The organism is [Clostridium] ultunense DSM 10521, from assembly GCF_000511955.1.
GTDB lineage: Bacteria > Bacillota > Clostridia > Tissierellales > Tepidimicrobiaceae > Schnuerera > Schnuerera ultunensis.
The window spans coordinates 98,596-156,266 of the sequence record NZ_AZSU01000001.1 but is presented as its reverse complement, the minus strand read 5'-3'; the positions used below and the strand labels follow the sequence as shown (position 1 = coordinate 156,266).

Here is a 57,671-nt window from a genome sequence, read left to right as displayed (position 1 = left end):
TATGGGTATGGGCATTTATTAATCCGGGCATAGCAACTTTGTTCTGTCCATCTATGGTTTTAGTTACTTTTATATCTTCCCTTAGTTCACCAATATAAATTATTTTATCTCCTTCAATATAAATATTTGTTTTTTCTACCACTTCCTCTTTACCAGTCATAGGTACTAAGGTGATATTTTTAATAAGCAGACTCATTGGATCACTCCTTTAACATATTAGTTAAGATAAGTATATCATAAGGGCTAGGAACTTCTATATTATTTTGTTATCTTTTTAAAGGTAAACAATTCTATACCATGGGGTGGCAAAAAAATCTTTTTGTTATATCTTCCACTTAACTCCAAATACTCTACATCCATTTTGGGGTATGTTTGTCCATTAAGATATTCTATTTCTTCTTTCGTCATATTTTCTGGTGCTCCTAACTCCATCCATTTATCAAAAACTGAACCATGTTCTCTATTTAAGCTATATCTAGTTAATTTATAGTCTCCATAAATCTGGGTCCTATCATAATAAAGCTTTTTATCTTCCTCCTTTAATGAAGAATATTCATAAGAAATTTGCAAAAAGATAAAAATCTAAAGGAACTGAATTTAGATTACAGTATTTTAAAAATTCCTCCAAATAATAACTATCTAAAATGGTTTGGCTAGTAATAGAAATTCCACCTACTTTTATATTCTCTGAAATATTTTTTATTTCTAATACCACTTTTTCATAAAGTTTAAAATAATCCTCTATTTTTAATTTATTACATTGAAGCTTCTCTTCAAATCCAATTTCAAAATACCAAGATTCAACTTCTTCAATTCCATATCTATTTATGCAATGCTTTATTAAAGATAATACCATATCCCCTGCTAGTATTCCACGAAATCATATATATTCAAACCCAATATCCATCTGTAACTCCTTTAGTTGGATTTGACATTCCTTTTTTAACCCATCTGATGCTTTATCAAAAGAGATTAGACTTCTCCAGTAGGGTTTGCATTCTTTTCCAGATTGATTGCAATTAATGTCAATAAGATCCAAAAGCTCAGTTTGTAGATGTTTTAATGTCAATAAATTAGTGGGAGAATTTAAATAGGTATATAGCTTTTCATGGTCAAACCTTTCATTAAATTTAGGAAAATATTCAACACAAAATTTAGGGTTTATCTGTAATGACAATATAGTACCTTCTTTATCCATATTAGCTACGCCATGAGCTTCATTGCAATTTATTAATATTATATCGTCTTCATTAAGCAAATACATTTTATCATTCAAATTAATTTTTACTTTCCCCTTTAACACAAGTATAATCTCCATCTCCTTATGCCAATGTAAGGAAAAGCCCCCTAAAATTACAATATCTTCAAAGTAATTTAATTTCGCTATATATTATTAAAAATAATAGGGTTTTTAATATCATGGTAAACTTTGCTATTATACTATATGTTTTTTGTTGTTTTTAGTAATTTGTAGGAGATTTCCCCATAATGTTGAATAAAAACCTATTTGTAGATCCTAGCGTATTTGGGTATAACTTATATATAATCCTTTGGAGGTATGTTTATGAAAAAGATAATACCTGTGTTGTTAATAATGATAGGAGTTCTATTTCTATTAGCTCCTTTTATAACGGAACAGATAGTTAAGTACCACAGTAAATCTTTAATTAATGAAGAGATTACTAATGAAATTATTAAAACTAATAATCAAAAGGACCAGTTGGAAGTAGAATTTGACTTTTCTGTTATAGAAGATGTAGATATAAAATCTATAATAAAAGGTTCAATGGATTTTAATAAAGAACTTGTAATTGGGACTATATTAATTCCTGATTTGGATATAAACCTACCTATAATGAAAGGTTTATCCGAAGCTAATCTTATGATAGGTGCTGCAACTATGAAACCGGATCAATCTTTTGGCGTTGGAAACTTCACTTTAGCAGGTCACTATATGAAGAATAAAGACTTATTGTTTGGAAGTTTGATGGATATCGAAATAGGAAATAGGGTTTATATCTCAGATGGAGAGAAAATCTATGAATACAACATATATGATATAGTTGTAGTTCCTGACACGGCTATAGAAATGTTATCAGATGATAAATCAGATGAGAGGAATAAGCCTATAATTTCACTTATGACCTGTTATTTTTCATCAAAAACGGGAAAGAGATTTTTTGCATTAGGGGAGTTGGTGGCTGAATATCCTATAGAATAGAAATCATTTGTACCTACAATAGAACCCTTGAATATATAATTATATCAGCCTAAAAATTAGAACTCTGGTCATCTTAGAATCAGAATACTGTCATCCTGAGGTGAAGCCGATAGACTCTCTTTAGTTACCTGAATAGGAGTTTCTTCGCTTTTGGCTCAGGATTACAGTTATATTAGTATTAATATATTTTTTCTATTTTGTAATCCTTATCATCCTTAATCATATTAATTGGAACACCTTTTTGTACATAGGCAGAATCATAAGTTGTATCAATACTTATCCATTTTCCATTTAGGTATACTTGATTCCAGGCATGGTATTTTTCAATATCCGATTTGTATCCCATGATTAGTTTTGTAGGTATGTCTAGACTTCTTAACATTGCAGCTGTTAATACTGCATAGTCATAGCATATTCCAGATTGGGAATTTAATGTGGCATCTATTGATGGTATATAACCTGTTTTTACTATATCAGCCTTTTTATCGCTATATTTTATATTATTAGTTACATAGTCATATACGATCTTAAATTTTTCTTCATCATCCTTAGCATTCTTAGTTAACTCCTTTACATTTTTTATAGCAAGCATGTCCTTATCCCAATTAATCATTTGAATGGATTGCAAAAATAATTGTTTTTCATCATTTAATTTCAAATTTACTTTTTCTGTGCCTACTATTCTATATTGATTTCTATTGACATGTTCCAAAATTGAAATAGTGTATTCTCCGTTACCAAATTGTAGGGGATAGTTCATATTTGGTTCTAAATCATAATGCTCTTTATTATTACCTTTAGCTATTAGCACTTTTATATTACCAGCTTTTTTATGGTAGTTTATCATTACTATACCCTTGTCCAAATTCTTAACATCCACAATAGTGTTTTGAGCAAAACTTATAGTTGAAATTAATAAAATAAAAAAGATGACTATTGTGGAGTTTATAATATGTTTTTTAAACATATTCACTCCTCCCTTCGGTAACTGGCTGCCATCTTGACATCTCAAGGAAGGCCCTGTAGTTTTGCGCCCTTGGTTTTCACCAAATTTGCCTTTATCGGTGGAAAGTCACCGATTAAATACATATTCATTTCCAGTATTATACAATAATTTGGGAGGTTTGTCCATAGGCATTAGGCCCCATAGACACAAAGAAGGCAGAGTTTCCTCTGCCTTCTTTGTGTCTATACTGTTTTTCTTCTAAATACAAAGCCTAATGTTATTAATATTAAGCCTATGAAATAGAAGAATATATTATTGTTTTCTCCTGTCTTTGGTAATATTGGCTTGTCAACATTTGTACCACCTTTTGGTGTGTTATCATCCAAGCCAATTGTTGGGTCATCATCATCTTCTTTATCTACATCGATACCGCCTGCTGGTGTCTCCCCATCTATATCGGTTAATGGATCTTCTGGGTTTGCTGGGCCTTCTGGATCTGCTGGCTTAGTTGGTTCCATTGGTTTTTCAGGGTCTTCTGGTTTCGTTGGCTTAGTTGGTTTTTCTGGCTTTGGATCTTTCGGATCTGTTGGTGGTCCATATGGTGGTATTTTTATATTTTCCAATGTTTCTTCTACTGTTACTCCATCTTCTTCTATATTGAAATAATGTTTTTCATTATTTCTGTAGTATCCCGATGGTGCTTTTGTTTCTATGAAATAATATCTTCCATAAGGTAGTTTTTCAAATAAAGCAAATCCATCATCATCTGTTGTTTGTTCTTCAATAAAAGTTCCATCCTCTCTGTATACTGCTATCTTAGCACCTGATAATGGAGTATCTGTGTTTTTCCGAATCTTTTTAAGTTGGAAATTACCTTTTATCATAGTATTAGATATACTCTCAGGAATAGTTGAAACAGTGGAATCATCTTCGCTAATGGTTGCTTCCAATACTTCGTCTGATAGCAAATATCCTTCTGGTGCTTTAGTCTCTTTGATTTTATAGCTTCCAAAAGCTATATTTTCAAATTTTACTTTTCCATCTTTATCGCTAGATACAGTTGTAATTGGATATTCAAAATCATTGTCATCTGCATTGTATAGGGCGAATCCTGCACCTTGTAAAGGTTCTTGATTATCACCATATTTAGTGAATTCAATATTACCTTTGATTTTAGTATTTTTGAATTCATACTCTATATCCTTTTTACCAGTTTCATTTTTCACTTGGAACTTATGAACTATGCCACTTAGCGCATATTCCGCAGGTGGTGTTTTTTCTCTGATAAGATAAGTTGTGTCAAATTTTAGCCCTCCAAATAGTGCTTCCCCATTATCTCCTGTGGGTTCAGATGTCTTTAATACATTTTCAAAGATGTCTAATAGTTCAAATACAGCTCCTGATAATTTAGTAGAATTATTATTTTCATCTACTTTTATTATCTTTATACTTCCCCTTCCAGATGCTCCTGCACCGCCACCTCCAGTTTGGAATGATACCTTTATACTTTCACTACTGCCTGTTTCGGCTCTATTACTTCCTTTGAAATTTATAGTATTCATGAAAGTAGCATTTTTGTGGGTATCTAAGATATCAGTTCGGAATTTTAGAATATAGGCTTCATTTATTTCTTCTGTGAAATGGAATTCAAATTTTCTTGTTTCACCATTGTATTTTATATTTGAAGAGCTTAATTCTACTTCTTCCCCCTCTTTATGATCTCCTTCTTCATCAACTATTAATTTAATTAGTTTTACTGATGATGTATCTAATTCTAATCCCTCTTGCAATTCGTCTTCAAGTATAGCATCATATATTGATAACTGATTTTGATTGATTACTACTTCCCAATCAATATAATCATTGCCATCTTCATAATTGCCTGTTTTGTTGACAACAGTATTTTGAATTTTATTATTACCAGTTGATGATACTCCATTTTCCGGAGTTTCATTACTTTCCAATTTAGCTGTATTGTATAATGTTTTATCTCCATTGCTATAGAAGATTGATTCATCATTTATCTTAGTTTTGAAAGTAATAGTATGTGTATCATTTATTGTTTCGAGGAATCCGATAGTTAAAGTTTTGGTTTCATTGTCAAAATTAATTGCAGTTTTTTCCTTACTAGGACCTGTAACTTCTACAGAACCTTCCACAAACTCTTGGTACTCGCCTATTAAATCTGTAACCACGACATTTATCATAGGCATTTTGTTCCAATTGATTACAATTTTCCAAGTAGCTTCTCTATCTAAATAGTGATAACCTATGCCAGTTTTTTCGATAACTTGGCTTGATACATCTTCTTCTCCTAGTGAAGACGAATCTTCTACCCCATCTCCAGTCAGTTTGGCAGTATTATAGAAAGTTTTATTAGCATTATTAGCCCAGATATTGTTGTCTGTTACTCTGGTTTTAAAGGTTATTATATGTGTGGTCTGATTAATATTTCCAAAATTATATACCCAGGTCCCTGTTTTACTTGCATCTTCACTATCTGCTTTCATATATTCAAACCCAGATATTGGTATGTTTCCATCTACTTTAAATGAGCCCTCTACATATTCTAACCCTAATGGTATATCATCAGTAACCTTAGCATTTTCTATAGCAATCTTATTATTGTTAACCACTATCTCCCAAGTAATCTCTTGAGTAGAAGGGTTATATCCTTTACCTGATTTAACAATTACACTAGTTGGAACTAATACACCATCTTTATCATCTTTATTATTTGCATTGGTAGGTACATCTACCCCTGTTATTTCTACATAGTTTTTATATTCTTTAGATGTATTAGAATTATATGCTTCTTCATCTACAACAGTGGTTGAATAAGTCAATTTATGGTATCCTGTAATTTCCCCAAGTTCATAGGTTAATTCGGTACCCGTTTCAGCATTTTCATTTCCCTCAATGCTGTAACTTGCCCCAGTTAATTCAGGTTCTAATTTAATAGTATCTGTTACCAGCTTTAACCCTTTAGGAATAGTATCCCTTATTACTGCATTATCTATCTTCAAATTATTATTGTTTATATGAATAGTCCAATCTATTCTATTTTCTTCTCGACTATTTCCCTTTTCAAATTCGCCTTCTTTTCGTATAAAATCAACTGTTGTATCTACACTTGCTTCATTAGAGGTAGATTCTCCATCATCCTCAAAGGTAGCTTCTGCTTTGTTTTTAAAGTAAATAGTTTTCCCTTCGGAATTAAAAGCTGATAAATCAGGCTTTGTTTTGAAGGTGATGGTATATTCATCTCCGCTTTTTATGGCTTCGTTAAATGTGTAGCTTAATCTATTCCCTTCAAATGAAAAACTACCTTCTCCTTCAGTATTCGGGTCAATATTGGCGGAATCATCAATATAAGTCTGTCCCTTTTCAATCACATCTGTTATAACTACATTACTTATAGTCCTTCCACTAGGAGTTGTTTCTGGTTTAACTGTGATAGTCCATATTATTATATTGTTTTCTTTGTCATAATGCCCTGACTTAGATAATTTTACATCTACCTTTTCTTCCTCTTTTTCAAAATTTATTTCAATAATCTTTTTACTTTCTCCACCAATATCAAACTCAATTTCAGTCTCCCCACCAACACCTACCTTTGCAGCATCAAATTCAGTATATACCCAAAAATACCCTATTCGATCATATAGGAGTTCTGGATTGTTTACTTCATCCATATACTGAATAATCATCTCATTATCATTATTAAAGGTAGCAACTGCCAATACACGGTCACCATTCTTTGCTTCAAATCTCATTTCTTTTGTTATCTTAATTAGTTCTGGAATCTTTATGGTATAGCTTTTCTCCGTATCTACTATTTCTTCGTTAGGAATTTCAAATTTATAGTCAATGCGTATTTTTGAATCCTTCTTAACCGGTCCCAAAAAATCATCGCCATTTTCGTCTTTTATCTCTACACCGATTATATAAGGAAATTCATTAGAGACATTGGAACTATCTTCACTATTATCTTCTATTTCTTTTTCTCCATTCAATTCATTTATGTCGATCCCTAATATTCCTTCGTCCTTGGATTCTTCTGGTTCCGTTAGAATATTATCATCACTTTCAGTATCTTCCTCAGGTGTGTCGTCACCGTCATCATTTTGATCTACTATACCATTGCTTTCTTCCATGGTTTCACCAAGTTCCTGCTCTTCTACTACCTCAGGATCCATTAATTCCTCAGCCCAAACCACATCTCCCACCACAGGCATCAACATCTGTAATAACATTACCATAACAACTAGTATACTCATTCTATATTTAGTTGTTGTATTTAAAAATTTCACTTTATCTCCTCCCTTTTCAATTGTCAAGTTTCAAATTTCATCTGGTATTCTTGGAAAGTTTTCCATATAGTTTATATCTATTGCCACCAATTACCTTTTTTTTATAGTATCACATCCTACTAATTTGCTCTTCTTGTTTTTTGTTTTAATAGTCATTGTTTTTTGCTAGGTTTGAGAGTGTTTTTCACGTTAAATCCAACGTGCTCAAAAATTTCATTATATAAATAACAAATAAGCTACGGATACCTAAAAATATCCATAGCTTATTTTTTCTTCATATATAAATATTCCATTTCCCCCATTGCCTTTAGCGTCGTACAATGCTTTATCGGCTCTTCCTATCATTTTTTCAACAGTATCTTCTGCGCTTTTTATTTCAGTAATACCTGCTGAAAAATTTACATTAGTTACAGTAATACATTGTTCATTGCCACATTTACTACATCTTTTGGTTCTATTAAATCTCTCTAGAACTAGTTTTGCTTCCATTTCTCTAGTTTCAGGAAATATTATAATAAATTCGTCGCCACCAAATCTAAAAATTAAATCAGTACTTCTTAAGGTGTTTTTTAAAATTCTAGCAAAACATTTTAGAATTTTATCCCCCACTAAATGACCTAAATTATCATTTACTGTTTTAAAATCATCTATATCTACAAATGCAATGGAAAAAGTCTCTTTATTCCTATTGTAAAGGGCCATTTTTTCCTTCGCCCTTTCCCAGAAATATTCCTTTGTATAGACTCCTGTTAATCCATCTTTTATAGATAGGGCATTATAATTAGTGGTTCTGTCTAAAGTTCTATCTATTCTAGCATAAAATTCTTCCATATTAATGGGTTTGGTGATATAATCATCCGCACCTATTTTAAGTACATTTATTTTAGTTTCTAAATCATTTTTTGATGAAATTATAATTATGGGAAGGATTGGGTCTATATCTCTAATTATTTTAGTCATCTTAAATCCATCTATACCTGGCAATATCATATCTAATACTACTAAAGAAATATTTTCCTCATTTAAACATTTAATAGCTTCAAAGGGATTTGAGCATAATATGGTGTTGTAGCCCCTTTTTTCTAGATTTTCTTCAATCATTTTTAAAAATAAAATGTCATCATCAATAATTAAAATTTTTTCAATGCTTTTTTTGCTGGAAATTTCCACTTGGTTGCTTTTACATTTTTTATATACACCATTACTTAATTCTCCATCTATATTCTCCACCACTGAATAGAGTTTACCGTATAAATTCAATATATTTGATACGGTAATTTCTCTACTTCCTGAAATACAAGCATCAAAATCCTCTAAAATATTTGCAAACATTCCATCTTTTAATTCCATATCCAAATCATTTATTTCACGATAAAATTCCTCTATTTTTTCTAAGTATTTTATATCTCCTGCCATGGAATATTTTATAATATTATCGAATTGTTTGTTTTTCTCCATAATAACCTTTTGCAAAAGAGCTTGTTTCCCTTTCAATCTTTACATCCTTCCAATAAAAATGTATATATGAATTTTTTTATCCAATAATTTATTATACCAACAGATTTTCTTAAATTCTTTATGATTTTTGTTATATTACTAAATCATTTTTGCTATATAAAAGAGCTTCTGTGGAAGCATTACTAAGTAAGCCTTTTTTGTCCTTTACGCTTTCTTCTCCAACACTAACATCTCCGCTCCATGAACTGGCATCTGAAACCTGATCCTGTATTCTCCTTTTAATCCCACATATTCTACTATTATTTCAGGCTTAGCTTTTCCTTTCAAATATTCTATCTCTTCCAATGTCATATTTTCAGGTAGCCCCATTTTAAGCCATTCGTCAAAGGCAGAACCATGTTCCCTGTTTAGTTTATATTTTATTATTTTATAATCTCCAACAACTCCATTTATATTAAATTCTATTTCCCTAATATCCTTATTTTCATAAATTAAATATCTTTCTCTATGGTTTATGTGAGAAGTGTCTCCGGATAAAAACAAATCATCAAAATAAGTATAGTTATAAGCTAATATTTGGATATCCTCTCCACTCCTAGTAATTATATAATCTTCTCCTTGGTCTATTATCTCATTTCCTAATTTCGATAATAAATAATAAGCAAAATAGGAAGGTTTCTTTATTCCATCTTTGTTCATTAATCCAAAACCTCCATGGAAATGGGATATGCCTAGCTTTTGTTCCTCAAATATATCTGTAAAGGCCCAATAACCTAGAGAATCTACTTTGTCTATGGATTGTAATACATTACTTATTATATATGTAGATACGTAGCAGGTGTCATGTATTGGATTACCTAACTGGGAAGATGCGTTCCATTCAGTGATATGAACTTCCATTCTCCTATTTAATATGCTTTCTATCTTTTCATTAACAATATTTATAGTGTTTAAAACATGATTTTTTTCATGATATATCCTTTTAGGTTTAAAATTTTTATTTCCCACATCTACACCAGATTCTATTAATTGATAAAATTTCTCTACACTTTCTTCCGGTATATATTCTGGATATATGTGTATGGATAAGAAGTCCAATGGAACATTGTTTTTTTGACAAAATATTAGAAAGTCTTTTAACCAAGAACTACCTAATATTGTGCCATGGGTTATAGCAGGCCCTCCTACTTTTAAGTTTTTAGATATAGATTTAATGGCTAATGCTGTATCTTTATAAAATTCAAAATACTCCTCCCTAGTACCTGCCCAAAAAACGTATTCATACTCGGGTTCATTCCATACTTCGAAATACCAGGATTCTACTTCTCCTATGCCATATCTATTAATACAATGTTTTATAAATTCTTGCACTAAATCCGTCCATAGTTTTATATCCTTTGGTGGAGATATATTTCCTTTCCACCAAAAAACTGTTTCATCGGAACGTTTCAATCCTCTAGGCATAAAGCTCAATTCTATAAAGGGTTTAATATTCATTTCCATAAAAAAATCAAATAATTCATCTACATAGGTCCAATTATATTCTACATTCCCCTCAGGAGATACATTATATACCATCATTTCATCCATAAATATACCATGAAATCTAATATATTTAAATCCAATTTCTCTTTGTATTTCCCTAAATTGTTTTTGCCAATTAGCCCTTAAACCTTCATGTGCTCTACCAAAGGTAATTAAATTTTGCCAATAATGTTCAAGATATTGGCCTTCATCCATTCCGCTTACTGAAATATATTCTATACTATTCGTAATTCCATAATCCTCTTTAACTTCTACCCCTATAGGCTTTAAATAGGTGAATAATTTCTTTAATGCCGATGTTCTATCTACATCTAAATAAGTTTTACTTCTAGCTATAGTCTTATAGTTTGTTGAATTATTGACATATTCAGACATGTTCTTGGAATTCTTTCTATATTCTGATGGAGAGCAATTGTAGGTTTCTTTAAAAATCCTATTGAAAGAATTTACATTAGAAAAGCCACTGGCATGAGATATATCTATTATGGATTTATCGGTGTTTTTCAACATATCTACAGCATTATATAACCTTACACTATTTACATATTCTTGGAAAGAAATGCCCATCTTGCCTTTTATAAAATGGGATAGATAATAATAATTGACATGTTCTCTTTCTGCAATCTCTTTTAAAGTTATCTTCCTATCTATATTTTTATTTACATACTCTATTATACGCTGAAGCCTAACAATATCCTCATCTCTTAATTCTTCCGCCTCATCTTCTATTATGACATAATCGAAATTAGTCAACAGATGTTTTGCCAATAAGTATAGATAGTTTCCTATGACAAATTGGTATCCTTTGTTTCTTTTATTTAATTCCCAAACTATCTTTGCAATATAATACCTAATTATATCAAATCTTTCCTGTTCCTCGCCAAATATAAAGGATTTACAATCAAAGACCAACTTGTTAAATTGGGGATAACAACTATTATAAAACTCTGGATCTATTTGGATAGCTAATAATGCATTGTTATCCTTAAGTCTTCTTGTGCTATGTAATTCATTACAATTTATCAGTATTAGATCATTCTCTCTGAGAAAATAGCTTTCTTCCCCTACCCTCACGTTAATGCTACCTTCTAGGATAAATAATATTTCTATTTCCTTATGCCAATGCATTTGAAATTCCTCAACACTATGGATTATCACATTTATAGGCAGGCTTTCCTGCCCTTGTATCATTTCATATTGATACTCCTTAAAATCCCTCATATGATTCCCCCCATTTTACTCCTAGTGTTAAATATAAAGATATATTTATACACTTAGGTTTTTATTTTTAAATATTTTATATAAATTATGCCATCTCATTCCCAAAATATATAGGCTAATACTTCATTATACTAATAAAAAAGAATAAAGCCTCATCATTTTTGTTAAAATCATATATCTTTTTTGCTAGGTTTATATCAATATAATATTTTATCTAAATATTTTAAAAGCTGCTATCTACTAGCAGCCTTAAAAAAACCCTTTATTTTACTCAAAAGCACCTCTGAATTTTCAGATTGAAGAGCTATTTTTTCAATAGGACAAATATCTGTTCCGTCCCTATTTTTAATATAATCACAAATATTGCCATAACTAAATATTATGCCGCTTTTTTTCAATACCTCTATGGCATTGTCAGATATTAATTTCCCATATACCTCTTTAACATATAATGAATCACATAACATAGCAGCACCTCTACCTATTACCTTATCAGCTATAGAGGAACCTTTAGTCATTTCTACCATTTGAGTGGCTAAAGTATACATAGGCTTTATGCCTTTATCATGGCTTTTAAATATTAAATTACCATCTTTTACCACCGCAATAGCTAGGTTTTCTTCTTCTAAATATTTTTTAGCTATTTCTATATCCTTCATTTTCCTCAGCTCCAATTAAAGATTTACTTTCATATATATCCTTCTTCTTAAATATTATTACACCACAAAGGAATCGAAATATTAAGTCCAATCCCAATGCAATCCAGATAAAAGTAATACTGGTTTTAAATACAAAGGCTCCTAGTAGAGAAAGAGGTACTCTTATTAGCCATAATCCTAACATAGCCACTATCATTGGAATTTTAGAATGACCTGCACCTCTTAAGGCACCGTTTAATACCCCATTTATATTTTGAGGTATTTGCACCAGACCCATTACAAACAAGTACATAGCCCCTATTTTAATTATTTCCCCATCATTAGTTAAAAGTCTCATAACCTGTTTTGGGAAAAATATTAATACTCCTCCAGTAAATATGGTTAGAATGCTAGTCCATTTAATTAATTGATGAATATATTTCTTCCCTTGTTCCCTATCTTGGGAACCTATGGAATGTCCTATAAAAGTAGTAGCTGCTACCCCAAATCCTGCTGCAGGCATATAGGAAATAGCCTCTGCTTGTAACCCTAATTGATAGGCTGCATAGGCAATTTCTCCGTAAGTTAGAATAGCCTTAGTCATGAGAATTGCTGCTCCTTCCCAAAAAATGGTTTCAAAGGATGTAGGTAATCCTACTTTATATACAGGTAGAACTTCCTCCAATTGGATAGTAAAGGACAATTTATCTCCTATTGTAGTTAATGTGCCTGCCCTACCAAATAACACTTTTAATCCTAGTAGAGCAGCTGTAAATTGGGCAATTAGTAAGCCAAAGGCAGCCCCTCTTAAACCCATAGGTTTAATCCCAAGTTTTCCAAATATGAAAATATAGCTAAAGGTAATATTTACAATATTCATTATTAAAGCTATCTTCATAGGGGTTTTAGCATTACCCATACCTTGCAAAGTCCCTGCTACTATTAAAACTATAGTAATAAAAGGTAATCCCCAAGAAATAATCCTTAGATATAATACTCCATTGGCTAAAAGCTCTTTACTAGGGTTGAATATCTTCAGTAAGGTTTGAGTATTCCAAAATAATAGTTGTTGTAGTACTATAACTAATAGAATTGAAAAAAATAGAGTCTGGGTAACAATCCTTTTTAATTTAGCATAATTATTGGCACCATGGGCTTGAGCAACAAATACAGATACCCCTGTTGATACTCCTTTAAATATAGCCCATATCATATTAAAAATAATATTACTCATCCCTAAAGCCCCAACAGCTAAAGGATTGATTCTGCCAATCATAGCCATAGAAACAATCCCCGCTGTCATCTGAAGGATGTTTTCAAGGGTTATGGGAAAAATCATAGATAATATTTTTTTTCTAATTATTTTATTTTCTCTGTCTTTACCTTTTGTCATCATCTCTTTTACTTTCCTCTGTCATTAATATTTTATATACTAAATTGAAATTTTATTATATATCAAAATCAAAACCTCTTTAAAACTTATAAGAAAAGCTTCTATCGAAGCGTTATTAAGGAAACTTTCCTATTCGTTATAATAAAAACCTTATGGCTCTAACTACTTCCATTAAATCCTTAGTTTTAAAGCTAATTCTTTTGGAATCTATTTGGTCTACTCCTGCATAGTTCATAGCCCTTAAGGCTTCTGAATGTTGATTGTATTTTATTTCCAAATTAAATTCTCTTGGCAATTCCATTTCATATAAAGAAAAATCCTTCTTTAAACTTTCTTCTACCCCATCCTTTATAAGTTCTAAAGCCAATTGAGGGTGAATATTTATGGTGGAATTTCCTCTTCCTTCTTTTACAGGAATGGTAATTATACTTCTATTGAATTTCTTTACTTCATCACATAATCCTAAATCCCCACTCAAAAACACTGCTGGTACTCCTAGGTAGGTCGCTATATGGGAATGTAGAAGAAACTCTGATAGATATTCTCCATTAAGTTTAATGTAATCAATATTTGTATTCATAGTATGGGACAATGGATTAGTATTAGTTCCTCCTGCAGAATGGTATCCTATAAACATTAATGCATCAAAGGTTTCATCTAATTCCTGAACCATAGAGTACATATGTCCGCTCCATCCCCTTATAAGCTTAGTATTTTTAGGCAATAGATTATGGTCTATATTCCTTCCGCTATCGTGAGCATCCTTAACCCATATTTCATCTGCCCCTGCATTGATAGCACCTTCACAAGCAGCCTTTACTTCCAACGTCATTTGATGGGCAAACTTTTTATGGTCTTCCTCTGGTTTTTCCGTTTCATCCCAATGGGTAACCCCAGTAACCCCTTCAATATCAGCACTTATATATATCTTCATAACATAAGCCCCCTTTTTAATCCTTTATATATTCATTATAGCAGGATTTTAGAATAATATATATTTATTAATGTAATTTGTTTTATTTTTTTAAATATTGCTATATTCTAGAAAATATATTAGTATATATGTATATATTTCAAGATACCCAATTGTTTAAGGGGGAATTTTATGAACAATATAGAAAATAACGAACTATTAATAGGTGATTTAAGGAAGAACCTACTTAAAGTATCCATACCTACTATGCTGGGTTTTGCTTTACAAGCCGTATACGATATGGTAGATATGATATGGATTGGTCGGATTTCGGCTTCTGCAGTAGCAGGAGTTACTATTTTTTCTACGGTTTTTTGGCTAGTAACGGTGTTAAATGAAATTATCGGTGCTAGTTCCATTTCTTTGATTACTCAAAGCTATGGAAAAGGAGATATTCAGCGAACTAGGAAGGTAGTGGAACAAACTTTGACCTTTAAAGCCTTGGTGGCTATTATTTCTGCAATTATTATTTCAATTATATTGAAACCTTTATTATCATTTTTTTCAACAGATCAAATAGTCCTTAAAGCTGCCTTAGATTATGGATATATAAGGATGTTTTTTCTTCCCATAATGTTTTCTTCCTATTCGGTAAATACTGCTCTAAGATGCTTAGGGGATGCTAAAACCCCTATGAAGATAATGATAGTATCTTCTATTGCTAATATAATTTTAGACCCTGTTTTTATGTTTGATAAAATACCAGGGACTAATATACCCGGCTTTAATATGGGAGTATTTGGTGCAGCCTTAGCTACAGTTATTTCTACAGTAATAGCCTTTTCTATGGGATTTTATATATTACTTAAAGGAAATGAAAAGTTAAAAATAACCTTTAAAGGATTATTCCAGTTAGATTGGGAAATCGATAAAAAATTATTGACCATAGGATTACCAACTGGTATTGAAGTTCTTATGAGAAATTTATCTAGTATTGCTACATTGAAATTTGTATCCATTTATGGTACAGATACGGTGGCTGCCATGGGGATAGGTAGCCGATTATTTAGTTTTGCTTTTATGCCCATAATGGGTATAGTCATGGGAGCTAGTACTATAGTAGGTCAGGCTTTAGGAGCAGAAGATGTGGATAAGGCGAGAGATACAGCAAAATTTGCCGCCTTAACCAATATAGTTATGATGGGGTTTCTATCCATTGTGTCCATATTAATACCAGATAAGATAATGGGAATCTTTATTAAAGATTTAGAGGTTATCAATGTAGGCATACCTATGATAAGAATATTGATTCCTGCTCTAATATTGGCTGGATGGTCTATGGGATTAGGGTCTGTATTTACCGGTTCTGGTCATAATATACCTTATCTATTATCTAGCATTATTTCCAGATGGGGTATACAAGTTCCTATGCTCTTTATTACCACTAAAATATTTAACCTTCCAGTTATCTACGTTTGGCTTAGCTTCGTAGCAGCTGAAATTGGAGAGATTGTCATAATATTAATCCATTATAAAAAAGGAAAATGGAAAACAAAAAGGGTATAGCCAATATTATAAATACTTTTTCAACAAAGGAGGAGTCTGTTTTGAATACAGTAAAAGTATCTAGATTAGTTAAGTCTGAAGATTTAAATCATCATGGCACTCTATTTGCTGGTAGAGTTGCTGAATGGTTTGTAGAAGCCTGCTTTATATGCGGTGCAAAACACACGGAGAAACCAGAGAATATCGTTTGCATTAATATTCATGGATTAACTTTTACCGAACCTGCAAACAAGGGAGATATTATCAACTTAGAAACTAAAATTGCTAAAGTTGGCAGAACTAGTTTTGTCGTTTACGGGAAGATAACAAAGAATAATTCAGATAAAATTCTTTCCGATGGATTCATAACTTTTGTATTTGTTGACGAAAATGGGAAAGCTATACCTCATAATATTAAGCTAGCAGAACCTATAGATGATGAAGATATAAAAATAAGGACCAGAACAGAAAACTTAAGATAGAGGAGATGATTAGATGGATATTATAGTAGATGCATTTATAGAAATACCAAAGGGCAGCAGTAATAAATATGAATATGATGAGAAAAGAAAAGTATTTATATTAGATAGGGCCTTGTTTTCTCCTATGTTTTACCCTGCTGATTATGGATTTATCCCTAATACTTTGGCAGAAGACGGAGACCCTATAGATATTATGGTGCTTATGGCTAATCCTACCTTTCCAGGATGTATGATACGGTCTAGAGTAATAGGTATGTTCTTAATGGAGGATGAAAAGGGAAAAGATGAAAAAATAATAGCCGTTCCCCTAGGGGATCCAAGATATGAAGAAATAAAGACCATAGAAGATATAGGTTCCCATATGAAAAAAGAATTTGAGCATTTCTTTTCTGAATATAAACAATTGGAGGGGAAAGAGGTTCATGTAAAGGGATGGGCAGATGTGGATGAAGCCCATTCAGCTATTGAAAAAGCAAGAAAGAATTATCAAAAATGATGAAAAAGGCGTAATGGTTATGAAGAGCCATTACGCCTTTTATTTTTTGAATACTACTCCAATATTTGAAACTGCCTTTCAATTAATTTCTTAAGAGGCATATAAAGTACAAAGGATGTTATTATAAACACTAACCCCATTATCCCATATATGAATAATATATCCACTTTATCTAATAATTTATATACTAAAAACCCTACTCCTAATAGGTAAAGAGCACCTATACCCATAGCGATTAATACATTTAGGTTTTGTTTCATAGCCTTTTGTGGGTTATCCCAATCAAGTAATGGCCTGTATATGTCTATTATCATACCTAATTCAGCCATAGCAATGCTACCTAAAACTCCTAATATCGTAATCCAAAACACATTTTCTATAGTTAAATACCCTAGATAAGCTACAGTGCATAGCACTGCCCCAACACCTATAAATTGTACCAAAAGGGATGATAGTACCCTACCAAATATTTGATCTTTTGCTTTTATAGGTATAGTCCTTTGGATCCAAAGGCTTTTACCTTCTCTAGAAAAGGTAGTACATCCTACACAATTCATTATGCCTAATAAAGTTATTATGCCCACACCTGCAATAGATATTAAATGAGGATTACCTTTTATTAACATATTTAATCCTTCCAAGGATTGCCCTCCATCCATAGAGGTAGATATGATAAATATTATGGGTACTATAACGACCCCACCAATAGAATTCAATAAATAGACTGGAGTCCTTATAAGCAATCTTATCTCCTTTAATCCCAAGGCTAAAAAGGAGGGAATTTTTTTATTATAGTCTGTTGCCTTTATCTTACTACTTCCCCTAGATATACTTACTTCCAAATTCCCTATAAGTCCATCAAAGAATAGTCTTTCACTTAAATAGATCATTGCTATAAAAATGATTATAGCTACTCCTACAAATAATATTAGGTTTAATAAACCGATAATACTTGAATAACTACTTAGAGATAAGGCTCCCCACATACTGGGTGGAAAACCCAGTCCTAATTTCCTTACCAATAGATTAGAATCTGTTGCCATTTTCAAGAAGAAATCTTCCCCTTCTATCATTGCATTTTGAGTTATAGATTGAATTTTAAATTGGAATGCCAAAATAGCTATTAACAATAGAAAATAACCAATTATACGTAATAAATCCTTTTCACCTTTAATATTTGTATACTTCATGAATAACATTACTATTATAGAAGCCAAAGTCAAAGGTATTACGGGCACAAATAATATTAGTATTAAAGAATATAGCCAATAAAGTATGCCTTCTTTTCCTCTTGTTCCATATATAATAATAAAGGGAAGTATTATTGGTAAGGATGTTAAATATTCATTGACCATTAAGGATATGAACTTACTCCCAATAATATCTCTAGGATTCAGCGGTAAAGGTACTAATACACTTAAATCATTGGAAAAATAGTATTTAGACATAACATATAGTATGCCAAATATGAATACAATTAGTTGAGAGTACAGGAATCCATTTAATAAAAACATTGGTTTTTGTCCAATATTCCTATAGGCTTCATATAAACTAGAAAGTCCATTTACTATTAATAAATAAGAAGGTATAAGAGAAAGAATTGCAATTCCAAAAATGATAATTTGCCATCTATCCTTTTTACTTTTAAACTTGTATTCTAAGGCTGAAAATCCAAAAGTGGTATTTAAATCGGTTTTAATTAACGATAATATCCTATTCATTTTCAGTCAACTCCAAGAAAATATTTTCCAAAGACTCCCTTTCTTCTGCATGATTACGCAATTCTTCCATAGTCCCTAAAGCTATTATTTTCCCTTTATTTATAATGGCTATTCTATCGCATAATTTTTCTGCCACCTCCAACACATGGGTGGAGAAAAATACTGTTTTACCTTCATCGCATCTTTTCCTCATAATTTCTTTCAATTGGAAAGAAGATTTAGGATCTAATCCTACCATAGGTTCATCTAATATAAATAGTTTTGGTTCATGAATTAAAGCGGAAATGAGAACTAATTTCTGCTTCATACCATGGGAATAACTCCCTATAATATCTCCTACTGCATGTTTCAAATTAAATATTTCTAAATATTTTTCCATACGCTCCTGTCTAATCTCCTTGGGTATTTCATACATATCAGCTATAAAATTAAGATATTCTATGCCTTTCAGTTTATCGTATATTTCTGGAGAATCAGGCACGTAGGATATCCGTCTTTTAGCATCTATAGGATTTTTCCATGCATCTATTCCATCTATAAATACTTTCCCATTATCTGGTTTAAGTAAGCCTACTATCATCTTTATTGTAGTAGTCTTCCCTGCCCCATTAGGCCCTAAAAACCCAAATATCTCTCCTGATTTTATATCTAAATTTATATTATCTACAGCTTTAATATCTCCCCTACTATAGATTTTAGATAGATTTTGCAATTTTAACAATAGTATCCCTCCTTTTGTATCTGTTATATATAATATATAACAAGCATATGATTTTTGCAATGATTTTATCTCATTTTTATAGATTAAATTAATATAAGGAAGGGTCTCCCCTTCCTTTTTATCACATCCCTGCTATCCTATTTTTTAATGCTCCGAATATTTCTTTTCTATCTATGCCTGATTTTGACTTATATATTTCCTCTAAGGCAATTTTTGCACCATAGTCCATTCCTTGACAACCTGCCAAAAGCAGGACATCTCCCTTTGATACCTTAGATAATCCATAGGAAATAGCATCTGGTAGTTCATCATATAGATAGACTTTAATTTTTGCCTCATCCATTATTTCCTTAAAGGCTTTTATTTCTTCGTCTGTTACCCTATCTTTTTCTCCAACATGAGATTTGCTTAATGTAGCAATTATTTCTTTTATACCAAGTTTTGAAGCCCATTTAACTATAGTTTTAGCATTTTCCTTATTAGTAGTTACTCCTCTGCTACCTCTAATAGCATATATAAGATGTGTTTTATTATAATCCATCATACTCAATGTTTCCAATGTTACATTGATATTTCCAGGGTTTGCAAAATGGTCATCTATTATTTTAAAGTTTTTATCGTAAATAATTTGAAAACGCCTTTCCACACCTTTAAAAGAATTAATTGCTTCCTGAATTACAGGAATAGGCACACCAGATAATAATCCAACGGATATGGCTGCCATTGAATTATAAACAGAGTGATATCCTGGGACAGATAAATCTACACTAAATTCTTGGGGGGTATATTCTACTTCTCCAACCTTAATTGGTTTTTCTATTTTGACTTTAAATTTAGGCCGACCAGTAGACAGATCTAAATTGCTACAGGATAAATTTCCACTTCTATCCTTCACCCCAAAGGTTAGAACTTTTGCTTCCGTCTCATCTATTAAGGATTTAGAATAAGGACAATCTAAGTTTAATATTGCCCATGCTGCTGGTTTTGCATTTCTTATTAAACTAGCTTTATATTCAAAATATTTTTCAAAAGAACCATGTAAATTTATATGCTCCCTTCCTATATTATTTAAAGTTACTATATCAAAATCAACTTCCTCAACTCTACTAAGCTCTAAGGCGGAAGATGATACTTCCATTACTATATGGGATATATCTTCCTTCCTCATCTGTGAAAAATAATGCTGAAGATCTAGAGACTCTGGGGTCGTCAATATGGAAGGCTCTATATAGTTACCATATTTCACCATAACCGTACCTATTATCCCTGTTTTCAATCTATACTTTTCCAAAATAGCATTGACCATAAAAGAAGTAGAAGTCTTGCCATTAGTTGCAGTAATACCAATTACCTTCATTTTCTCCGAAGGGTGGTCATAATAGGTACTACTTAAAATAGCTAAGGCCTTACGACTATCTTTTACACGAAATTGTGGAATATTTGAAACTAGTTGATAATCTTCTACAATAATTGCAACGGCACCCTTTTCAATAGCCTGTGAAATATATTTATGTCCATCGGTTTTATTCCCCTTTATGCAGATAAACAAATCCCCTGGGCATACCTTTTTAGAATTATAGGCAATGCCTTTTATATCTATATCTTTTTTATTCCAAGATTCAATGACTTCTATAGACTGAAGTAATTTATATAGCTTCATCATTGGTAACTCCTTTCATTACAGTATAGTTATCTATTGAATTTGGGTATTTTTTTAATCAAAGAACCAAGCTTGTTTCCAAAAAACACAAAGGCAGGTTTAGGATCCTTCCAATCCCAAATAGCATAAGCTTTTGGTTTAATATAGGATTTTATTACATCCATAAGCTTCAATTGTCCAGTTTTTAAATAGCCTCTTACTGCTAATAAATCCTCAAAGGCGTACCAAAATACTAAATTAGTATCATGGGTAACGGCATAAGATTCTAAAGGTTTCCCTATTAATTCCCGATAAGCAATATACGGCATATTTACTCCTGCCTTAAATAGCAGACTGTTAAGATTTGTGGTCCTAGTATTAATCTCTATTAGGTAGTATTCTCCAGTATTAGCATCCTTTTTAAACTCTATTTCTGCAAAGCCTTTATAGCCAATAGCTTCTAAAAATTTACCTCCTATGTCATATAACTCAGGTACATATTTTTGTCCAGTATATACAGAGGCTCCAAAATTAATGGGAAATTGACGATATTTTTGGCATGTTACCCAATGGGTTACCTTGGCATCTTGATTTAGGTAAGCATCAAAGGTATACATATGATCATCAAAACCAGGTATAATCCTTTGAACTATTACGTCTAAATTAGCAGAAGTAGCTTTTCCTATAGCCTCTTCTAATTCCCCCATATTATAAACTTTAAATAATTTCTTTCTAAATTTAGATACGAAGGCAGGTGAGTCAGTGGGTTTTACTAAACATGGAAACTTTATATTCTCTTCTACCTTCTCTCTAAAGTTTTCCTCATCTATATGGACTGTCTCTGGTACTAATAATCCATGTTCTTTTGCTAAGGAATGTAAGGCTCCCTTATCCATAACCTTAGTATATAGACCCTCTTCTGTTTGTGTAACTAAATAATATTTTGATAAAATAGATAAATACTTGTCTATAAACTCTACATAACCATCAGCAGATGGAAATAAAACAGGCTTATGGCCCTGTTTTTTACTATATTCTATTAAAAAATTTAATAGTCCTTCTGGATCCTCCTTACAATTTGGACCAATCAAAGTCTCTGAGCAATATTTAGAATGGAATCCATAGGTACCTTTAGATGAATAATCTATTGCAATGGTAGGTACTCCATGAATAGCTAAACAACGAATTATACTGAGTCCTATATAATAATTAGCTCCGAGAATAACAGCTTTAGTTTTCATTACTCCACCTCATATTCTATTCTGTCCATATATTTATAAATATAAACCTTTGTCCTACTTAAATCATTTTAACATATATAATGAAAGTTTTACAGAAAAATCAATACCAGTACTATTTAAATAGTTTTAAATAAAGCTAGGACAATACCGAGACCACTGAAAAAGTCAGATTGTCATCCTGAACCGAAGGTGAAGGATCTTGCTTTTATGCCATTTATAGATTCTTCACCAATGCTTAGAATGACAAATTAAGTACTTTTCAGTGGTCTCAGCAATGCCTTAGTTTTTATTTCTATAATAAGATTTCTTAAGCCTTGTCAATATATCTATTATTGGCTTAAAAAGAACTAGAATTATTATAAAATTAGAAGTGCCGTGAAGCAGATCAAATAGTATACCTCTAACCCAGTAAGTCCATCCATAGGCTACCCCATAGAAAAAGGATTCTACTACAGCAAAGAAGGCTCCAAAAGAATAGCCGAATATAGCTCCAATGGTTGCATAACCATATTCGGATTTTACCTTTTTTTTCATTGACTCCGTTATTATTATAAGCAAAGGCCAAATCATATAATATACAAGAAACCAGGTAGAAAATCCATATATAAATACTTCAGTAGTTGTAAATACTAGGGATACTAGAAGAACCTTTTTATAACCAAATACAATAGTATATACAATAAATAATAAAGTAACAATTTCAACATTAGGTATAAAGCTTAAAGCCAACTTTCCTGCCGTTATAGTTGCACTTAGAATCCCTATAAGAGCAATATCTCTTATCTTCATGGCCTTAATAGTTTTTCAATTCAAAAACATAAACATCTTCATCTGTCAGAGGTATTTCTCCTGGACCTGTTAATGCATCTTCGCCATTAATACTTATGTGAAAATATTCCTGCTTATTAGGATCTGCAACATAGTCTAGCATTCCTATCACCATAGTACCAAAATCATATTTTTCAAAAGTTATTCCTAGTTCTTCTTGCTTTTCCTCTAATAATTCCAATAAGAATTCATGATCTGTATTATATTCAAAGGTCTTATTCACATCCTCATTTTCATTAATTACGCGGATTGTAACCGCCTTAGCTCCTTCTACTCCTTTAGGGCTTAAAAAAGCCTTATAACCAACAAATACCAGCAATGTTACTATTAAAATCGATAAAATCACCTTAAATTTTTTATTCATAATATTCCTCCTCATCTTCAAATCAAAAAACCTTCCAACTTCAAGCTGAAAGGTTTTGTTTTCTGTATCTACAACCCCTTCATTCCCCGTGAAGTTATCGTTGTGCAAGTATAGGCAGGTCTTCCGGCTTGGCTTATATAAGTAGTTTGCCTTCCCAGTTTTCCAGTGGCATTATAAACTACTAAAACACCTTACGGCGGCGGGACCGCACAGGAATTTCACCTGTTTCCCTATTAATGCTAAATAGCAACCTATACTATTCTATTAAATTTTTATCTAAGTGAACCTCCCATCACTGAAGTGATGGGCCTCTAGCATCACTACTAGAATTTCCTGCTTTATTGACCTCGTAACCTACTATCTTCACAGGCGTTAATTCGAATAGTCCCTACCCTATAATATTTTAATGGGTGTGCAAAGCCTACCCTATTATATTTCATATAATACTACAGTTCTAAATACTTAGCAATACCTGTCAAATTTTATTTATCTTCTAATAGTTCTAATGCTTCCTCTACTATTCTATCTACTGTAAATCCAAATCTTTCAAATAATTCATTTCCTGGTGCAGAAGCCCCAAAATCCTTAAGGCCTAAAACCTTTCCATTGTTACCTACATATTTATGCCATCCCAAGGAAGAGGCTGCTTCTACTGCTAATCTATTTGTTATTTCTTTAGGCAATACCTTTTCCTTATATTCTTCAGTTTGTTCTTCGAATATTTCCCAAGAAGGCATACTTACCACTTTGGTACCAATTCCCTTCTCCTTTAACTTATTTGATGCTTCATAAATCAACTGAACTTCAGAACCAGTTCCCATTAGGATTATATCCACTTTTTCATCTTCCTTTAATATATATCCTCCTTTTAAAGCTTCTTTTCCAGTTCCCTTCAAAAGAGGTAACCCTTGTCTTGTAAGTATTAAAGCTGTTGGACCTTCTTTTGTCAATGCCCTATACCAGGCTGCTGATGTTTCTCTAGCATCAGCTGGTCTAATCGTCGTCATATTTGGCATAGATCTTAACATAGCCAGATGTTCTATAGGTTGGTGAGTAGGTCCATCTTCTCCTACCCCTATACTATCATGGGTTAATACATAGGTTACTGGTAGATTCATAAGGGCTGCTAATCTCATAGCGGGTTTCATATAATCACTGAATACAAGAAAAGTTCCACCATATACCCTTAACCCACCATGTAAAGCCATTCCATTTAATATAGCTCCCATAGCATGTTCCCTTACTCCAAAGTGGATATTAGAACCAGTGTAATCATCAGAATAAAAAACCTTTCTTTCCTTCATGGTAGTCTTATTGGAAGGTGCTAAATCTGCAGAACCCCCCATTAGATTAGGTACTTTCTCTGCCAATCTATTTATTAATATTCCAGAGGCTTCCCTTGTGGAGATATCTTTTTCAAAGCTCCAAAACTCTTCAGATTCTAAATAATCTTTAGGAATTTCTAAATCCATCCACTTTGCTAATTCTTTAGCTAAATCTGGATATTCTTCTTTATATCTTTCCCATTTTCTCTTACAGTCTTCTTCCGCCTCTATTCCTCTTTCTATCAACTTTTTCATATGTTCTTTAACTTCTTCTGGTACAGTAAATTCTTCTTTTTCCTTCCAGCCTAAATAATTTTTCAGCTCTTTTAAATTTTCTTCCCCTAAAGGTTCTCCATGGGCAGAACTTTTTCCTTGTTTTGGGGAACCATAACCTATTTCCGTTTTTATCTCTATTAATGATGGTTTAGAAGTATTTTCCTTAGCTTTTAGTATGGTTTCTTCGATCTTTTCTATATCATTCCCATCCTCTACTCTGTAAGTCTCCCAACCTAAGGCCTGAAAACGTTTAGGTACGTTTTCCGTAAAAGCTAAATCAGTGCCTCCCTCTATTGTAATAGAATTGGAATCATAAAGTACAATAAGTTTCCCTAATCCTAAATGGCCTGCTAAAGAAGCTGCTTCATAACTAATTCCTTCCATTAAGCACCCATCTCCAGAGAGAACATAAGTATAATGATCTATGATATTATGTCTTGGTCTATTAAAGTATGCTGCTAAATGAGCTTCTGCCATGGCCATCCCAACACCATTGGCAAATCCTTGCCCTAAAGGGCCAGTTGTGGCTTCTACTCCTATTGTATGACCGTATTCAGGATGGCCAGGAGTTTTACTATCCAATTGTCTAAAGTTTTTTAATTCTTCCTTATCTAGGCCATATCCAAATAGATGTAATAGAGAATACAATAACATAGACCCATGGCCTGCCGACAGAATAAACCTATCCCTATTAACCCAATTTGGATTTTTAGGGTTATGGCGCATTATCTTTGCCCAAAGAGTATATGCAGCTGGAGCTGCCCCCAAAGGTAAACCTGGGTGCCCAGATTTAGCCGTTTCTACAGCCTCTGCTGATAAAACCCTTAAAGTGTTAATAGTTAGTTCATCTATATTCATTTAATCCACTCCTATAATTTAATCTAATTTTCATACTATTATATATATAACCCAAAATCCCGTCAATAATTATACTATCCTTGTAATCTTCAAAAATATTAAATTCTTATTTACAGCAAACGTATGTTCTGCTATAATGGGCCTAGGAGGGATTTTTATGAAACACAGGATTATATTCCATATAGATGTTAATTCTGCCTACCTTTCTTGGGAAGCAGCCTATAGATTACAACATGGAGAAAGTACAGATTTAAGGAATATACCATCAATAGTAGGAGGCGATGAATCCAAAAGGCATGGTATAGTATTGGCTAAATCCATACCCGCAAAAAAGTATGGGATCCTAACAGGAGAAAGCATTTATTCAGCTAAACAGAAATGTCCTAATCTAACCATTATTCCTCCCAATTATGAGAGATATATGAAGGCTAGTAGTTCCATGGTAGATTTATTAGAGGAATATTCTCCCTATATACAAAGATATTCTATTGATGAGGTTTTTTTAGATTATTCTTATGATACTGAACAAAATTTCCTAGACATTGCCTATGAAATAAAGGAAAGAATAAAAAATGAATTAGGTTTTACTGTGAATATTGGTATAGGTCCAAATAAACTATTGGCTAAAATGGCTTCAGATTTCAAAAAGCCTGATAGAGTACATACCCTGTTTCATTACGAGATAGAAGATAAAATGTGGCCATTGCCGGTAGATAAACTATTTATGGTAGGTTCTAAGACTAAAAAGAAACTTAACGGAAGAGGTGTATTTACAATAGGAGAATTGGCTAAACTGGATAGGGAGTATATTTACTCCTGGTTAAAAAAACCTGGCCTTCTCATATGGGAATATGCCAATGGAATAGAAAATTCCCCTGTAAGAAATATTCCCCTTCCAGTAAAGTCTGTAGGCAATTCTACTACCACCTCTTATGATGTAGATAATAGGAAGGAAAGTTACATGTTTCTATTGGCACTATCGGAAATGGTAGGCATGAGAATAAGAGATTTAGAACAAAGTGGAAGGGTAATTTCTATATCTTTGAAAAGCCACCAATTTCATTCCTATTCCCACCAAAAAAAACTAGATATACCTACAGATTCTACTAATGCTATATATAAAACTGCTAAAAAACTATTTGATAAGATTTGGAACGAAGAACCTATAAGGCGTTTTTCCGTAAATATATCTGAACTTTATTCTAATGAATTCTGTCAGCTTTCTTTATTAGAGGATTATGATCCAAGAGAAGAAATCTTAGATAAAACCATAGATAAAATAAGAAATAGATATGGATATAATTCTGTAATTCGCTCTTGCTTCCTCTACTCTGGTATAAAACCTATTATCGGAGGGGTAGTGGCAGAAGAAGATTATCCTATGATGTCTAGTATTTTTTAGGAGTGGTATTATATGAAAATATTGATGAAACCAATAGAGATGATTGCTTGGTTTACTACTAAGGAAAAGCCAATTCCATTAAGATATAGAATTATAGATGAAAACAATATATATAAAGTAATAAAGGTAGATAAGATTTTATTTGCTGAAGAAGAAAAATTAGCAGGTAATAGGATGATCCTTTATAGATGTGAAAGTATAATCAATAATACGCAAAAAATATATGAATTGAAATATGAAGTAGACACCTATAAATGGTTTCTCTTTAAAATTTAATAATTTTCTATTTTTCGCACATACTAGATATGGGGAAGTGTAATACTAAGAGAGGATGAGTCCTATGGAAAATCCAAGAGCAATAGGTGAAATCTTAAACCAGACTAAAAAAATCGATGAAAACAATTGGAATACCAGCCAATATTTGAATAGTATAAATATGCTCCTTACATCTAATGATTTAGGCAAAACAAAAGATAGCGGATTGAGTAAAAAATTTGAAGAACTCAATAGTAAAGTTGAAGATATCAATAAATTAACCTCCGATTTATTGGAGGATTTATCCAGAAGACATAATTAAAGTGATGGGGAACCCATCACTTTAATTATTATATAACATCTATATTTTCCTCATAATCTTGCTACTATAATTAAAATTACAATAACAATAATAAAGGGTAATATCATAAAAAGCATCCCTAAAGGCCTTCCTACATTGACAGTCCAACCAACACCATAACGCTTCTCTACAAAGATAGATGAATCCTCTGGATTATAGTATATCGTATTACCTAATTTCCATAGATAATCATCATCTCTAGCATAAATCCCCTCTAACTCTTCATTATCTTTCAGTTTTAATCTTTCTCCCCCTTGACCTATTTTTACACTCAATATAATAGCACCAATTATGCTAAATCCTAATATAATCCAGCTAAGGATATTGACAACTTTTATGGTCTTAAAAAATATCCCGTAAGATAATAAATTTAATGATGTAAATAGTAAGATAATTAATAAAGTGATTATAAACAGATAAATAGACCAAGCTTTTCTAAATATGATATTTTTCTTTAAAGAATCTTCAGGATTATTTGGATTTATCTGTTGCTTTGTCCTACCAATAGTCCAGTAAGAAAAGTACAAAATCCCTAACATTAGCAATTGAACGATAGGTAATATTAGTACTACCCCATATGATTTATTACTATAAGTAGTTATTTCACCTTGGAAATTCCAGTGAGTAGGAATCCTATCCGGTAAAGTAGGGTATAAGGTTATTCCTAATATAAAATTAAATAAAACTAAAACTAAAGGTATCAAGAACCATAAAGGAGATATAATTCCTAATTTGGATTTATCTCTGCTATATTTCATGTCTACAACCACTATCTTCTGCCCATTTTCATCCCAGCCTTTTACCTTTTTTAGTTCTTTAACTTTAGAGTTAAATTTCAAATAGATTAGAAATAATATCCCTAAATAGATAAATACTATAATTACTGGATAAATAGGCTTAGGAAATCTATATAACAAAAATGACAAAATAAACAAAGTAGGAATCCCTATCAAAAGGTTGTTCTTTATAAACTTTTTTCTTAAAGCTACTGCCTCTTCATCATACATAATATTTTCTGGCACCTTAACGCCAAATAGGATATTTTTTCTAGTAGTTTTAGGCATTATAATCTGGATTATTAGAGCTAATAGAAGTACAAAGCCATTAGTTAACGCTAATATGAACCTTTCAGTCATCTATATTCACCACCTAATTTTATAGTTATCTATATCTCATCATAGATACTTTTACAAATATTCAAAAATTCTTCTTTTTCTATATCCCTACAATAACTATTGGAGATTAAGTATTTCAACTCCTCTTTCAAATGCTTTATATATTCCTCTGTAGCTTTAGGCATTATATTATTTACCATAGCCCCTCTTCTTCTATCTATGGTTAAAAAACCTTCATTCTTTAATATATTATACGTTTTATTTACAGTATGGAGATTGATTCCAATATCCTCCGCCAATTGCCTAACCGAAGGTAATTGTTCTCCCTTCTCTAATTGTCCTCTAGCTATCCCCTCTATTATTTGTCTTCTTAATTGCTCATATATAGGCATTTCCGATTCAAAATCAATTTTAATGATCATATTTTTCATCCTTCCTATCTGTTATATAAATTATATAACAGGATAAATTTATCTTCAATAGTTTTCTAAAAAGGAAGGATTTTATGAATCTATGTAGAATATAATATACTAGGTGATGAAGATGAAGGCTGAGCATTTAGAATTAAGGGAGAAGAATTATATTTCCAACGAAGAGCTTGTTGCCCTTTATAAGAAAAATAAAGATATAAATATTCGGAATAAAATTATAGTAAATAATATAGGCCTAATATATTCTGCAGCAAGAAAGAGAATGAAAAATCCTACTTGTTACACATTAGAAGATTTAGTACAAGAAGGGGTTATTGGCATGATGAAAGGTATAGAAAGGTTTGATACTACTAGAGATACTAGCTTTTCTACCTATGTCTATTATTGGATTGTCCAGCAAATGGATAGAGCCTTAATGAATAATGGATATATGGTAAGACTCCCTGCTTATATATATGAAAAAATTAACAGTCTATCTGCAGTGGAAAACAATTATATGGCTAAAAACGAAGAAATTGATTTAAAAGAGCTATGTAACGAAGCAAATATGACAGAACAAGAATATTTTTTAATTCATTACTACAAGAAAAACTATTCTAACTTTACTTCTCTAAATTCTATCATAAATACAGATTCAGATGAAAACTATGTAGAACTTCAAGATTATATCCCTTGCCAAGATATTTCCGTTGAAGATATAATTATTTCAGAAAGCTTAAAAGAACAATTAATAGAAATACTAAATACATTATCTCCCAAAGAAAAGGAGGTTTTGGAGCTTAGATTCGGTTTAAATGGAAATGATCCCTTAACTCTAGAGGCCATCGGAAATAAATATGATCTGACAAGGGAAAGAATTAGGCAAATTGAAAATAAAGCATTAAAAAAATTAAAAAGACTTAACTCTAGAAAAGGCCTTAAAGATTATCTATTAGAATATTAATATTCAGTGAAAAACTTAATTCTTTCTTCTGCTGTAGGATGGCTATGGTACCATATTTTAAATAATTTACTCGGCCTAGAAATACTTAAATTGCCTTCATATAGTTTTAACATAGTAGATATAGCTGCCTCTTTATTTTTTGTCAATTGTATTTCTATCATATCGGCCTCCCTTTCCATCTGTCTAGAGCTAAAATTAATTATTGGATTTGCGAAAAACATATAGAAGTTTAATACTAAGATAATTAAAGGAATAGAAGCTATATCATATAATCTATTAAATCCAAATACTCCATTGGAATTGATAAGTATCCAATTAGAAGTCCTATGTACTAAGTACATTAAAGCTACTGAAAACAAGCCTCCTAATATTATACTCTTCCAGATATGTCCTTTTATATAATGGCCAATTTCATGGGCAGTAACAGATAGCACTTCATCTTTATCCAACTTTTCCATGGTGGTATCCCATAGAACTATTCTTTTAGATTTAAAAACTCCTGTCATATAAGCATTCATCTCTTTAGTATCCCGACTCTTATCTACTTTATATATTTCTGCATCTTCTATTTCTGCTTTTTTTAAAAGTTGTTTTATTTCCTTTCCTAATTCTTCATCTTCTATGGATGTATATTTATTATATATAGGGTCTATATACATAGGAGAGATAAAAGTTATAAAAGCAAAAACAGGTATAGATAATAACCCTAAATATAACCACCATCTGGTAGGGTTTCTATATATTAAGTAATAGGGAAACCATATAAATAAGGAAAATACTACTGTATTTAAGGCAAAACTTTTAAATGTCAACTCTAACCATCTAAATAGGGTTTGGTTGGATAGATCATACCTATGTTTTAAAATGAACCCACCATAAAAATTAGTAGGTAATGAAATCAACAAGTCGATTATTGAAAATAATATTACATAGATAATTCCGGTTAAAAATAGATTCCTACCATTGCTTTCTGCAAAACTCCCTATTTTCTTAGATAATCCGGTAGTCAAGAATAAAAGAGGAACTAAAAATTTAAGCATTAAATTTATAGCCCATATTTTTAAACTGGATTTTCTATAATCATAGGTTTCTTTTGGAATATTAGGGTATTCTATTTTTAATCTGTCCATATTCCTATATTCACTTATGAGTATTATTGTAATAAAAAGTATTAAAAAAACAAAAAATATGCCAATGGATAAAGATAATCTTTTCCCCATTTTAGCCTCCATTTGATATGAAAATAATTTGCTATAGTATTATCTATATTATATATTATATCCAAATATTATACCTATCTAACTAAAGGCACTAGCAAAATTTAAAAAGTGATTTAAAAGAATAAGCAACAAAAACTTTCGCTTAACTCTCTCCATCTGCAATAGAGTGAATTATATTTATAGTTTCCTGTATATCCTTTTTCCCACAATATTTTTGTAATTTGTTTATAGGTTTTTTCCTTAGAACGTAAATCTATTACTTAATCCCTATAATGACTTTTTTACCTTGAATAGGCAAATCCTGAAAACTATGTTTATAATATGAATGTAGTTTAGATAATAGATTTCCATAAAAATGTCAATTTACTTCATTAGGTAGTGTATTTTAATTTGTTTGTAAAACTTAATAATTTATTTTATCATTTAAAAATTCTACCCATTCATCTCTGAATTCACTTTCAGAAATATCCAAGACTTTTTCTATATCACCATATTCTCTTAGCAATTCAACCAGTTTTTCCCTACCGTAGGTTTCAACAATATATTCAACCATGCTGTAACCGTATTTATATACATCCTCACTGGGCACTTTTAATGTATATATTTCAGGTATCCCCTGCTCTAGCAATTCATCGTAGTAGGGCTCTTGCCTATCCTTATGCTGTGCCAAATACATTGCTGTTCCCTCCATAAGCCAACTATCATGACGCTTTTCGTTTGCTAACGCCATTGTCACATTGTGGACAAATTCATGTAATACAGTAGTATCTAATTCCGCAAGCCTGCCAACCTTTCCGTTTTTATACTTCCAGGTGTAATAAAATGTATTGCTATTTCCAGCATAACCCGCTACATTTATGCTCTTATCTTCATAATCAACACTTTGCTCTTTGATTATATTCTGTCGTAAAGCTTCATAATTATCATACATATTGATTTTAACAACAGGCATGTTTTCTTCATCTACATCTAGGAAGCTTAATATTCTGTCATATTCTTCTTCCAATGTTTTGATAGAATTTGAAGCATAAAGCTCATTTAATTCATTGTTTGAATTATAATATAGTTCAAAATGCTCACTTACTATATACTTATCAAATCTATATCCTGCACTGTCTTCAAAATAACCATTTTTATCTATTTCCTCAATCCTGTTCCTATTATCAAATCTATAAATATTTCTATTTTCATCATTTTCTAACCCTTCTATATCATTTACTTTAATATTGTCAGAAAGTAAAATGCAATCCTTAAAAATTAAATTCCCTAATACATCACACTTTAAATTTTCTAATAGCTTATCATTGAAGCGATAGCACATACGGTAATGATTTATTGGAATAGCGGGCAATTCTTCAATCAATATTTCCTCTGCACCAATTAGATACTCGTCTCTTTCTATTCCTGCAGTTACGGCAGAATTTGCTATTGCATCTTCGAAATATTGATTATACCAAAAATTATTATCATTTAAGTTTGTACTGAAATTAGAAAGGAACGTCATAGAATCATTATAATCTGCTCTCCATGAGTTGGTAATCATTTCAAAATCACCAGTATTACTTTTATCTATGAGTTCTTCAAATGTTACTACTTCAAGTTTCACCTTAATGTTCAAATTATTCTCAAGCATGCTCTTAAAAATGTTTCCATAGTTTTCATCATCTACAGTCAGTTTAACTTGTGGAAAATCATCATTGTATCCTGCTATATTTAATAATTCCCTTGCCTTTTCTGAACTAACGTTCAATAGATAATCTACATCTTTACGTTTTTCTCCAATAGGAGTACCATCACTAAGCTTTATATCAGATGGTATAAAGCCATATGCTTGCATACTGTCTGAATAAATTTCTTCACAGTAGTATTTACTGTCAATAGCGTAAGCAAATGCTTTCCTAATGTTAACATCATCAAATGGCTTTTTATCAGTATTAAGCACTATGTAAGAAGTTCCAATATAATTTGAATATAGCAAAGACTCTTCATCTATGTTCCCATAAGGGAATATCCTCATTATATGAACTTCATCATTATCATACATGAGATTTATATCCTTGTTCTGTGTATTGATTAGACACTTTACATATGATACTTTAACATTTTTATTATAATAGCTGTTGTTCTTAGATAGCAAAATATGGGAACCAGGTTCGTATGAATAAAGCTTAAATGGACCATTTGATATACATGTTTTTGGATTTGTTTCCCATCCTTCACCTGCAGTCTCTATTATATCTTCCCTCACAGGTAGAAATTGAGGCATTGCTAAAATTTCCATGAAATATGGAGTTGGTTCATTAAGTTCTATTTCCAATGTATATTTATCCAATGCTTTTACTCTTATATCATCTTTGCTACCCGTTCCATTTATATATTTATCTGCTCCTTTTATATACAATTGGTACACTTCAGAGATATCACCCTTTTGTTCACATGCTCTTTTAAAGCTATATTCAAAATCATAAGCTGTTACATCCTTGTCATCTGACCATTTAGCATCATCTCTCAATTTAAAAGTATATACAGTATTATCTACCCCTTCGGCATTGGAAGACACTGTAAAGCTTTCTGCAACGCCTAATTCATATCCATCCTCATTTAAAACAGTTAATCCTTCAAATATTTGACGTGCAATATTAACCACATCACTACTGTTACTCAAATGCGGGTCCCAAAAAGTAACATTACTTGATGACAAATGCCATACTAATGTATTTTCCGTATTAGGTTTTTCTTCTTTGAAAGTATCAACTATATTACAGCCTGATACAAATGTAATGAATATTAATATAGAAATTAATAATAATGTAATCACCTTCGTCTTGTTCATATTACTGATAGCTCTCCTTTCTAAAAAATATCATTAAAAAATCTAATGTTACTATTAATTTGAAGAAACCTTATCTTTACATGCCCACAACCTTTTTATTATAATATATATTAAATAATGAAATTTCAACCAGATTCAAATCTGGGTTGCTTTGAAGGTTAATTTAAAGGGGTTGAGATATTATGTATTATAATCTTCAGGCTTTCGGGGAAGAAGCACGTAGCATTAGGACTAATTTAGGGTTTACTCAGAAAGATGTCTGTGAACTGTCAGGAATCCATGAAGATACCTTACGAAAGATTGAAAATGGTAAAGTAATTCCTATCCAAAAAACTTTAGACCTACTTTCCCCTATACTTAAAAAAGATTTAAACCAACTCTTACTAAATTATAGACTAAATAATTATCAGGCCTTTGAAGAAATAAGAAATAGATTAGAATCTAAAATAGATAGAGACGAATACCAAACCTTATCAGTAGAATTAGATGATTTAAAGGCTTTGCTCCATACTGAATCTAATACTTACTTCATCAATCTAATAAACCAACTTATATTATTAATAGAATCCATAATATTAAATAAGAAATATAGTAAAATTAATGAAGCGCTTGATAAATTAATAGCGGCTATGAAAATAACTACACCTGAATTTTCATTAAATAACTATAAAAACCTTATCTACAGTTCTATGGAATCAAGAATTCTAATGAACATAGCTCTTTTAATTAATAAAATTGAATCTACAGAAAAAAGCTTAGAAATAATGGAGTTCTGTATACAAATAGTAGATCCAAATGAGAAACTTTATCCTAAAATATGCTATAACTTATCCTATACCTATCACCGGCTTGATATCCATGAAAGTGCCTTAAAGTACTCCGATTTAGGCATAGACTATTGTATACAACATAGGGATTACAATGGATTAAATCTTTTATACTTTAGAAAAGGTGTTGCTGAATATCTTCTATCTCATAATTATTCCACTCTATTGCATCATCTTTCTCAGCTATAAGTATATTATTTTGTTCTCTGGATCCAATAACAAATAATGTTAGAACAATAACCATTGCAAATAAAAATTTTTCAAACATTATCTCTATCTCCCCATTCGTTTTTTAATATACAAGCTCTATTTACCATAATAATACCTGATAAAAATCCTATATGCAACCCGATTCAAATCGGGGTGGTTTTACGCAAATAAAAATCCCCAAAAAGGGGATTTTGTTTTTTTATAAATCAATCTTATTTTCAATTAAATATCCAGTACCTAAAAACATCAAAACTCCTATTACTATACTATATATAAATCCTGCAATATTTAGTATAGTACCTCCTAAATCCCCATTCATTATAAGGCCACCATTGTTAATGGTAATATTAAATCCATAGCTTAGCATATGGGAAGATGCTATTTTAAATGTGTTTAGATCTAGATAGTATGGTAATAATTGAATAACTTTCACCTGTCCATAGGTTACTATTCCACTTAGTACCAAGAATATTACAAACCAGAAACCGCCAATTTTTTTATTTCTAAATGTAACTCTACTTAAAGCCATGGAGAAATATATCAGTATTAGAGTACTAACCCCACCAATAATAGCTGTTAAACCAAAAACCACTAATTCTCTATAGGGTATGTTCATATTTTTTAACATAGAAAACAATTCAGAAATCTTGATTTTAACTGGACTAAAACTTAATACCATAATACCGTTATATATTGCTATGACCACTCCTAAAAGGACAAACCACATAAAAGCTACTATTAGTTTAGCACCTAATATTTGATTTCCTGTCAAAGGCAATGTAAAGGTTAAATATCCTCTATCCTCATATAATTCCTTTCTAAAAGAATTTACTATATATAAAAATGTAGTTAGCAATGTTCCAAATATAACTAAAACCGATAGACCTGTAAATGTCGCCCCTAATGCTGAACCTTCTCTAGCATTAGATATATAGGCGTATATTCCTGTTGTAAGTATTAGAACTAAAGCCAATACTCCTAGTATAAACTTATAAGAGCCTCTTATTTCATATTTAATATATCTACCCATGTCTTCCCTCCTATTCTCCAAATATTTCCTTGTAGATATCATCTATTTGTTTACCCTTTTCCTCTCTTAAGGTTTCTGCATTGCCTGTTAGTACTATCTCCCCATCCTTTAAAAAAACTACATCTTCGAATATATTTTCCATATCCCTTACTAGATGAGTGGTTATTAACATAGAGCTGTTTTCATTGTAATTATTTATTATGGCATCTAATATTTGATCTCTTGCTACTGGATCTACTCCTGCTATTGGTTCGTCTAATATATAGAGTTTTGCATTTCTAGATAATACTAAAGTTAAATTTAATTTTTCATGCATCCCTTTTGAAAGGGAAGTTATTTTCATACTCTTTTCTAATTTCATAAAATCCAATAAATCTTCAAATTTCTTTTCATCAAAATCCGTATAGAAATCTTTATAAAATTCAAAAGCATCCTTTATAGTCATCCAATTATATAAAAAGTTTCTATCAGGTAAATAGGAGACTATGGATTTGGTATATACTCCTATTTGATGTCCATCTATAAGAACCTCACCTTTTGTTTGCCTTAAAAGTCCGGTTAGTATCTTTATTAAAGTAGTTTTTCCACTGCCATTAGGCCCCAATATACCTACTACCTTTCCTTCTTCAATATTTAAACTTATATTGTCCAAGGCTCTTTTATTGAAATAATTCTTAGTAAGACTATTAATTTCTACAATATTCTTCATTCTCTCTCCTCCTTTTCAACCCATTCTGATACAATTTCTATTATTTCATTGGAGTTAAATCCTAATTTTTTCATCTCCATTAGAAAATTATTCACTACATTTGTAGCCATATTCTTTTTCAACATTTTAATTATTTCTATATCCTCCGTAACAAAGGTACCCATTCCCCTTTGAGTAAAAACTAATTCTTCTCTCTCTAATTCCTGATAGGCTCTTTGGATTGTATTGGGGTTTACCTTTAATTCCTTTGAAAATTCTCTTACTGATGGCAATTTATCACCTCCACTAATTTCTCCCGAAACCATCTTACTCTTTAATAGATTCATAATCTGAATATATATTGGAAGATTTTCGTTAAAATCCATCCTTTCACCTCCATCGTCCTAATGTCCTGGTGTATTAATTATATGGTACACTAATGTTGTTTTTTTGTCAATAGAAAAATAAAAAATACTCCTCCTTGTATTAAACAGTTTTAATTTTTACTGCTTACTACAAGGGGAGCATATCATAATAGTTACAAGGTTTTACTTTCTATATATGCCTTCATCTTATTTACGTATAGATTATTCACTTCTTTTATAATTCTATTATTTACTGAATCCAATTTTATATCATCTACACTTGAGATAGGAAGAACGTTTACCGAGGTGCCTGACATGAAAGCTCCATCTAATTTTTTCAAATCTTCCATATGTATATTTTCTTCAATAATTTTTATATTCAATTTTTCACATACTTGGAGTATATATTTTCTTGTAATACCTAGTAGGACATCTCCTTTAGGAGCAGTATATATTCTATCTCCTTTTACAAAAAACATATTGGATCTACTACCTTCAGGGATATATCCATCTTTATTTACCAATAGGGCTTCAAAGGCATTGTTTTTTTCTAATTCTCTTGCTACCTCTTCTCTAAAAGATGCCATCTGAATCTTAGCGTTAGGATTCTCTCTTTCGTAGTGGAATAATATAGTGTGTATACCTTCTTTATAGTATTCTTCTGGCGGATAGAAACTTTTTATAAAATAAGCTAAGAATATCTGTCCCATCCCTTCAATATCTGTACATAATAGTTTAACATTTAAATTTTCAATGCCATTTTTGTTAATTAACTCTTTTATATCCTTTTCTATATCCTTATCTTTTCTTTCAATATGATAATCCACTATCTTTGCAGACTCCCTCATCCTATCTAAATGGTCTTCTAAAAACAATGGTACTTTATTTATTACTCTTACTACTTCGTATATAGGTGGCTTTTTTATTCTTTCAAATATTTCTACATTTGCAGTCAATTCCACTCGACCATTTACTAGGAAACAATCTTTTATTGCCTCAGGTTTCATCCAAAAGTCCCCCTTATTTCATCTATTCCCTTAAAGCTTTTATATTTTTAAGGGTAATATCTCTTTTAATTTCTAATAGCTTTATACTATTTTCATTTAACGCTAGCTTCATATCAGAAATTGCTAAGGACAATTTATCTAATTCCTTTATTTTATCTTTATCCTTATCTTTATCTAATTTTTGTCTGATTCTTCCAGAGTATTCTGCTGCTTCATTTATCAACTTATCTGCTGTTTTTATATCTCCTTCTTTAGCCTTTAAGAAGGCTTGATAAGTGGAATAATTTATCCTAGAAAGATCTCCATTTATTTCGTCTTTATAAAGATCAAAAAAAGGTGCTAAAGAATTAATAGATCTACTTCCAGTATCCATAATATCCGTCATTTGTCTATTTTCTATTGCCTTTGTAAAGGAATTCAATGATTTTTTAAATTCCTTTCCTTGGTCTGGATTGGCTCCCTTTTTTACCCCTTCTACCTCATAACTATTCCAGTCTTTATGAATTTCCTCCAAATTTTTATCAATTCCCCTCCATTTCATAAATATCTCTTCATCTCTAGTTATATTGCCCTTCTGTTCTCCATCTTTTTTCTGATTTTTTGCTTGGTTTCCATCCTGATTACTCTGTGGGTTTCCCTGTTTATTTCCATCAGATGGTTTTCCATTGCCCTCCTTTTCCAACTTTTGAGCCTGAAATTCCATTTCCGTCAATTCAGTAGTCTTGGCTATATCATCTACTGAAGTCAATAATTTATCAATCCCATCCATAACCTTAGTCAAAGTTTGTGGTGCCTTCTCTCTTCGGTCAATATTACTAGATTTTTTATTTGGTTGGTTGGCACAGGATATGGATAAAAACATACTTATCATAAGTATAATTGTTAATATTCCCTTTTTCAAGTTCACCACCTCTTAGGATAGTGTTTCCTGTAAGAATTTTTTTATCCTAACGGGTCATAATATTGGCGATAATAGTCTTGAAATGGATTCTTTTAATTTAACTATATTAGACCTTTTACTATATTCTTCTATTGTAATCTCTTTACATTGCTCTAAATCCAGGTTAAACTGTTCTACCATTTTTCTATTTACTTCTTCATCGTAAATAAAAGTATTTACCTCAAAATTGAGTTTAAAACTCCTAATATCTAAATTTGCAGTGCCTATGGAGGTTACAAAATCATCCATTATAAAGGTTTTGCTATGGAGAAAGCCATTTTCATAGGTGTAAAACTTTACTCCTGCTTCTAAAAGTTCTCCTATATAGGAAAGGCCTGCCCAGTATACAAATATATGGTCTGGTTTACAAGGTATCATAACCTTTACATCTATTCCAGAAAGACCAGCTACCTTCAATGCTTCAAAGATACTATCGTCTGGAATAAAATAAGGCGTTTGGATATAAACTCGCTCCCGTGCATTATTTATCATTTTAAAATACCCATCCTTAACACTAGGCCATTTAGAGTCAGGCCCACTGCTTACTATTTGGACTCCTGAATTTCCCTTGTTCTTCTTCTGAGGCAGATTTATCTCACATTGGACATTATCCTTTTTAGCTGCAAATCGCCAGTCCTTAAAAAACCTCCATTGAAGTCCTCCTACTGCAGTTCCCCTTATCTTCATATGGGTATCTCTCCAATAACCAAACTTCTTTGAAAGCCCTAAATATTCATCCCCTATATTAAAGCCGCCTACAAAGGCTTCTTCTCCATCAATTATACAAATCTTCCTATGATTTCTATAGTTGATTCTAGGAGTAATATAAGGAGCAAAAGGAGGGAAAAAAACCTCCACTTCTCCACCAACTTTTTTAAATTCATCAAAACAATGTCTTTTTAATTTCCTTCCTCCCATCCCATCGTATAATACCTTTACTTCTATACCTTCTTTGGCCTTCCTAGTCAATTCATCTATTATTTTAGTACCTATTCCATCGCTTTTCATAATATAATATTCTAAATATATATACTTTTTGGCCTTCCTAATACTCTCTATTAAAGCATTAAATTTTTCTTCCCCTGAAAAATAGAGTTCAATATCATTATCTTGAGAAAAATAGGATTCACTGGTCAAAATATGCATTTTTATTATATCTTCATATTCTAAAAACCTTGGATTAGAAAATCTATATTCATCTTCATGGATTTTTTGTCCTTGCTTCAATACTCGATCTCTAATCCCCCTATCCTCTTCTTCCTTTATTTTAAACATCTTTTTCTTGCTCATGTCCTGGCCAATAAATAGATACAATAAAAATCCAATACCGGGAAGGAAGGTTAACACCATAAGCCATAACCAAGTGGTTGTAGGATTCCTTCTTTCAAAGAACACCAACAATATGGCAAATAAGATATTTAACCACAATATATTTTTTAAAAACCACATATATCCATTTACTATATACTCCATAGAATCACCTTTATATTTAAAATCCTAATATTTTAATCGTTATTTTTTAGATTTATACCTCTTATTGGTATCCAGAATTTTTTTTCTAATTCTAAAATTAGTAGGAGTTATCTCAATAAGCTCATCTTCCTCTATAAATTCTAGTGCTTCCTCTAAGGACATCTGTCTAGGGGGAGATAATCTTAAGGCTTCATCAGAGCCTGAAGCCCTAATATTAGATTGATGTTTTTTCTTACATACATTTATTTCTATGTCCATCCCCTTAGGATTAGAGCCAATAACCATTCCTTCATAAACTTTAGTTCCTGGAGTAATAAAAAGGATCCCCCTATCCTGAGCTGAGTATAGCCCATAGGCAGTAGCCTCACCTGTTTCAAAGGAAATTAACGAGCCTTCTTTCCTAGTTGGTATATCCCCTTTATAAGGGCCATAACCGTCAAATACTGAGTTAAGAATACCATTACCCTTGGTATCCGTCATAAACTCTCCCCTATATCCAATTAAACCCCTAGCAGGTATGGAAAATACTAATCTTGCATATCCTCCATTGGCTTCAGTCATACTTATTAACTCACCTTTTCTCATACCTAATTTCTCTATTACTGCTCCAATATATGCTTCCATTACATCAATTGTTACTATTTCCATAGGTTCTAATCTTTTACCATCTTCATATTTATATAGCACCTCTGGTTTTGAAACTTGGAATTCATAGCCTTCTCTTCTCATATTTTCTATAAGGACTGATAGGTGCAATTCCCCTCTACCTGAAACTTTAAAAGCATCTGTCGAATCTGTTTCTTCTACCCTAAGGCTAACATCTGTCTGTAGTTCTTTAAATAATCTATTCCTTATCTGCCTTGAGGTAACATATTTCCCTTCCTTACCTGCAAAGGGACTATTGTTTACCGAAAAGGTAATAGCAATAGTAGGTTCAGATATCTTTACAAAAGGTAAAGGTTCCGGATTTTCTACATGGCATATGGTGTCTCCAATATGGATTCCTTCCACTCCTGTAACTGCAATTATACTTCCTACTGTCGATTCTTCTACTTCTACCCTATTCAATCCTTCAAATTCATAAATATTGGTTATCTTTACTTTTTTTATTTCATCTTTTCTTTCTAGGTTAACGATTAGGGCTTCTTGATTTGTCTTTACTTTACCCCTTTCAATTTTGCCAATACCAATCCTACCTACATAATCATTGTAATCTATAGTAGAAATCAATACTTGCAATGGTCCATCTATATCCCCTTTTGGTTCGGGGATATAATTGATTATAGTTTCAAATAGGTCTTCCATATTATCCTTTTTTTCCTCTAAATCTATAGTTGCAATACCCTCTTTAGCAGAAGTAAATATAAAAGGTGAATCCAAGTATTCTTCTCCTGCACCCAATTCTATAAATAGGTCTAATACTTCGTCAATTACTTCCTCTGGTCTTGCTTCTGGTCTGTCTATTTTATTGATACATACAACTGCTGGAAGATCTAATTCAAAGGCCTTCTTTAGCACGAATTTGGTCTGAGGCATAGGTCCTTCGAAAGCGTCTACTAATAATACTACCCCATTTACCATCTTAAGGACTCGTTCTACCTCTCCACCAAAATCTGCATGGCCTGGGGTATCCACTATATTTATCTTAATATCCTTATAGTAAATAGCGGTATTTTTTGATAAAATGGTAATACCACGTTCCCTCTCTATTTCATTAGAATCCATAACTCTATCTTCAACTACTTGATTTTTTCTAAATATTCCACTCTGCTTTAACATACTATCTACTAGTGTAGTCTTTCCATGATCTACGTGAGCAATAATAGCTATATTTCTAAGATCATCTCTTGTAATTTGCATAAAAAAATATCACTTCCTGTTTTTAGTTTATATTTATTTATCAAACTTAATTCTAACATAATTCCCATTAAAATGATAGCAAATTATGATGGCAGGGTTTAACCCTGCCATATTTACTTTGTATCAAATTCCTACTCCATATACTTAACGGCTACTATTCTATTATTATCAATATATACCTCATCTGATAAGCCATCAACGATTACTAAACCCCTCCCACAGCATTTTAATTCTGTGGGATTATAGCTGGCAATATCAAAGTCTATTCCTTCCCCTTCATCGCTTACTTCAATTCTAATGGTATCTCCAGCTATTTCTAGAAAAAGTTTTACATACTTATTATCATTACATTGGTTACCATGGATAACGCTATTTATAATCAATTCATTTAATATTAATTTTAAATCAAAAATCAAATCCTTGTCATGGATAATATTTTCAACTTTATTCAACACTTTTTTTATAAAGATCTTAATATCATCTAGGTTACTACGCACAGATCCTTGGAAAATAAAAGACAATTCCATCACGCCCATCTACAAATGTAATGTATTAACTATTATTAGTTTACCCATAATTATGCCCTTTAATCTATTGTACAATTCTATTATTTTTTGATATAATTCATTTATAATATTTTAAAAATATAGTTTAAAGTCTATTATAAATGGGTAATATCCCATTGATTACATATTGAAAGGAGAATATATAATGGACAGATATGTTTGTGAACCTTGTGGATACGTTTATGACCCGGCAGAAGGTGATCCAGATAATGGCATAGAGCCAGGTACACCTTTTGAAAAGCTACCAGAAGACTGGGTTTGCCCAGTTTGTGGTGCTACAAAGGATATGTTTGTTAAGGAAGAATAATTGATTAGAGCAGCTATCTATCTAGATTGCTGCTCTTTATTCTTCCTAAACAACTCTTGAAAAATATGCCATACCTTATCCCTGTTAATCTTTTTCGATGAAGAATAAGGTATTACTAAGCTAGGATCTCCTATTTTCAATTTATTCCTAATAACTTTTATACTGGATTGATACTTTCCCTTTGAAATTTTATCCGCCTTTGTCGCTATAACTATTCCCGTAAAATTGAAGGTTTTTATCCAATTATACATCAATAGATCCTGTTCTGTAGGCTCATGTCTTATATCTACCAATTGAATTACTTCAACTAAGTTTTTTCTTGTATTTAAATATTCTTCGATTATATAGCCCCATTTTTCCTTTTCCTTTTTTGAAACCTGGGCATATCCGTATCCAGGCAAATCTACAAATCTAAATTCCCCATTTACATTATAGAAATTTATAGTCCTAGTCTTTCCAGGTTTACCACTAGTTCTAGCCAGATTTGTCCTATTTAACATAGAGTTTATGAAGGAAGATTTCCCCACATTAGAGCGCCCCGCAAAGGCTATTTCACATAAATTCTCATCAGGATACTGTTTTTTATTAACAGCAATCCTTTCCAATTGGACATCAATTATCTTCATATTTTCTATCCTCTTCTAATAATGCATGTTCAAGGACCTGTTCCATATTTTTTACTGCCACGAAATCCATCTTTCTTCTAATCTTTTCAGGTATTTCTTCCAAGTCCTTGCTATTTTCAAAAGGTATTAAAACTTTTTTAATACCTATTCTATTGGCTGCCAATGCTTTCTCCTTTATACCTCCTACAGGCAGAACTCGACCTCGCAATGTAATTTCTCCAGTCATAGCAATATTATTGTTCACTGGCTTATTAGTTAAAGCAGAGATTGCAGCCGTTGCCATGGTTATACCTGCTGATGGTCCATCCTTTGGAATTGCTCCTTCAGGCACATGAACATGGATATCCATTTCCTTATAAAAATTGCTATCTACTCCTAATTTATCCGAGTTAGCCCTAATATAGCTAATACCAGCCATAGCTGATTCCTTCATAACCTCACCTAATTGTCCTGTCAATTGAAGCTTTCCGGTACCTTTCATAGAATTGACTTCTATGGAAAGGGTATCTCCACCAAAAGCGGTCCATGCTAAGCCTGTTGCTACGCCTACTTGATTTTCCCTTTCTCCTAAATCATATCTATATTTTTCTATTCCTAAATATTTATGGAGATTTCCTTTGTTTACTCTAACCTTTTCAGCATTAGTTTCAACTATTTTCTTTGCAGCCTTCCTACATATATTTGCAATATTCCTTTCTAGATTTCTTACTCCTGCTTCTCTAGTATAATTATTTATTATACTTCTCATAGCTCTTTCGGATATAGTTAAGTTTTCCTTTTTTAGGCCATGCTCCTTAAGCTGTTTTGGTAATAGATGGTTGGTAGCAATCTTTAATTTTTCCTCTTCTGTATAACCGCTTATCCTAATAACTTCCATCCTGTCTAGTAAAGGTGCAGGTATGGAATTTACGGTATTAGCTGTAGTGATAAAGAGTACCTTTGATAGATCGAAGGGTAGTTCCAAAAAATGATCTGTAAAGGTATTATTTTGCTCTGGATCTAAGATTTCCAATAAAGCGCTAGCAGGATCTCCTCTAAAACCAGTGCTCAGCTTATCGATTTCATCGAATAGGAAAACTGGGTTTTTAGTACCTGCTTTTCTAATTAATGAAATAATCCTTCCAGGCATAGCGCCCACATAAGTTCTCCTATGACCTCTCATCTCAGCTTCATCTCTTACTCCTCCTAGGGACATGCGGACAAACTCTCTATTTAGTGATTCTGCAATAGATTTGGCAATAGACGTTTTTCCTACTCCAGGAGGTCCTACTAAGCATAATATAGGTCCTTTCATACTTATAGCTAATTTTCTTATAGCAATAAATTCTAATATTCTTTCTTTTACATCAGTAAGTCCATAATGATCTCTATTTAATATATCTCTTGCTTTCTTAATATCAACCTTATCCTTTGTTTCCTTATCCCATGGCAGTTCTACTATCCAATCTAGATAGGTTCTAATAACTGCAGTTTCTGCTGAATGAGGAGACATCTTATCTAACCTTTCCACTTCCTTTAATGCCTTTTCTTTTACTTCTTTGGGCATCTTCATCTTTAAAATCTTAGTCTTGTACTCCTCTATTTCGTCATCTAATTCATTTTCTTCTCCCAATTCCTTCTGTATTGCCCTTAATTGCTCTTTTAAATAGTATTCCTTCTGCACCTTTGTTATCTGTTTCTTAACCCTCTGGTTGATCTTCTCTTCTATTCTCAATAATTCAATTTCCTCTTGCAATATCTTATGGAGTTCTTCCAATCGTTCATAAAAATTAAAAGTTTCAAGTATCTTTTGATGATTTTCAATTTTTAAATTAATATAGGAGGCAATAACATCAGCTAATCTACCTGGATCATCAATATCTGTGACAGTCAACAATATATCCGGAGATATTCTACGGCTTAAAGTCAAATATTCTTCAAAATCGTTAATTACTAACCTCATGGCTGCTTCCGTCTCTTTATCTACAACTATATCTTCAGGATCGTAGGTAAATTCCTCCACTATAACTTCAAAATAATCTTCTTCTTTAATTAGTTCCACAACTCTTCCCCTATTTATTCCCTCAACTAAAACTCTAATACTTCCACCAGGTAATTTCAACATCTGCTTTATCTTGGCAATAGTCCCTATATGATAGAAATCTTCCAATGATGGGTCTTCTACTTTCGCATCCTTTTGAGTACACAATAGAATTAACGAATCATCTATCATAGCCTTTTCCAATGCATTAACAGATTTTTCTCTCCCTACATCAAAATGAATGACCATGTGAGGAAATACAGACATACCTCTTAATGGTATAAGGGGTATTGTTTTATTTTGTACAACATAAGGGTTCTTGTACATAACCTCACTCCTTCTATCTATCGAATTAGGGAACAATACAAGGTAATACTTTCTGCCCTAATAAATTGTTCCCCGGGTTATTTTGTCAAAAAAAAGCTCACCAGACCGTGAGCCTTTTATTTTATGATGCAGATTCCTTGTTATCCTTTTTCTTAGCTCTATTTTTAGCCTTTCTTTCTGATAACACCAATGTTGGTTCTCCATTAGATTCAATAGTTTCTTTGGTAATTAGACATTTTTCTATATCTTCTCTCGAAGGAATATCATACATAATATCCAATAGGGTTTCTTCAATTATGCTACGTAATCCCCTTGCTCCTGTTTTCCTATCGATAGCTTTTTTGGCAACGGCTTTCAATGCCTCATCGTCGAATTCCAAATCTACTCCATCCATATTGAACAATTCTTTATATTGTTTTACAAGAGCATTTTTAGGTTCTGTTAATATCCTTACAAGAGCTTCCTCGTCTAATTCTTCTAATGTGACAATTACAGGTAATCGTCCAACAAATTCTGGTATTAATCCATATTTCAATAGATCTTCCGGTTGGATCTGTTTTAATAATTCTCCAATCCTAATATCTTCCTTACCCTTTATTTCAGCACCAAATCCCATAGATTTAGTATCTACCCTACTTTGGATTATTTTATCTATACCATCAAAGGCTCCACCAACTATGAATAAAATATTGGTTGTATCTACTTGGATAAATTCTTGATGAGGATGTTTCCTTCCCCCTTGCGGTGGAACATTAGCTATAGTTCCTTCAAGGATTTTAAGAAGGGCTTGCTGTACTCCCTCACCACTCACATCCCTTGTAATTGATGGATTTTCTGTCTTTCGGGCAATTTTATCTATTTCGTCTATATATACTATACCCTTTTCAGCTCTCTCTATATCATAATCTGCAGCTTGAATAAGCTTTAGAATAATATTTTCCACATCTTCGCCAACGTATCCAGCTTCTGTTAAAGAAGTTGCGTCTGCTATTGCAAAAGGTACGTTCAATATTTTAGCTAAGGTTTGAGCTAGTAAAGTTTTACCAGAACCCGTTGGTCCAATCATAACAATATTGGATTTTTGTAATTCTACATCATTAGTTTTTGATGGTTTTTTATTTATTCTTTTGTAATGATTATATACTGCAACAGCTAAAGCCCTTTTTGCCCTTTCCTGTTTAATTACATATTCATCCAGAGTTTCTTTTATCTTTGCAGGTTTTGGTAATTCGCGTATTTGATAATCAAAACTTTCAATAAACTCTTCATCTATAATCTCTTGACATAGTTCTATACATTCATCGCAGATGAACACATTTGGTCCGGCAATAAGTCTTCGTACTTGATCTTGAGGTTTCCCACAAAAAGAGCAACGAAGCTGTTTATCATCATACTTTGCCATTATGACACCTCACTTAATCTTATTTTCTTGGTTGTATTACCTCATCTATTATACCATATTCTTTAGCTTCTTTGGCAGTCATAAAGAAATCTCTGTCTGTGTCCCTAGAAATTTTTTCTAAAGGTTGCCCAGTTCTTTCGCTTAATATTTTATTTATCAATTCTCTAGTTTGTATTATTTTTTCAGCATGGATTCTAATGTCTTCAGCTTGACCTTGAGTGCCACCTAAAGGTTGATGGATCATAATATCGGAATTAGGCAATGAAAATCTTTTTCCTTTTGCTCCTGCCGCTAACAAAAATGCACCCATGCTAGCTGCCCTACCTATACATATAGTGGACACATCAGGCTTTATATATTGCATAGTATCATAAATTGCAAACCCAGCACTAACTGCCCCACCAGGACTATTTATATAAAGTTGTATATCCTTATCTGGATCTTCAGCTTCTAAAAACAATAATTGGGCAACGATTAAATCTGCGGTTACATCGTTTACTTCTCCTCCAAGAAATATGATCCTTTCCTTTAGAAGTCTAGAATATATATCATAGGATCTTTCTCCTCTATTAGTTTGTTCTACAACAATAGGAACTAATGCCATACCATACCCCTCCTAAAACTTAATTTAATTTAGCACTATTTACTAATAGTTCTATAGTCTTATCCCTCATTATACCCGACTTAAGGTATTCCAAATCTCCTTTTTTCATATTCTCTTTGAATTTCTCAACATCCTCTTGATTGTATTCTTTAGCTAGTTTTTCTAGTTCTTTATCAATATCCTCATCTGAAACTTCTAAATTCTCTCCTTTGGCTATAGCCTCAAGAACTAAATCCGTTTTAATCTTTTTTTCTGCTACAGGAGTTATTTGTTCCTTAAAAGCTTCTAAGTCAGTATTAGTCAGTCCTAGGTATTGGTTTATGTCTAAACCTTGCAGTTTTAATCTATAATCGAATTCATTTATTTCATTTTCAACTTGACGTTCTATCATTACATTTGGTATATCTACCTCGGAGGCTTCAACTACTTTTTCAATTATTCTATTTTCCAATTCAACTTTTTCCTTATTCTTTGCTTCCTTCTCCAATTTTTCTTTAATACTTTCCTTATATTCTTCCAATGTATCGAATTCACTTACGTCTTTTGCAAATTCATCGTCTAATATTGGTAATTCCTTTTCTTTTACTTCATGAATATGGACTTTAAATAAAGCTTCTTTGTTTTGGAGGATTTCTTCAAAATAATCCTCTGGGAAAGTTACCTTTACTTCTACATCTTCTCCCTTTTTCTTGCCCTTAAGCTGTTCCTCAAATCCTGGAATAAATCTATCAGCACCAATTTCTAGTTCTTGATTTTCTGCAGTACCACCTTCAAACTGTTCGCCATCTATATAGCCTTCAAAATCTATGGTAAGTATATCTCCTTCTTTAGTTTCCCTATCTCCAGCATCAATAATCCTTCCATTCATTTCTTGAACAGCTTTTAATTCTTTATCTATATCTTCATCTGTAACATTATACTCTACTTTTTCAACTTCTATACTTTTATAATTTCCCAACTTAACTTCTGGTTTTACAATCACTTCTACCTTAATAATTATAGGTTTTCCCTTTTCTAATTGTTCAATATCTACATCCGGAGTATCAACTGGCTCTAACTCCAATTTATCTATGGCTTCATCATAGGCTTCTGGTAAAAGGATATTCAATGCCTCTTCATAAAATACACCTTCGCCATAATTCATTTCGATTATCTTTCTTGGCACTTTCCCTCTACGAAAACCAGGTATTGTAAATCTATTTCTGTTTTTTAAATATGCTTTTTGAATAGCTTTTTCAAATTCGTCTTCGCCGATTTCAATATTAAAAAAAGCTTTGTTATTTTCTTTTTTTTCTAGAACAGAATTCATTATATTGTCCTCCCTAAACTTAATATTTATTACATTCTAAAACTAATATATTATACCATAAAATTATACCATATAAAATATTATTATCCAATTCATATGTATTATATCATAACTTGATTAAATATGAAAAAAACCAATGGTATAACCACTGGTTGAATATTGGTGCGGGAGAGAGGACTTGAACCCCCACGTCGAAGACACTAGATCCTAAGTCTAGCGCGTCTGCCAGTTCCGCCACTCCCGCTTATGAAAAATCCTACCTTAATTATTATAACATTTTATATTAGCATGTCAATGATTTTTTTAAAAAGATAAACATGATAACTAATATTAGTTACCATGTTATCTATTTGTTGTAACCAAATCTATTTTAAATAGAATTTCAAAAAAACATAGGTAAATATGGTCATTACCAAAGCTCCTATTAAAACAATGGGCATTATCACTCGGTATCCTGCGATAATCATAGCTAGAATATCCTCTTTTGTGAATTCAAAAGGCTCTTCCTCATGTTTTTTATCCACTTCTTTTTTTATTTCTTTTTCATGTTCTTTAATTGGCTTTCTATTTCGCCAGGTGGCACGCCACAAAATGTTCTCCTCCTAAATCTCTAAATTCAGGTACCTCTTCCCTACAAATATCTTCTACATACATACATCGGGTATGGAATTTGCACCCAGATGGTGGATTTGCTGGACTTGGTATATCTCCTTCAAGTATAATTCTATCCCTTTTCATAGTTGGATCTGGATGGGGGATAGCCGATAATAGGGCCTGGGTATATGGATGCTTTGAGTTGTCAAATAAAGCATTTTTATCTGCCAACTCCACCATAGAACCTAAATACATAACCCCAACCCTATGGGATATATATCTAACAACTCCTAAATCATGGGAAATAAACATATATGAAATATTTAATTCCCTCTGCAGATCTGTAAATAAGTTTATAACCTGAGATTGGATGGACACATCAAGAGCTGAAACAGGTTCATCTGCTACTATAAAAGATGGACTTAGTGCTAAAGCTCTAGCAACACCAATCCGCTGTCTCTGACCTCCAGAAAATTCGTGAGGATATCTATTCATATGGTATCTAGCCAATCCACATTTATTCATAATTTCTACGACATAATCATCTAATTCTTTTCCTTTCCTATACAATCCATGTTCAACTAATGCTTCCCCCACTATTTGAGATACGGTCATCCTAGGATTTAATGAGCTATAAGGGTCTTGAAATACTATCTGCATTTCCTTTCTTAATTCTTTTATCTGGTCCTTTGGCGCATTTAGTACATCTTTACCCCTAAATCTTACCTCTCCAGCTGTAGCATCATATAACCTTAATAAAGTTCTTCCTAAAGTGGATTTTCCACATCCTGATTCTCCTACTATACCTAATGTTTCACCTTCTTTAATAAATAGGGAAACATCGTCTACAGCCTTAACATCCCCTACCTTGCTTTTTATAAAGCCCCTAGTAATAGGAAAATATTTTTTTAAATTATTTACTTCTAATAAAACTTCACTCATTATCTAGTCACCTCCTCAGCTCTTATACAGGCAGCTTTATGGCCAGGTGCTACTTCCCTTAATTCTGGTTGAGCCTTCTTACATTCATCTGTGGCATATTTACATCTAGGATGGAAATAGCATCCTTTAGGTAGATAAAGTGGATTTGGTACAGCCCCTGGAATAGTTTCCAATCTTTGACCTTCTTTAACTAAAGAAGGGATAGAGGCCATAAGTCCAATAGTATAGGGATGCCTTGGATTCTTAAACAATTCCATAATAGGTGCATCCTCAACTACTTTCCCAGAATACATCACTATAACATGGTCTGCCATCTCTGAAATAACCCCTAGATCATGGGTTATTAACATTATAGATGTATTTAATCTGCTTTTTAAATCATTCATAATTTCTAATATTTGAGCTTGAATAGTTACATCTAGAGCCGTAGTAGGCTCATCAGCAATGAGAAGCTTAGGTTGACATGCCAAAGCCATAGCTATCATTACTCTCTGTCTCATTCCACCAGACAATTGGTGGGGATATTCACCAACAATCCTTTCCGCATTAGGAATCCCTACTAAATTTATCATTTCAATAGCTCTTTTCTTAGCCTCTTCCTCACTGAGCTTTTGGTGAAGCATTAGTACTTCTCCTATCTGAAAACCTACAGTGAATACCGGATTCAGTGAAGTCATAGGTTCCTGAAATATCATGGAAATATTATTCCCTCTTATCTCCCGTATCCTCTTATCCGATACCTTAGTAAGATCCTCTTCTTCAAATATGACTTCTCCGTTTACTATCTTTCCTGGAGGATCTGGTATTAAGCGTAGTATGGACATGGCCGTTATACTTTTACCACAGCCTGATTCCCCTACTATTCCTATAGTCTTACCTGCTTCTACTGAAAAGTCAACGCCATCAACAGCTTTTACTACTCCATCATCCGTGTAAAAGTAAGTTTTTAAATCCTTAACTTCTAATAATTTGGTCATATTCTATCCTCCTATCCTCTTAAGATTTAGGGTCAATAGCATCACGTAAGCCATCACCTATTAAGTTTATACACATTACTGTAGCAAAGATTAATAATCCTGGTGGTATCCATAACCAAGGACGATGCTGTAGATTGTACATATCCCTTGCATACTGTATTAAGTTACCCCAAGTGGGTACTGGTGGTGCTACCCCTAGGCCAAGGAAGGATAGTGCACTTTCCTGCAGTATTGCAGAAGCTACTCCTATTGTAGCATTAACAACAATATATCCTACGGTATTTGGAATTAAATGTCTCCAAATAATCTTTGTATTCCTTATACCTAAAGCCTTTGCAGCAAGGACAAATTCCTGTTCCCTTAAAGACAATATCTGACCTCTAACTATTCTAGCAAGACCTGGCCAGCTTAAAACTCCAAGAATAACCATGACCAAGTACATTTTTTGTTCTGGACTTATTCTAACTCCAACAACTGCCGAAATGGTAATTACCAAGGGTAAGAATGGAAAGGACATGAAGACCTCGGTAATCCTCATCAGAATATTGTCTACCCATCCTCCATAATACCCTGCAATCCCTCCAATTAGGGTTCCTAATATTACTTCGATGACTACCGCAAATATACCTACCTGTAATGCAACTTTACCTCCATGCAATACCCTTGAAAGATTGTCTCTACCGAGTTCATCCGTTCCTAATTTATGTTCTCTAGATGGAGGTTGATTGGTATTGGTCATATTCAATTCATAAGGATCGTGAACCGTTAAGAGGGGAGCCAATATAACAGCCAGTATAATAATTCCTAATATTATCAAGGCCACTACCGAAGGCTTCCTCTTTAAGAATTTACGCCTTATTAATTTCCAAGGTGTTAGTATTTCCTGTTCAATTTCACTTTTTTCTTCTACATTTATATTATCAGGTTTTAAATCTATATTCTTCTCAGCCATCAGATGTCCCCCCTAATCCACTTTTATTCTCGGATCTACTAAAGCATATCCTATATCCGCCAATAAATTTCCTAATAAAGTTAATATTGCGAAAAACATATTTAGAGCCATCATAAGGTTATAATCCCTAAGATTAACGGCTTCAATTAATCTCCTTCCAATACCAGGCCAATTAAATACTGTTTCTAACATTACCGCACCTGAAAAAAGTCCGGGTATCATAAACCCTACAATAGTTATTATTGGAATGAGGGCATTTCTGAAAGCATGTTTATATATTACCACCTTTTCTTCAAGCCCCTTAGATCTAGCAGTACGAATATAATCTTGATTTATAACCTCTAACATAGAAGTCCTGGTATAACGGACTAAACTGGCTAAACTTCCTATTATTAAAACCGTGCCCGGTAAAACCATATGGTGTAATGTATCCTTAACTTTAGCTAAACCTGTAGCTTTGCTTCCTACCGTCATCATTCCACTTATAGGAAATAGATCCATTTTTACTGCAAAGAAATAGATTAACAGCAATCCAAAGAAGAATGTAGGCATGGAAATTCCTATAATGGAAAAAGCACTCCAAAAATTATCCGTCTTGGAATACTGTTTTACCGCTGTGATTATACCTATTGGGATGGATATTAAAAAAGCAAATATATATACAAAAACATTTAAAATAAAACTATTTTTAATGAATCCGGGAATTACATCTTTTACAGGCACTTTATAGATATAGGAGTTTCCAAAATCCCCCCTAATTGAACGCTTTAACCAATTCCAATATTGAATATGAACCGGTTTGTCCAACCCTAGTCTAGCCCTTTCTGCTGCTTTTTGCTCAGCAGTAGATCTTGGGTCTAAATTTGCTCCAACAGGATCTCCAGGAGTCATTTTGATGATTCCAAATATTAAAAAAGATATTATTAAGATTACAGGTATTAAATGTAATAATCTTCTCCCAATATATTTCAGCATATTCTCCCTCCTTAATTATTAACCCTTTAACGCCATAAAGTTATGGTTAATACAACATAAACCCGGTGGTCTAATACCGGGTTTATACTATTCCTACTTCTTTTTTAAAATTTAATTATTTTACTATCTCCATATTTAAATATACTTGCGGATAGCTCATATCTACAAATGGTGAGCATTCAAAGCCTTTTATACGGTCGTTAACCATATTCCATTCCTCTCTTTGATATATATATATATATGGAAGTTCTTCGTTTATATTTAGAGCCCACTCTTCATATATTTCTTTACGTTTTTCTTGGTCAAATTCTTTTCTGCCTGCTTCTAACAATTGATCATTCTTTTCATTTATAAATTGAACCGCATTGTTACCGGCTTTTCTTGTTTGACTGCTGTGGTATACGGAATAAGAGTCTGGGTCAACAGTTAAGCTCCAAGCCATATTGTACATATCAAAATCATGTTCTTCATATACGGCATCAGATAATGCATTAAAGTCCATATAGTTTATTTCTATAGCAACGCCGATTTTACCCCAGTTATCTATTAATACTGGAATCAATTGCTCAACCCATTCTGAGTCTGGATATGTGGAATATACAAATTTAAGTTTCATACCATCTTTTTCTCTAATTCCATCGGAACCAAGTTTCCATCCAGCTTCTTCTAATAATTCTACAGCCTTATCTGGATTGTATTCATATTTGTTCATCTTTTCAGCTAAAGTATCTGTATAAGCCCAAGATACTGGTGATAATGGTACATGGCATACTTGACCATGACCTTTAAAGAAGTTTGTTACAAAACTTTGACGGTCTAGTCCATAAACCAATGCTTGACGTACATTCTTATCTGCTAATCTTGGGTCTGAATGGTTTAATCCTATATAAGCATATCCATTGTTAGGAAATGCGTTAAGATGTACAAATCCCATAGCTTCCATAGTCTCTTTGTTTTCCACCGTATTGGTTACTGAATTTTGAACGTCAATAGTACCTTTTTCTAGCTCAGCCATGTAAGTTTCAGCAGTTGTAAATTTAAGTATTAAATTTTCAATTTTAGGTGCCCCTAAGAAATAATCCATATTTGCTTTTAATTCTATATATTGACCTGGTTCTAAATGTACAAAGGAATATCCGCCAGAGCCAAGTGGGTCCCGCATTTTAGCCTTTAATGCTTCAATATCTCCTTTTTCAAAATCATAATGATGTTTTGGCATTATATGCATATTACAATAAGTAAAGTTTGCAACTCGCGGCTCCTTAAATGTAAAGGATATTGTATAGTCATCATGTACTACAACACCAGATAGATTTTCAGCATTTCCTTCAGCATATTCTTCGTAGCCAACTAATCCATCTACATAAGCAAAATATCTGCCGTCATAGTTTGGATCTGCCATTGCTAAGTAAGTAAATTCAACATCATGGGCTGTAAGTGGTGTTCCATCTGCAAACTTAACATCATCTCTCAAATGGAAGGTATAGGTCAATTTATCATCCGATATCTCCCATTCTTTAGCCACATGGGGTATATACTCTCCAGCTTCGTCATTGGTAAATAATTGATCAAACATATAATCAACTACGTAGCCATCGTAGCCAGTACTATAATAAACTGGCATTAATTCACCTTTTGCTTCTGTCATACCAATTATTATAGTATTATCTGCACCCTCCCTGTCCTTAGCTGGGTTTTTTGCCCCTTCTTCAGGAGCTTCTGTTTCTGTTGGTTCGTCACTACCAACATCTGCAGGTTCTTCAGTTTTACCGCAGGCTGCTAAGAAAACTGATAATACTAACACTAGCGCTAGTAATAACGATAACTTTCTTTTCATTAAAATACTCCCCCTTTAATTCATTTTTTTGAATATTGTTAATATACTGTATTATACTACTATTAACTTATTTCTGTCAATAAAAGGTATAATACAATACTTTTATAAACTGAATAGAGTAAAAGCTGTAAACCTAGGACCGAGTTCATAAATGTTAAACCCTTTGTTCTATATGCTATACTTAAGACTATTCTACGCTCATTTAAATAATCCTTTAAATTTTTTGTGTCATATTTCGTCGAATTGTTTAACTATTTTGAATTTAGAATATCTTATCACTACTATAACATATACTATAGAAATATACTAAGTATGCATTTTTCTATTAATTTATTTTTATTATAATAAATTTCCATGTCCTGGTATAAATTATATTAATTTTTTGTAATATTCTAATTTTAATAAAGGATTTTTAAATCTTATATTTAATTTAAATAAGTATAAAGTATATGGGGTGGTGTTGTGGATAGAGTTAAATATGAATTATGTGAACTATGTACCGATTTTTTGTTGTTATTGGATACTTTAAGAAAGGCAGAGAAGATATCTCAAGTTGAGTATGAACTACATGTTAAGATTAAAAAACTATTTATCCACCAAGAAAAAAGAAGGGAACTCTCTATATAGAGAGTTCCCTCAGTTTGTAGACAAAACACGGTTTCCTTCTTTATGGAAACCGTGTTTCTTAATGAACAAATAATAAAACTATATAAATTTGATAAAAGACCATGCATATTAACGCATGGATTGGATGGATTTGGTCCATTTTTCCTGGACCTCCACATCCAATTCGCTATCTTCTTTAAATTCATGCAAGCAGCAATAAGCATCGCCTGCGCCTTAACTTTTTTTAAGCCCCGTAGGGTTGTCCAGCGCATGCCATGCTTCTCTTTCATATCTGCAAATACACGTTCTATTGTTTCCTTTCTCATATCGTATATTTCTTTATTAATGCTTGTATGCCTTAAATGCTCGACTCCCTCCATATAATTTTCCCATATATGACGGGTAACAACTTTAGTATGGTTTTTGCTATTTGTGCATTTGTTTATATCTGGGCAATTTATACATATTTTAGGATCTGATTTATACTCCCTATAGCCATCTCTATTGGTTGTACTATACTTTA

General features: G+C 32.2%; 52 protein-coding genes, 1 tRNA gene, 1 pseudogene and 2 riboswitches (1 of these 56 running past the window's edge). Of the genes and pseudogenes, 11 read left to right on the top strand and 43 right to left on the bottom strand.

Translation table 11 applies throughout. The annotated features are described in order from the left end of the window. The 4 genes from CUL_RS0100815 to CUL_RS0100800 all read right to left on the bottom strand — a co-directional run. Positions 1-196, bottom strand: partial view of an amidohydrolase gene (locus CUL_RS0100815; RefSeq protein ID WP_025640236.1) — the start only. The gene continues 1,094 nt to the left of window position 1, outside the view; the window shows 196 of its 1,290 coding nt (coding positions 1-196); its start codon is at positions 194-196; its stop codon lies beyond the left edge, outside the window. A 62-nt stretch (positions 197-258) separates the two neighbouring features. Next, on the bottom strand, positions 259-570 hold the full coding sequence (locus CUL_RS0100810) for a hypothetical protein (protein WP_005587020.1): 312 nt from the start codon (positions 568-570) through the stop codon (positions 259-261). Beyond that, positions 554-856, bottom strand: coding sequence for a GH39 family glycosyl hydrolase (locus CUL_RS0100805; protein ID WP_025640235.1), 303 nt, complete (start codon positions 854-856; stop codon positions 554-556). Before CUL_RS0100805 ends, CUL_RS0100810 begins: the two co-directional genes overlap by 17 nt. A gap of 24 nt (positions 857-880) precedes the next feature. Then, on the bottom strand, positions 881-1,354 hold the full coding sequence (locus CUL_RS0100800; RefSeq protein ID WP_269077307.1) for a cupin domain-containing protein: 474 nt from the start codon (positions 1,352-1,354) through the stop codon (positions 881-883). A gap of 210 nt (positions 1,355-1,564) precedes the next feature. Here CUL_RS0100800 and CUL_RS16390 point away from each other — a divergent pair, with 210 nt between their 5' ends. Beyond that, positions 1,565-2,221 (top strand): class A sortase, encoded by a 657-nt coding sequence (locus CUL_RS16390; RefSeq protein WP_005587017.1) that lies wholly within the window; start codon positions 1,565-1,567, stop codon positions 2,219-2,221. 178 nt (positions 2,222-2,399) lie between these two features. On the opposite strand, the gene CUL_RS0100790 is transcribed toward CUL_RS16390, so the two are convergent. From CUL_RS0100790 to CUL_RS0100760, 7 genes are all read right to left on the bottom strand, one after another. Continuing rightward, positions 2,400-3,188: a transglutaminase-like domain-containing protein gene (locus tag CUL_RS0100790; RefSeq protein WP_005587016.1), complete on the bottom strand. Its 789-nt coding sequence runs from the start codon at positions 3,186-3,188 to the stop codon at positions 2,400-2,402. A gap of 13 nt (positions 3,189-3,201) precedes the next feature. Continuing rightward, positions 3,202-3,288: riboswitch (cyclic di-GMP riboswitch) on the bottom strand. Positions 3,289-3,409: 121 nt separating this feature from the next. Beyond that, positions 3,410-7,480: an LPXTG cell wall anchor domain-containing protein gene (locus CUL_RS0100785; RefSeq protein ID WP_025640233.1), complete on the bottom strand. Its 4,071-nt coding sequence runs from the start codon at positions 7,478-7,480 to the stop codon at positions 3,410-3,412. A gap of 246 nt (positions 7,481-7,726) precedes the next feature. Next, positions 7,727-8,974, bottom strand: coding sequence for a GGDEF domain-containing response regulator (locus CUL_RS0100780; RefSeq protein ID WP_005587014.1), 1,248 nt, complete (start codon positions 8,972-8,974; stop codon positions 7,727-7,729). A 168-nt stretch (positions 8,975-9,142) separates the two neighbouring features. Further along, on the bottom strand, positions 9,143-11,704 hold the full coding sequence (locus CUL_RS0100775; RefSeq protein WP_025640232.1) for a GH39 family glycosyl hydrolase: 2,562 nt from the start codon (positions 11,702-11,704) through the stop codon (positions 9,143-9,145). Positions 11,705-11,937: 233 nt separating this feature from the next. Beyond that, positions 11,938-12,363: a DUF1893 domain-containing protein gene (locus CUL_RS0100770; RefSeq protein ID WP_005587012.1), complete on the bottom strand. Its 426-nt coding sequence runs from the start codon at positions 12,361-12,363 to the stop codon at positions 11,938-11,940. Continuing rightward, positions 12,341-13,738, bottom strand: coding sequence for an MATE family efflux transporter (locus CUL_RS0100765; RefSeq protein WP_005587011.1), 1,398 nt, complete (start codon positions 13,736-13,738; stop codon positions 12,341-12,343). Before CUL_RS0100765 ends, CUL_RS0100770 begins: the two co-directional genes overlap by 23 nt. 133 nt (positions 13,739-13,871) lie before the next feature. After that, positions 13,872-14,669 (bottom strand): M55 family metallopeptidase, encoded by a 798-nt coding sequence (locus CUL_RS0100760; RefSeq protein ID WP_005587009.1) that lies wholly within the window; start codon positions 14,667-14,669, stop codon positions 13,872-13,874. Between the two features lie 171 nt (positions 14,670-14,840). Here CUL_RS0100760 and CUL_RS0100755 point away from each other — a divergent pair, with 171 nt between their 5' ends. From CUL_RS0100755 to CUL_RS0100745, 3 genes are read left to right on the top strand one after another with little or no spacing between them, the layout of a single operon-like run. After that, complete coding sequence (locus CUL_RS0100755) at positions 14,841-16,214, top strand: MATE family efflux transporter (RefSeq protein WP_025640231.1); 1,374 nt, start codon at positions 14,841-14,843, stop codon at positions 16,212-16,214. Between the two features lie 41 nt (positions 16,215-16,255). Further along, positions 16,256-16,675, top strand: a complete 420-nt coding sequence (locus CUL_RS0100750) for an acyl-CoA thioesterase (protein WP_005587006.1) — start codon at positions 16,256-16,258, stop codon at positions 16,673-16,675. Positions 16,676-16,688: 13 nt separating this feature from the next. Next, entirely contained in the window at positions 16,689-17,171 is a 483-nt protein-coding gene (locus CUL_RS0100745; RefSeq protein WP_025640230.1) for an inorganic diphosphatase, read from the top strand. Between the two features lie 53 nt (positions 17,172-17,224). Here the strand turns inward: CUL_RS0100745 and CUL_RS0100740 are convergent, their stop codons facing one another. From CUL_RS0100740 to tkt, 7 genes are all read right to left on the bottom strand, one after another. Beyond that, entirely contained in the window at positions 17,225-18,892 is a 1,668-nt protein-coding gene (locus tag CUL_RS0100740; RefSeq protein WP_025640229.1) for a putative ABC transporter permease subunit, read from the bottom strand. Continuing rightward, positions 18,885-19,613, bottom strand: coding sequence for an ABC transporter ATP-binding protein (locus CUL_RS0100735; protein ID WP_005587003.1), 729 nt, complete (start codon positions 19,611-19,613; stop codon positions 18,885-18,887). Before CUL_RS0100735 ends, CUL_RS0100740 begins: the two co-directional genes overlap by 8 nt. 121 nt (positions 19,614-19,734) lie before the next feature. Beyond that, the gene (locus tag CUL_RS0100730) at positions 19,735-21,276 is read right to left on the bottom strand and encodes a Mur ligase family protein (protein ID WP_025640228.1); all 1,542 of its coding nucleotides are present in this window, start codon (positions 21,274-21,276) and stop codon (positions 19,735-19,737) included. Positions 21,277-21,302: 26 nt separating this feature from the next. Continuing rightward, positions 21,303-22,493: a carboxylate--amine ligase gene (locus CUL_RS0100725; protein ID WP_025640227.1), complete on the bottom strand. Its 1,191-nt coding sequence runs from the start codon at positions 22,491-22,493 to the stop codon at positions 21,303-21,305. A 279-nt stretch (positions 22,494-22,772) separates the two neighbouring features. After that, entirely contained in the window at positions 22,773-23,282 is a 510-nt protein-coding gene (locus CUL_RS0100720) for a hypothetical protein (protein WP_025640226.1), read from the bottom strand. A gap of 4 nt (positions 23,283-23,286) precedes the next feature. Next, positions 23,287-23,685, bottom strand: a complete 399-nt coding sequence (locus CUL_RS0100715) for a hypothetical protein (protein WP_025640225.1) — start codon at positions 23,683-23,685, stop codon at positions 23,287-23,289. A gap of 96 nt (positions 23,686-23,781) precedes the next feature. After that, a riboswitch (cobalamin riboswitch) is annotated at positions 23,782-23,955 on the bottom strand. Between the two features lie 212 nt (positions 23,956-24,167). Beyond that, positions 24,168-26,144 (bottom strand): transketolase, encoded by a 1,977-nt coding sequence (tkt, locus tag CUL_RS0100710; protein ID WP_025640224.1) that lies wholly within the window; start codon positions 26,142-26,144, stop codon positions 24,168-24,170. Between the two features lie 157 nt (positions 26,145-26,301). On the opposite strand from tkt, the gene CUL_RS0100705 reads away from it, so the two are divergent. The 3 genes from CUL_RS0100705 (at position 26,302) to CUL_RS0100695 (ending at position 28,123) form a co-directional block, all read left to right on the top strand. Continuing rightward, the gene (locus tag CUL_RS0100705) at positions 26,302-27,546 is read left to right on the top strand and encodes a DNA polymerase Y family protein (RefSeq protein WP_025640223.1); all 1,245 of its coding nucleotides are present in this window, start codon (positions 26,302-26,304) and stop codon (positions 27,544-27,546) included. 12 nt (positions 27,547-27,558) lie between these two features. Next, a complete protein-coding gene (locus CUL_RS0100700) occupies positions 27,559-27,822 on the top strand; it encodes a hypothetical protein (protein WP_005586994.1) in 264 nt (87 codons plus the stop codon). A 64-nt stretch (positions 27,823-27,886) separates the two neighbouring features. Next, positions 27,887-28,123 carry a hypothetical protein gene (locus tag CUL_RS0100695; RefSeq protein ID WP_005586993.1) on the top strand — a complete coding sequence of 79 codons (237 nt, stop codon included), beginning with the start codon at positions 27,887-27,889 and terminating at the stop codon, positions 28,121-28,123. Positions 28,124-28,173: 50 nt separating this feature from the next. On the opposite strand, the gene CUL_RS0100690 is transcribed toward CUL_RS0100695, so the two are convergent. Then, a complete protein-coding gene (locus tag CUL_RS0100690; RefSeq protein WP_005586992.1) occupies positions 28,174-29,298 on the bottom strand; it encodes a DUF1648 domain-containing protein in 1,125 nt (374 codons plus the stop codon). A gap of 29 nt (positions 29,299-29,327) precedes the next feature. After that, positions 29,328-29,699 carry a GntR family transcriptional regulator gene (locus CUL_RS0100685; protein ID WP_005586991.1) on the bottom strand — a complete coding sequence of 124 codons (372 nt, stop codon included), beginning with the start codon at positions 29,697-29,699 and terminating at the stop codon, positions 29,328-29,330. Between the two features lie 121 nt (positions 29,700-29,820). Between CUL_RS0100685 and CUL_RS16385 the strand changes: the two genes are divergently transcribed. Beyond that, on the top strand, positions 29,821-30,651 hold the full coding sequence (locus CUL_RS16385) for a sigma-70 family RNA polymerase sigma factor (protein WP_005586990.1): 831 nt from the start codon (positions 29,821-29,823) through the stop codon (positions 30,649-30,651). Here the strand turns inward: CUL_RS16385 and CUL_RS16380 are convergent. Together CUL_RS16380 and CUL_RS0100670 are read right to left on the bottom strand one after the other, a co-directional pair. Beyond that, positions 30,648-31,871, bottom strand: a complete 1,224-nt coding sequence (locus CUL_RS16380; protein ID WP_051403464.1) for a M48 family metallopeptidase — start codon at positions 31,869-31,871, stop codon at positions 30,648-30,650. The genes CUL_RS16385 and CUL_RS16380 overlap by 4 nt on opposite strands. Positions 31,872-32,274: 403 nt before the next feature. Continuing rightward, positions 32,275-34,704 carry an ABC transporter substrate-binding protein gene (locus tag CUL_RS0100670; RefSeq protein ID WP_025640222.1) on the bottom strand — a complete coding sequence of 810 codons (2,430 nt, stop codon included), beginning with the start codon at positions 34,702-34,704 and terminating at the stop codon, positions 32,275-32,277. Between the two features lie 182 nt (positions 34,705-34,886). On the opposite strand from CUL_RS0100670, the gene CUL_RS0100665 reads away from it, so the two are divergent. Beyond that, positions 34,887-35,720, top strand: coding sequence for a helix-turn-helix domain-containing protein (locus CUL_RS0100665; protein WP_025640221.1), 834 nt, complete (start codon positions 34,887-34,889; stop codon positions 35,718-35,720). A 220-nt stretch (positions 35,721-35,940) separates the two neighbouring features. Here CUL_RS0100665 and CUL_RS0100660 read toward each other — a convergent pair whose 3' ends face one another. The 8 genes from CUL_RS0100660 to CUL_RS0100625 form a co-directional block, all read right to left on the bottom strand. Then, complete coding sequence (locus CUL_RS0100660) at positions 35,941-36,771, bottom strand: hypothetical protein (RefSeq protein WP_005586983.1); 831 nt, start codon at positions 36,769-36,771, stop codon at positions 35,941-35,943. Positions 36,772-36,781: 10 nt separating this feature from the next. Next, positions 36,782-37,480 (bottom strand): ABC transporter ATP-binding protein, encoded by a 699-nt coding sequence (locus tag CUL_RS0100655; RefSeq protein ID WP_025640220.1) that lies wholly within the window; start codon positions 37,478-37,480, stop codon positions 36,782-36,784. Further along, a complete protein-coding gene (locus CUL_RS0100650; RefSeq protein ID WP_005586981.1) occupies positions 37,477-37,845 on the bottom strand; it encodes a GntR family transcriptional regulator in 369 nt (122 codons plus the stop codon). The genes CUL_RS0100655 and CUL_RS0100650 overlap by 4 nt, the downstream gene beginning before the upstream one ends. A gap of 152 nt (positions 37,846-37,997) precedes the next feature. After that, positions 37,998-38,831 (bottom strand): aminotransferase class IV, encoded by an 834-nt coding sequence (locus CUL_RS0100645; protein ID WP_005586980.1) that lies wholly within the window; start codon positions 38,829-38,831, stop codon positions 37,998-38,000. A 22-nt stretch (positions 38,832-38,853) separates the two neighbouring features. Then, positions 38,854-39,732 (bottom strand): hypothetical protein, encoded by an 879-nt coding sequence (locus CUL_RS0100640; RefSeq protein ID WP_005586979.1) that lies wholly within the window; start codon positions 39,730-39,732, stop codon positions 38,854-38,856. 54 nt (positions 39,733-39,786) lie between these two features. Continuing rightward, the gene (cls, locus tag CUL_RS0100635; RefSeq protein ID WP_005586978.1) at positions 39,787-41,244 is read right to left on the bottom strand and encodes a cardiolipin synthase; all 1,458 of its coding nucleotides are present in this window, start codon (positions 41,242-41,244) and stop codon (positions 39,787-39,789) included. Between the two features lie 39 nt (positions 41,245-41,283). Continuing rightward, positions 41,284-43,104 (bottom strand): translational GTPase TypA, encoded by a 1,821-nt coding sequence (typA, locus tag CUL_RS16375; RefSeq protein ID WP_201767819.1) that lies wholly within the window; start codon positions 43,102-43,104, stop codon positions 41,284-41,286. Between the two features lie 131 nt (positions 43,105-43,235). After that, positions 43,236-43,631, bottom strand: coding sequence for an ATP-binding protein (locus CUL_RS0100625; protein ID WP_025640219.1), 396 nt, complete (start codon positions 43,629-43,631; stop codon positions 43,236-43,238). A gap of 184 nt (positions 43,632-43,815) precedes the next feature. On the opposite strand from CUL_RS0100625, the gene rd reads away from it, so the two are divergent. Then, positions 43,816-43,977, top strand: a complete 162-nt coding sequence (gene rd, locus CUL_RS0100620) for a rubredoxin (protein WP_005586975.1) — start codon at positions 43,816-43,818, stop codon at positions 43,975-43,977. A gap of 17 nt (positions 43,978-43,994) precedes the next feature. Here rd and yihA read toward each other — a convergent pair whose 3' ends face one another. From yihA to CUL_RS0100560, 12 genes are all read right to left on the bottom strand, one after another. Next, positions 43,995-44,603, bottom strand: coding sequence for a ribosome biogenesis GTP-binding protein YihA/YsxC (yihA, locus tag CUL_RS0100615; protein ID WP_025640218.1), 609 nt, complete (start codon positions 44,601-44,603; stop codon positions 43,995-43,997). Next, positions 44,590-46,950, bottom strand: coding sequence for an endopeptidase La (gene lon / locus CUL_RS0100610; protein WP_025640217.1), 2,361 nt, complete (start codon positions 46,948-46,950; stop codon positions 44,590-44,592). The genes yihA and lon overlap by 14 nt, the downstream gene beginning before the upstream one ends. Positions 46,951-47,071: 121 nt before the next feature. Next, on the bottom strand, positions 47,072-48,352 hold the full coding sequence (gene clpX, locus CUL_RS0100605) for an ATP-dependent Clp protease ATP-binding subunit ClpX (protein ID WP_005586972.1): 1,281 nt from the start codon (positions 48,350-48,352) through the stop codon (positions 47,072-47,074). Between the two features lie 19 nt (positions 48,353-48,371). Beyond that, entirely contained in the window at positions 48,372-48,956 is a 585-nt protein-coding gene (clpP, locus tag CUL_RS0100600) for an ATP-dependent Clp endopeptidase proteolytic subunit ClpP (RefSeq protein WP_025640216.1), read from the bottom strand. 19 nt (positions 48,957-48,975) lie between these two features. Continuing rightward, entirely contained in the window at positions 48,976-50,265 is a 1,290-nt protein-coding gene (tig, locus tag CUL_RS0100595) for a trigger factor (RefSeq protein WP_005586969.1), read from the bottom strand. Between the two features lie 160 nt (positions 50,266-50,425). Then, positions 50,426-50,509, bottom strand: a tRNA-Leu gene (locus CUL_RS0100590). 121 nt (positions 50,510-50,630) lie between these two features. Continuing rightward, positions 50,631-50,855, bottom strand: coding sequence for a hypothetical protein (locus CUL_RS0100585; protein ID WP_005583870.1), 225 nt, complete (start codon positions 50,853-50,855; stop codon positions 50,631-50,633). Beyond that, positions 50,830-51,801 (bottom strand): ABC transporter ATP-binding protein, encoded by a 972-nt coding sequence (locus CUL_RS0100580; RefSeq protein ID WP_005583869.1) that lies wholly within the window; start codon positions 51,799-51,801, stop codon positions 50,830-50,832. The genes CUL_RS0100585 and CUL_RS0100580 overlap by 26 nt, the downstream gene beginning before the upstream one ends. Next, positions 51,801-52,778, bottom strand: coding sequence for an ABC transporter ATP-binding protein (locus tag CUL_RS0100575; RefSeq protein WP_005583868.1), 978 nt, complete (start codon positions 52,776-52,778; stop codon positions 51,801-51,803). Before CUL_RS0100575 ends, CUL_RS0100580 begins: the two co-directional genes overlap by 1 nt. 19 nt (positions 52,779-52,797) lie before the next feature. Next, a complete protein-coding gene (opp4C, locus tag CUL_RS0100570) occupies positions 52,798-53,730 on the bottom strand; it encodes an oligopeptide ABC transporter permease (protein WP_051403463.1) in 933 nt (310 codons plus the stop codon). 12 nt (positions 53,731-53,742) lie between these two features. Then, positions 53,743-54,705 (bottom strand): ABC transporter permease, encoded by a 963-nt coding sequence (locus CUL_RS0100565; protein WP_005583865.1) that lies wholly within the window; start codon positions 54,703-54,705, stop codon positions 53,743-53,745. 115 nt (positions 54,706-54,820) lie between these two features. Further along, positions 54,821-56,542 carry an ABC transporter substrate-binding protein gene (locus tag CUL_RS0100560; RefSeq protein ID WP_005583863.1) on the bottom strand — a complete coding sequence of 574 codons (1,722 nt, stop codon included), beginning with the start codon at positions 56,540-56,542 and terminating at the stop codon, positions 54,821-54,823. 462 nt (positions 56,543-57,004) lie between these two features. Here CUL_RS0100560 and CUL_RS18755 point away from each other — a divergent pair, with 462 nt between their 5' ends. Continuing rightward, positions 57,005-57,169 (top strand): hypothetical protein, encoded by a 165-nt coding sequence (locus tag CUL_RS18755; protein ID WP_157752594.1) that lies wholly within the window; start codon positions 57,005-57,007, stop codon positions 57,167-57,169. Between the two features lie 149 nt (positions 57,170-57,318). Here the strand turns inward: CUL_RS18755 and CUL_RS19630 are convergent. Further along, positions 57,319-57,671 (bottom strand): annotated as a pseudogene (locus CUL_RS19630) (transposase); the annotation flags it as partial.

Excerpts from the sequence above, each read along its gene's own strand:
- CUL_RS0100805 (WP_025640235.1), bottom strand. The coding sequence starts at position 856 with ATGGTATTATCTTTAATAAAGCATTGCATAAATAGATATGGAATTGAA.
- CUL_RS16390 (WP_005587017.1), top strand. The coding sequence starts at position 1,565 with ATGAAAAAGATAATACCTGTGTTGTTAATAATGATAGGAGTTCTATTT.
- CUL_RS0100790 (WP_005587016.1), bottom strand. The coding sequence starts at position 3,188 with ATGTTTAAAAAACATATTATAAACTCCACAATAGTCATCTTTTTTATT.
- CUL_RS0100775 (WP_025640232.1), bottom strand. The coding sequence starts at position 11,704 with ATGAGGGATTTTAAGGAGTATCAATATGAAATGATACAAGGGCAGGAA.
- CUL_RS0100770 (WP_005587012.1), bottom strand. The coding sequence starts at position 12,363 with ATGAAGGATATAGAAATAGCTAAAAAATATTTAGAAGAAGAAAACCTA.
- CUL_RS0100765 (WP_005587011.1), bottom strand. The coding sequence starts at position 13,738 with ATGATGACAAAAGGTAAAGACAGAGAAAATAAAATAATTAGAAAAAAA.
- CUL_RS0100760 (WP_005587009.1), bottom strand. The coding sequence starts at position 14,669 with ATGAAGATATATATAAGTGCTGATATTGAAGGGGTTACTGGGGTTACC.
- CUL_RS0100755 (WP_025640231.1), top strand. The coding sequence starts at position 14,841 with ATGAACAATATAGAAAATAACGAACTATTAATAGGTGATTTAAGGAAG.
- CUL_RS0100745 (WP_025640230.1), top strand. The coding sequence starts at position 16,689 with ATGGATATTATAGTAGATGCATTTATAGAAATACCAAAGGGCAGCAGT.
- CUL_RS0100740 (WP_025640229.1), bottom strand. The coding sequence starts at position 18,892 with ATGAATAGGATATTATCGTTAATTAAAACCGATTTAAATACCACTTTT.
- CUL_RS0100730 (WP_025640228.1), bottom strand. The coding sequence starts at position 21,276 with ATGATGAAGCTATATAAATTACTTCAGTCTATAGAAGTCATTGAATCT.
- CUL_RS0100725 (WP_025640227.1), bottom strand. The coding sequence starts at position 22,493 with ATGAAAACTAAAGCTGTTATTCTCGGAGCTAATTATTATATAGGACTC.
- CUL_RS0100720 (WP_025640226.1), bottom strand. The coding sequence starts at position 23,282 with ATGAAGATAAGAGATATTGCTCTTATAGGGATTCTAAGTGCAACTATA.
- CUL_RS0100715 (WP_025640225.1), bottom strand. The coding sequence starts at position 23,685 with ATGAATAAAAAATTTAAGGTGATTTTATCGATTTTAATAGTAACATTG.
- tkt (WP_025640224.1), bottom strand. The coding sequence starts at position 26,144 with ATGAATATAGATGAACTAACTATTAACACTTTAAGGGTTTTATCAGCA.
- CUL_RS0100705 (WP_025640223.1), top strand. The coding sequence starts at position 26,302 with ATGAAACACAGGATTATATTCCATATAGATGTTAATTCTGCCTACCTT.
- CUL_RS0100700 (WP_005586994.1), top strand. The coding sequence starts at position 27,559 with ATGAAAATATTGATGAAACCAATAGAGATGATTGCTTGGTTTACTACT.
- CUL_RS0100695 (WP_005586993.1), top strand. The coding sequence starts at position 27,887 with ATGGAAAATCCAAGAGCAATAGGTGAAATCTTAAACCAGACTAAAAAA.
- CUL_RS0100690 (WP_005586992.1), bottom strand. The coding sequence starts at position 29,298 with ATGACTGAAAGGTTCATATTAGCGTTAACTAATGGCTTTGTACTTCTA.
- CUL_RS0100685 (WP_005586991.1), bottom strand. The coding sequence starts at position 29,699 with ATGATCATTAAAATTGATTTTGAATCGGAAATGCCTATATATGAGCAA.
- CUL_RS16385 (WP_005586990.1), top strand. The coding sequence starts at position 29,821 with ATGAAGGCTGAGCATTTAGAATTAAGGGAGAAGAATTATATTTCCAAC.
- CUL_RS16380 (WP_051403464.1), bottom strand. The coding sequence starts at position 31,871 with ATGGGGAAAAGATTATCTTTATCCATTGGCATATTTTTTGTTTTTTTA.
- CUL_RS0100670 (WP_025640222.1), bottom strand. The coding sequence starts at position 34,704 with ATGAACAAGACGAAGGTGATTACATTATTATTAATTTCTATATTAATA.
- CUL_RS0100665 (WP_025640221.1), top strand. The coding sequence starts at position 34,887 with ATGTATTATAATCTTCAGGCTTTCGGGGAAGAAGCACGTAGCATTAGG.
- CUL_RS0100660 (WP_005586983.1), bottom strand. The coding sequence starts at position 36,771 with ATGGGTAGATATATTAAATATGAAATAAGAGGCTCTTATAAGTTTATA.
- CUL_RS0100655 (WP_025640220.1), bottom strand. The coding sequence starts at position 37,480 with ATGAAGAATATTGTAGAAATTAATAGTCTTACTAAGAATTATTTCAAT.
- CUL_RS0100650 (WP_005586981.1), bottom strand. The coding sequence starts at position 37,845 with ATGGATTTTAACGAAAATCTTCCAATATATATTCAGATTATGAATCTA.
- CUL_RS0100645 (WP_005586980.1), bottom strand. The coding sequence starts at position 38,831 with ATGAAACCTGAGGCAATAAAAGATTGTTTCCTAGTAAATGGTCGAGTG.
- cls (WP_005586978.1), bottom strand. The coding sequence starts at position 41,244 with ATGGAGTATATAGTAAATGGATATATGTGGTTTTTAAAAAATATATTG.
- typA (WP_201767819.1), bottom strand. The coding sequence starts at position 43,104 with ATGCAAATTACAAGAGATGATCTTAGAAATATAGCTATTATTGCTCAC.
- CUL_RS0100625 (WP_025640219.1), bottom strand. The coding sequence starts at position 43,631 with ATGGAATTGTCTTTTATTTTCCAAGGATCTGTGCGTAGTAACCTAGAT.
- rd (WP_005586975.1), top strand. The coding sequence starts at position 43,816 with ATGGACAGATATGTTTGTGAACCTTGTGGATACGTTTATGACCCGGCA.
- yihA (WP_025640218.1), bottom strand. The coding sequence starts at position 44,603 with ATGAAGATAATTGATGTCCAATTGGAAAGGATTGCTGTTAATAAAAAA.
- lon (WP_025640217.1), bottom strand. The coding sequence starts at position 46,950 with ATGTACAAGAACCCTTATGTTGTACAAAATAAAACAATACCCCTTATA.
- clpX (WP_005586972.1), bottom strand. The coding sequence starts at position 48,352 with ATGGCAAAGTATGATGATAAACAGCTTCGTTGCTCTTTTTGTGGGAAA.
- clpP (WP_025640216.1), bottom strand. The coding sequence starts at position 48,956 with ATGGCATTAGTTCCTATTGTTGTAGAACAAACTAATAGAGGAGAAAGA.
- tig (WP_005586969.1), bottom strand. The coding sequence starts at position 50,265 with ATGAATTCTGTTCTAGAAAAAAAAGAAAATAACAAAGCTTTTTTTAAT.
- CUL_RS0100580 (WP_005583869.1), bottom strand. The coding sequence starts at position 51,801 with ATGAGTGAAGTTTTATTAGAAGTAAATAATTTAAAAAAATATTTTCCT.
- CUL_RS0100575 (WP_005583868.1), bottom strand. The coding sequence starts at position 52,778 with ATGACCAAATTATTAGAAGTTAAGGATTTAAAAACTTACTTTTACACG.
- opp4C (WP_051403463.1), bottom strand. The coding sequence starts at position 53,730 with ATGGCTGAGAAGAATATAGATTTAAAACCTGATAATATAAATGTAGAA.
- CUL_RS0100565 (WP_005583865.1), bottom strand. The coding sequence starts at position 54,705 with ATGCTGAAATATATTGGGAGAAGATTATTACATTTAATACCTGTAATC.
- CUL_RS0100560 (WP_005583863.1), bottom strand. The coding sequence starts at position 56,542 with ATGAAAAGAAAGTTATCGTTATTACTAGCGCTAGTGTTAGTATTATCA.